Origin of the sequence: Pseudomonas sp. GX19020 (assembly GCF_023371075.1) — a bacterium.
Taxonomy (GTDB): domain Bacteria; phylum Pseudomonadota; class Alphaproteobacteria; order Rhodobacterales; family Rhodobacteraceae; genus Pseudogemmobacter.
On record NZ_JAMCCR010000001.1, the window covers coordinates 508,833 to 566,503 of the forward strand.

At 62.8% G+C, this 57,671-nt stretch carries 50 protein-coding genes and 1 tRNA gene (2 of these 51 cut by a window edge); 26 read left to right on the forward strand and 25 right to left on the reverse strand.

The features are described 5' to 3' along the window. The 6 genes in view from M3484_RS02525 to M3484_RS02550 are tightly spaced (at most 55 nt apart) and all read right to left on the reverse strand, a layout consistent with a single transcriptional unit that may run on beyond the window. On the reverse strand, positions 1-1,371 hold the 5' portion of the coding sequence (locus M3484_RS02525; protein ID WP_249495621.1) for an alpha-D-glucose phosphate-specific phosphoglucomutase. The gene continues 255 nt to the left of window position 1, outside the view; only the first 1,371 of its 1,626 coding nucleotides appear in the window; its start codon is at positions 1,369-1,371; the stop codon falls past the left edge of the window. 30 nt (positions 1,372-1,401) lie between these two features. Then, complete coding sequence (gene glgX, locus M3484_RS02530; protein ID WP_249495622.1) at positions 1,402-3,465, reverse strand: glycogen debranching protein GlgX; 2,064 nt, start codon at positions 3,463-3,465, stop codon at positions 1,402-1,404. Then, entirely contained in the window at positions 3,462-4,931 is a 1,470-nt protein-coding gene (gene glgA / locus M3484_RS02535) for a glycogen synthase GlgA (RefSeq protein ID WP_249495623.1), read from the reverse strand. The genes glgX and glgA overlap by 4 nt, the downstream gene beginning before the upstream one ends. 55 nt (positions 4,932-4,986) lie before the next feature. After that, positions 4,987-6,249: a glucose-1-phosphate adenylyltransferase gene (gene glgC, locus M3484_RS02540; RefSeq protein ID WP_249495624.1), complete on the reverse strand. Its 1,263-nt coding sequence runs from the start codon at positions 6,247-6,249 to the stop codon at positions 4,987-4,989. A gap of 52 nt (positions 6,250-6,301) precedes the next feature. Next, the gene (glgB, locus tag M3484_RS02545; protein WP_249495625.1) at positions 6,302-8,485 is read right to left on the reverse strand and encodes a 1,4-alpha-glucan branching protein GlgB; all 2,184 of its coding nucleotides are present in this window, start codon (positions 8,483-8,485) and stop codon (positions 6,302-6,304) included. Positions 8,486-8,509: 24 nt separating this feature from the next. Further along, positions 8,510-10,915 (reverse strand): glycogen/starch/alpha-glucan phosphorylase, encoded by a 2,406-nt coding sequence (locus tag M3484_RS02550; protein ID WP_249495626.1) that lies wholly within the window; start codon positions 10,913-10,915, stop codon positions 8,510-8,512. 207 nt (positions 10,916-11,122) lie between these two features. On the opposite strand from M3484_RS02550, the gene M3484_RS02555 reads away from it, so the two are divergent. Next, entirely contained in the window at positions 11,123-11,557 is a 435-nt protein-coding gene (locus M3484_RS02555; RefSeq protein WP_092897508.1) for an RrF2 family transcriptional regulator, read from the forward strand. Positions 11,558-11,582: 25 nt separating this feature from the next. Here M3484_RS02555 and M3484_RS02560 read toward each other — a convergent pair whose 3' ends face one another. From M3484_RS02560 to M3484_RS02565, 3 genes are all read right to left on the reverse strand, one after another. Beyond that, entirely contained in the window at positions 11,583-11,957 is a 375-nt protein-coding gene (locus M3484_RS02560; protein ID WP_092897506.1) for a TfoX/Sxy family DNA transformation protein, read from the reverse strand. 220 nt (positions 11,958-12,177) lie between these two features. Beyond that, positions 12,178-12,309 carry a hypothetical protein gene (locus tag M3484_RS23555; protein ID WP_283258266.1) on the reverse strand — a complete coding sequence of 44 codons (132 nt, stop codon included), beginning with the start codon at positions 12,307-12,309 and terminating at the stop codon, positions 12,178-12,180. 214 nt (positions 12,310-12,523) lie between these two features. Beyond that, on the reverse strand, positions 12,524-12,715 hold the full coding sequence (locus M3484_RS02565) for a heavy-metal-associated domain-containing protein (protein ID WP_249495627.1): 192 nt from the start codon (positions 12,713-12,715) through the stop codon (positions 12,524-12,526). 169 nt (positions 12,716-12,884) lie between these two features. Here M3484_RS02565 and M3484_RS02570 point away from each other — a divergent pair, with 169 nt between their 5' ends. Then, positions 12,885-15,296: a heavy metal translocating P-type ATPase gene (locus M3484_RS02570; protein WP_249495628.1), complete on the forward strand. Its 2,412-nt coding sequence runs from the start codon at positions 12,885-12,887 to the stop codon at positions 15,294-15,296. Continuing rightward, positions 15,293-15,706 carry a Cu(I)-responsive transcriptional regulator gene (gene cueR / locus M3484_RS02575; RefSeq protein WP_249495629.1) on the forward strand — a complete coding sequence of 138 codons (414 nt, stop codon included), beginning with the start codon at positions 15,293-15,295 and terminating at the stop codon, positions 15,704-15,706. Before M3484_RS02570 ends, cueR begins: the two co-directional genes overlap by 4 nt. A 103-nt stretch (positions 15,707-15,809) precedes the next feature. Here the strand turns inward: cueR and ndk are convergent, their stop codons facing one another. From ndk to M3484_RS02590, 3 genes are all read right to left on the reverse strand, one after another. After that, on the reverse strand, positions 15,810-16,232 hold the full coding sequence (ndk, locus tag M3484_RS02580) for a nucleoside-diphosphate kinase (protein ID WP_249495630.1): 423 nt from the start codon (positions 16,230-16,232) through the stop codon (positions 15,810-15,812). A 273-nt stretch (positions 16,233-16,505) separates the two neighbouring features. Beyond that, a complete protein-coding gene (locus M3484_RS02585) occupies positions 16,506-16,967 on the reverse strand; it encodes a cytochrome c-type biogenesis protein (RefSeq protein ID WP_092897498.1) in 462 nt (153 codons plus the stop codon). Further along, positions 16,964-19,087, reverse strand: coding sequence for a heme lyase CcmF/NrfE family subunit (locus M3484_RS02590; protein WP_249495631.1), 2,124 nt, complete (start codon positions 19,085-19,087; stop codon positions 16,964-16,966). Before M3484_RS02590 ends, M3484_RS02585 begins: the two co-directional genes overlap by 4 nt. 150 nt (positions 19,088-19,237) lie before the next feature. On the opposite strand from M3484_RS02590, the gene rocF reads away from it, so the two are divergent. Together rocF and M3484_RS02600 are read left to right on the forward strand one after the other, a co-directional pair. Then, entirely contained in the window at positions 19,238-20,161 is a 924-nt protein-coding gene (rocF, locus tag M3484_RS02595) for an arginase (protein ID WP_249495632.1), read from the forward strand. Between the two features lie 1,873 nt (positions 20,162-22,034). Continuing rightward, positions 22,035-22,232 (forward strand): hypothetical protein, encoded by a 198-nt coding sequence (locus tag M3484_RS02600; RefSeq protein WP_249495633.1) that lies wholly within the window; start codon positions 22,035-22,037, stop codon positions 22,230-22,232. A gap of 388 nt (positions 22,233-22,620) precedes the next feature. Here M3484_RS02600 and M3484_RS02605 read toward each other — a convergent pair. Further along, positions 22,621-22,707: transfer RNA gene (locus M3484_RS02605), tRNA-Leu, on the reverse strand. Between the two features lie 329 nt (positions 22,708-23,036). On the opposite strand from M3484_RS02605, the gene lipB reads away from it, so the two are divergent. Beyond that, a complete protein-coding gene (gene lipB, locus M3484_RS02610; protein ID WP_249495634.1) occupies positions 23,037-23,714 on the forward strand; it encodes a lipoyl(octanoyl) transferase LipB in 678 nt (225 codons plus the stop codon). 260 nt (positions 23,715-23,974) lie between these two features. On the opposite strand, the gene M3484_RS02615 is transcribed toward lipB, so the two are convergent. After that, entirely contained in the window at positions 23,975-25,480 is a 1,506-nt protein-coding gene (locus M3484_RS02615) for an NAD(P)(+) transhydrogenase (Re/Si-specific) subunit beta (protein WP_092897388.1), read from the reverse strand. A 15-nt stretch (positions 25,481-25,495) separates the two neighbouring features. Next, positions 25,496-27,139: a Re/Si-specific NAD(P)(+) transhydrogenase subunit alpha gene (locus M3484_RS02620; protein ID WP_283258268.1), complete on the reverse strand. Its 1,644-nt coding sequence runs from the start codon at positions 27,137-27,139 to the stop codon at positions 25,496-25,498. 282 nt (positions 27,140-27,421) lie between these two features. On the opposite strand from M3484_RS02620, the gene kynU reads away from it, so the two are divergent. Continuing rightward, positions 27,422-28,633 carry a kynureninase gene (kynU, locus tag M3484_RS02625; protein WP_249495636.1) on the forward strand — a complete coding sequence of 404 codons (1,212 nt, stop codon included), beginning with the start codon at positions 27,422-27,424 and terminating at the stop codon, positions 28,631-28,633. Between the two features lie 232 nt (positions 28,634-28,865). Further along, a complete protein-coding gene (locus M3484_RS02630) occupies positions 28,866-29,915 on the forward strand; it encodes a L,D-transpeptidase (RefSeq protein ID WP_249495637.1) in 1,050 nt (349 codons plus the stop codon). Positions 29,916-30,025: 110 nt separating this feature from the next. Here the strand turns inward: M3484_RS02630 and M3484_RS02635 are convergent, their stop codons facing one another. Both M3484_RS02635 and M3484_RS02640 read right to left on the reverse strand, forming a co-directional pair. Further along, complete coding sequence (locus M3484_RS02635; RefSeq protein ID WP_092897384.1) at positions 30,026-30,712, reverse strand: D-lyxose/D-mannose family sugar isomerase; 687 nt, start codon at positions 30,710-30,712, stop codon at positions 30,026-30,028. A 164-nt stretch (positions 30,713-30,876) separates the two neighbouring features. After that, positions 30,877-31,698, reverse strand: a complete 822-nt coding sequence (locus M3484_RS02640; protein ID WP_249495638.1) for a gamma-glutamyl-gamma-aminobutyrate hydrolase family protein — start codon at positions 31,696-31,698, stop codon at positions 30,877-30,879. 256 nt (positions 31,699-31,954) lie between these two features. Between M3484_RS02640 and copM the strand changes: the two genes are divergently transcribed. The 5 genes from copM (at position 31,955) to M3484_RS02665 (ending at position 36,878) form a co-directional block, all read left to right on the forward strand. Next, positions 31,955-32,347, forward strand: a complete 393-nt coding sequence (copM, locus tag M3484_RS02645; RefSeq protein WP_249495639.1) for a CopM family metallochaperone — start codon at positions 31,955-31,957, stop codon at positions 32,345-32,347. A gap of 387 nt (positions 32,348-32,734) precedes the next feature. Continuing rightward, on the forward strand, positions 32,735-33,313 hold the full coding sequence (locus M3484_RS02650) for an exopolysaccharide biosynthesis protein (RefSeq protein ID WP_171909489.1): 579 nt from the start codon (positions 32,735-32,737) through the stop codon (positions 33,311-33,313). 109 nt (positions 33,314-33,422) lie between these two features. Continuing rightward, positions 33,423-35,249 carry an ABC transporter ATP-binding protein gene (locus M3484_RS02655; RefSeq protein ID WP_249495640.1) on the forward strand — a complete coding sequence of 609 codons (1,827 nt, stop codon included), beginning with the start codon at positions 33,423-33,425 and terminating at the stop codon, positions 35,247-35,249. A gap of 78 nt (positions 35,250-35,327) precedes the next feature. Next, positions 35,328-36,152: a CAF17-like 4Fe-4S cluster assembly/insertion protein YgfZ gene (gene ygfZ, locus M3484_RS02660; protein WP_249495641.1), complete on the forward strand. Its 825-nt coding sequence runs from the start codon at positions 35,328-35,330 to the stop codon at positions 36,150-36,152. Between the two features lie 399 nt (positions 36,153-36,551). Beyond that, positions 36,552-36,878: a DUF6280 family protein gene (locus tag M3484_RS02665; RefSeq protein ID WP_092897374.1), complete on the forward strand. Its 327-nt coding sequence runs from the start codon at positions 36,552-36,554 to the stop codon at positions 36,876-36,878. A gap of 140 nt (positions 36,879-37,018) precedes the next feature. Here the strand turns inward: M3484_RS02665 and M3484_RS02670 are convergent, their stop codons facing one another. The 4 genes from M3484_RS02670 to M3484_RS02685 form a co-directional block, all read right to left on the reverse strand. Further along, entirely contained in the window at positions 37,019-37,951 is a 933-nt protein-coding gene (locus tag M3484_RS02670) for a hypothetical protein (RefSeq protein ID WP_249495642.1), read from the reverse strand. 207 nt (positions 37,952-38,158) lie between these two features. Then, positions 38,159-39,595, reverse strand: coding sequence for a TolC family outer membrane protein (locus tag M3484_RS02675; protein ID WP_249495643.1), 1,437 nt, complete (start codon positions 39,593-39,595; stop codon positions 38,159-38,161). A 98-nt stretch (positions 39,596-39,693) separates the two neighbouring features. Then, positions 39,694-40,347 (reverse strand): protein-L-isoaspartate O-methyltransferase family protein, encoded by a 654-nt coding sequence (locus M3484_RS02680; protein ID WP_249495644.1) that lies wholly within the window; start codon positions 40,345-40,347, stop codon positions 39,694-39,696. A gap of 238 nt (positions 40,348-40,585) precedes the next feature. Then, a complete protein-coding gene (locus tag M3484_RS02685) occupies positions 40,586-41,170 on the reverse strand; it encodes a lytic transglycosylase domain-containing protein (RefSeq protein ID WP_249495645.1) in 585 nt (194 codons plus the stop codon). Between the two features lie 394 nt (positions 41,171-41,564). Between M3484_RS02685 and ssb the strand changes: the two genes are divergently transcribed. The 5 genes from ssb (at position 41,565) to M3484_RS02710 (ending at position 45,465) form a co-directional block, all read left to right on the forward strand. After that, positions 41,565-42,131 carry a single-stranded DNA-binding protein gene (gene ssb / locus M3484_RS02690; RefSeq protein WP_249495646.1) on the forward strand — a complete coding sequence of 189 codons (567 nt, stop codon included), beginning with the start codon at positions 41,565-41,567 and terminating at the stop codon, positions 42,129-42,131. Between the two features lie 312 nt (positions 42,132-42,443). Beyond that, positions 42,444-42,821, forward strand: coding sequence for an SUF system Fe-S cluster assembly protein (locus tag M3484_RS02695; RefSeq protein WP_249495647.1), 378 nt, complete (start codon positions 42,444-42,446; stop codon positions 42,819-42,821). Positions 42,822-43,100: 279 nt separating this feature from the next. Continuing rightward, on the forward strand, positions 43,101-43,472 hold the full coding sequence (locus M3484_RS02700) for a HesB/IscA family protein (protein ID WP_249495648.1): 372 nt from the start codon (positions 43,101-43,103) through the stop codon (positions 43,470-43,472). Positions 43,473-43,588: 116 nt separating this feature from the next. Then, entirely contained in the window at positions 43,589-44,332 is a 744-nt protein-coding gene (gene tpiA, locus M3484_RS02705; protein ID WP_249495649.1) for a triose-phosphate isomerase, read from the forward strand. A gap of 176 nt (positions 44,333-44,508) precedes the next feature. After that, complete coding sequence (locus tag M3484_RS02710) at positions 44,509-45,465, forward strand: DMT family transporter (RefSeq protein WP_249495650.1); 957 nt, start codon at positions 44,509-44,511, stop codon at positions 45,463-45,465. On the opposite strand, the gene M3484_RS02715 is transcribed toward M3484_RS02710, so the two are convergent. Continuing rightward, complete coding sequence (locus M3484_RS02715) at positions 45,462-45,923, reverse strand: Lrp/AsnC family transcriptional regulator (protein WP_092897358.1); 462 nt, start codon at positions 45,921-45,923, stop codon at positions 45,462-45,464. The genes M3484_RS02710 and M3484_RS02715 overlap by 4 nt on opposite strands. A 167-nt stretch (positions 45,924-46,090) precedes the next feature. On the opposite strand from M3484_RS02715, the gene cobA reads away from it, so the two are divergent. From cobA to M3484_RS02745, 6 genes are all read left to right on the forward strand, one after another. Then, positions 46,091-46,864, forward strand: a complete 774-nt coding sequence (gene cobA / locus M3484_RS02720) for a uroporphyrinogen-III C-methyltransferase (RefSeq protein WP_249495651.1) — start codon at positions 46,091-46,093, stop codon at positions 46,862-46,864. Next, positions 46,861-47,169, forward strand: coding sequence for a DUF2849 domain-containing protein (locus M3484_RS02725; RefSeq protein WP_092897354.1), 309 nt, complete (start codon positions 46,861-46,863; stop codon positions 47,167-47,169). The genes cobA and M3484_RS02725 overlap by 4 nt, the downstream gene beginning before the upstream one ends. Next, positions 47,162-48,832 carry a nitrite/sulfite reductase gene (locus M3484_RS02730; RefSeq protein WP_092897352.1) on the forward strand — a complete coding sequence of 557 codons (1,671 nt, stop codon included), beginning with the start codon at positions 47,162-47,164 and terminating at the stop codon, positions 48,830-48,832. Before M3484_RS02725 ends, M3484_RS02730 begins: the two co-directional genes overlap by 8 nt. After that, positions 48,822-49,571, forward strand: coding sequence for a phosphoadenylyl-sulfate reductase (locus M3484_RS02735; protein ID WP_092897350.1), 750 nt, complete (start codon positions 48,822-48,824; stop codon positions 49,569-49,571). The genes M3484_RS02730 and M3484_RS02735 overlap by 11 nt, the downstream gene beginning before the upstream one ends. Before the next feature lie 89 nt (positions 49,572-49,660). Next, complete coding sequence (locus M3484_RS02740) at positions 49,661-50,065, forward strand: DUF934 domain-containing protein (RefSeq protein ID WP_249495652.1); 405 nt, start codon at positions 49,661-49,663, stop codon at positions 50,063-50,065. A 107-nt stretch (positions 50,066-50,172) separates the two neighbouring features. Then, positions 50,173-50,994 carry a ferredoxin--NADP reductase gene (locus tag M3484_RS02745; protein WP_092901616.1) on the forward strand — a complete coding sequence of 274 codons (822 nt, stop codon included), beginning with the start codon at positions 50,173-50,175 and terminating at the stop codon, positions 50,992-50,994. A gap of 175 nt (positions 50,995-51,169) precedes the next feature. Here the strand turns inward: M3484_RS02745 and M3484_RS02750 are convergent, their stop codons facing one another. Beyond that, complete coding sequence (locus M3484_RS02750) at positions 51,170-51,829, reverse strand: hypothetical protein (protein WP_092897346.1); 660 nt, start codon at positions 51,827-51,829, stop codon at positions 51,170-51,172. Between the two features lie 324 nt (positions 51,830-52,153). On the opposite strand from M3484_RS02750, the gene infC reads away from it, so the two are divergent. Continuing rightward, positions 52,154-52,693, forward strand: coding sequence for a translation initiation factor IF-3 (infC, locus tag M3484_RS02755; protein WP_092897344.1), 540 nt, complete (start codon positions 52,154-52,156; stop codon positions 52,691-52,693). 264 nt (positions 52,694-52,957) lie between these two features. After that, positions 52,958-56,071, forward strand: coding sequence for a valine--tRNA ligase (locus M3484_RS02760; protein WP_249495653.1), 3,114 nt, complete (start codon positions 52,958-52,960; stop codon positions 56,069-56,071). Positions 56,072-56,117: 46 nt separating this feature from the next. Here M3484_RS02760 and M3484_RS02765 read toward each other — a convergent pair whose 3' ends face one another. Further along, positions 56,118-56,306, reverse strand: a complete 189-nt coding sequence (locus M3484_RS02765; protein ID WP_249495654.1) for a hypothetical protein — start codon at positions 56,304-56,306, stop codon at positions 56,118-56,120. Next, positions 56,287-57,671 carry the 3' portion of a ComEC/Rec2 family competence protein gene (locus tag M3484_RS02770; RefSeq protein ID WP_249495655.1) on the reverse strand. The gene runs 838 nt beyond the window's last position, so only the last 1,385 of its 2,223 coding nucleotides appear in the window; its start codon lies off the right edge, out of view — the gene reads right to left on this strand; its stop codon occupies positions 56,287-56,289. The genes M3484_RS02765 and M3484_RS02770 overlap by 20 nt, the downstream gene beginning before the upstream one ends.

Sequence of the window (57,671 nt, forward strand, 5' to 3'; positions counted from 1 at the left end):
ATCATGATAGGCGAAATCATCGGCGGCGGTTACAGACAGGCCGGCAACCACTTGACCAGGCAGGGTTTTCAGATTCTCCCGCAGCGTCAGGAACATCTGATCGGCACGCGAGGAATCCACCGCTTCGAAATCATGGCGGGAATAGTAGTTGCGGCCGAACTGCGCGAAATGCGCCTCCAGGATCCCGGCCACACTTTCCTTGCGAACGGCCAGGATATTCAGCCACATAAGCACAGCCCAAAGCCCGTCTTTCTCGCGTACATGGTCGGATCCGGTGCCGAAACTCTCTTCGCCGCAAAGTGTAACACGGCCCGCATCCAGCAGATTTCCAAAGAATTTCCAGCCTGTGGGGGTCTCATAGGCTTCTATGCCCAGATGTTTCGCCACCCGGTCCACTGCGCCCGAGGTCGGCATCGAGCGCGCTACGCCCTTCAGACCCGCCTTATAGCCCTTTGCCAGATGCGCATTTGCCGCCAGCACCGCCAGACTGTCCGAGGGCGAGACATAGATCCCGCGCCCGACCACCATATTGCGGTCGCCATCGCCATCCGAGGCCGCGCCGAAATCGGGCGCATCCTCGCCCATCATCTCATCCATCAGATCCGAGGCCCAGGTCGGGTTCGGGTCAGGATGCATGCCGCCAAAATCCGGCAAAGGCGTTGCATTGACCACGGTTCCGGCAGCGGCGCCGAGCCGTTTTTCAAGGATCTCAACGGCATAAGGGCCGGTGATCGCAGACATGGAATCCATCCGCATCCGGAAACCGGCACCAAACAGCGCCCGGATCGCGTTGAAATCAAACAGGGTCTCCATCAGATCGGCATAATCGGCGACCGGATCAACGACCTCGACGACCATCTCGCCAAGCTGCCGGAGGCCGGGCGAAGACAGGTCGACATCGGTTGTTTCGAAAATATGATAGGCGCTGAGAGCGCCACTGCGCGCGAACATGGCCTCAGTCACCGATTCCGGCGCGGGACCGCCATTGGGCATGTTGAATTTTACGCCGAAATCCTCATCGGGGCCGCCAGGATTATGGCTGGCGGACATGATGATGCCGCCATCGGTTTTTCTAAGCCGGATCAGATGGCTGGCAGCCGGAGTTGACAAAAGGGCACCCTGCCCGATGATCACTTTCGCCGCGCCATTGGCGGCGGCCATCCGCAAGATGACCTGAGCCGCGCGGTCATTGAAATAGCGCCCGTCACCGCCCAGGACAAAGGTCTTGCCCTCGGCACCAACCACGTCGAACAGCGCCTGAATGAAATTCTCAAGGTAATGTGGGCCCATGAAAACACGGGTCTTTTTGCGCAACCCGCTGGTGCCGGGCTTCTGGCCCGCAATGGGCGTGGTCGCAACGGTCAGTTTCATCCGCTCTCTCCTCGGGGAATACGGGCGCTTTCAGACGGAAGAGGCTGGAATCATTACCAGAACCGCATTCGCCGGCACCGTATCCGGTGCCGCACCAGCTGTAAGATCCGGGCGCGTGGTGTCAAGCACCAGCTGCCAGCCCTGCTGCGTTTCGGGCAATCTGAGCGGCAAGTCCCCGCCCGGGTTGAAGACCAGAAATAGCGGCCCGGAACCCGGCTCTCCACCCTCAGCTGCCATGCGCAACTCCAGGCAAAGACAGAGGAATTCGGGATCCTGCCAATCCCCCGCCGACGGCTCCTTCCCATCGGCACGGCGCCAGATCACGTCGCGAAACCCATCGGCGCGGATCTTGCCATGAAGGAAGCGATGCTGGCGCAGTTCGGGATGCGCGCGGCGTAATGTGGCGAGGCGACCGACAAAGGTGGTCAGCGCCTGATCCGCCTTGCTCCAGTCGGCCCAGGTGATCGGATTGTCCTGGGCATAGGCGTTGTTATTGCCGCCCTGGCTATGACCGATCTCATCGCCCATCAGCCACATCGGCACGCCTTGCGACAGGAACAGCGTCGCCAGAAGGTTGCGTTTGCGCAAATCCCGCGCAGCCTGGATCACCGGGTCTGCACTCGGCCCCTCGACGCCCATATTGTCGGAATGGTTGTCGGAATGGCCGTCGCGATTGCCCTCGCCATTGGCCTCATTATGCTTTTCACTATAGCTGACAAGGTCTTGCAGCGTGAAGCCGTCATGGCTTGTGAGGAAATTCACCGAGGCCGTTGCCTGCCTTCCTGAATGGTCAAACAACCCCGCCGATCCCAGCAGCACCCCGGCCAGGTCGGCTGCCCGCCGGGGCTCGCCGCGCCAGAAGCGACGCACGCCGTCGCGGTAACGGTCATTCCATTCGCTGAAGGGCGCCGGAAAGCCCCCCAGCTGATAGCCTCCGGGTCCGATATCCCAGGGCTCTGCGATCAGCCTGACCCTGGCCAAAACCGGGTCCTGGCGCAGCGCATCCAGAAATCCCGCGCCCGGGTCAAAGCCACCCGGTTCACGCGCCAGCACGGTTGCAAGGTCAAAGCGGAAGCCGTCCACCAGCCCGGTCTCGACCCAGTAGCGCAAGGAATCCATCACCAGCCGCAACACCATCGGATGCGTCAGATCGAGCGTGTTCCCGGTGCCCGCGTCATTGTCATAATGGCGCCCGCCCGCGAGCCGGTAAAAACTCGCATTGTCGAGACCACGCAGCGAGAGATGCGGGCCATGCTCGTCGCTTTCCGCCGAATGGTTGTAGACAACGTCCAGGATCACCCCGATCCCGGCGCGGTGCAGATGAGTGACCATCTCGCGCCAGGCCACCATCCCCCCCGGGCCGGTATAACGCGGCTCGGGCACGAACCAGTTCAGCGTGTTATAGCCCCAGTAATTTCTCAGCCCTTTCGCGACGAGGAACCGTTCATCGGCGATGGCATGGACCGGCAGGAATTCGACATCTGTCACGCCCGCACGGGTCAGATGGCCGATCACCATATCCGATGCAAAGCCGGCGCAGGTGCCGCGCAGCGCCTCGTCCACTCCCGGATGCAGCATGGTCGCGCCTCGCAGATGCGCCTCGCAGATGACGCTGTCGGCAAGGCTGTGACCGGGCCGGGGATGATCCGGCACCGGCAGCGGCGCGGTCACCACCGATTTCGGGATGAACGCCGCGCTGTCGCGGCTGTCAAAACTGAGATCCCCCGCCGGATCGCCGGTCACATAGCCGAAAACCGCATCATCCCAGAGAAACCGACCATGCAAGCCCCGTGCCCAGGGGTCGATCAGCAGTTTGTTCGGGTTAAAGCGATGCCCTTCTTCCGGCGCCCAGGGGCCATGGGCGCGAAAGCCATAAAGCGCGCCCTCGCCTAGGCCCCCGACATGCAGATGCCAGATATCGCCATTGCGTTCGACAAAGGGCAGACGCGCGATTTCACGGCTCCCATCGGGTGAGAACAAACAAAGCTCGATCGCCGTTGCATTGGCGGAAAAGGTGGCGAAATTGACCCCGGTTGCGGTCAGGCTTGCCCCCATCGGAAAGGGCTGCCCGGCGCCGGTGACGAAGTCCGTCACCGCAGCAGTCCTTCATAAAGCGCGGCATAAGCGCGAGCAGATCCGGCCCAGCCGTTTTCCTGCTCCATCGCGTTGCGGCGCAGCCGGGCCCAGGTTTTCTGATCCGCATATAGCGCGTTCAGCCGCCGTAGGGCCTGGGTCAGCGCCAGCACATCGGTCGGCCAGAAGGTGATGCCGGTCGCCACGCCCGCATTCAGCGCCGCCGGAGAGGCGGGGATCACGGTATCGGCCAGCCCGCCCACTGCGGCCACGACCGGGATCGTGCCATAGCGCAGCCCATACATCTGCGTCAGCCCGCATGGCTCGAACCGGGAGGGCACCAGGACCGCGTCGCCGCCCTGAAACAGCCGGTGCGACAGGCCCTCATCATAGCCGATCCTGACCGAAACCCGACCCGGCCAGCGCGCCGCAAGCGACAGCATCTGTGCCTCCGCTCCGGCATCGCCCGAGCCAAGCACTGCAAGCCCGCCCCCGCCTTCGATGAAATCCGGCAAGGCGGCCGGCAGCAGATCCACCCCCTTCTGATCGGTCAGCCGCGAGACCAGCACCGCAAGCGGCCCCGGCACCGAGAGCCCGAATTCAGCCTGCAACGCCGCCCGCGCCTCGGCTTTGCCGGACATGGATGTCGCCGAATAAGCGTTCACAATCTCTGCCTCCGGCGACCAGACCCTGGTATCGATCCCGTTCACAATCCCCGAGACCACGGCGCTCCGGGCCGCCAGCACACCCTGCAGCCCCAGCCCGAATTCCGGTCGCATCAGTTCTGCCGCGTAATTCGGCGAGACCGTGGTGATCCTGTCCGCCGTGATCAGCCCGGCCTTCAGCAAAGATAAGCCGCCATAATATTCCAGCGCATCGGCATGGAATTCCGCCGCAGGCAGCCGCAATTCGCCCAGAAGACGTGCCGGCGCATGGCCCTGAAAGGCAAAATTATGCACCGTGATCACCGAGGCACAGCCGCCAGACCCGTGATAGGCCAGATAGGCCGGCGCAAGCCCGGTCTGCCAGTCATGCGCGTGCAAAACATCCGGCTTCCAGGCCTTGCCACGGGTCAGCTGGACCCCCTCGCGCGCCACCCGCGCCGCCATCCAGGACAAAGCCGCAAAGCGCTGCGGATTATCGCCCCAGTCACCGCCCGGACCATGATATGGCCCGCCTTCGCGGTCAAAGAGATGGGGCGCATCCAGCAAGAACAGTGAAAGCCCGCCCGTCTCACCGGCAAAAACCCGGGCCTCGCCGCCAAAAAGCGCCTCTTCGCGCATCACCTCGCGAAAGCCGCCGCCTTTGGCCAGCAGCGCGCGCAACGCCCGATAGGCGGGCAGCATCACCCGCATTTCCCAGCCCGCAGGGGCAAGCGCCTCCGGCAGCGCCCCCACCACATCGGCAAGCCCGCCCGTTTTGACCAGAGGCACCGCCTCCGACGCCACTGACAAAACCCGACCGCCCATCTGTACTTTCCTTTTCATCTGTCCTTAAATATCCCACGGGGGTCCGGGGGTGTGAAACCCCCGGCTCCACCGCTCACATCCCGCTCCCGCGCGCGCGCCGGTCAAGCATCTCCTGCGTTACCAGCACCACACCGCCTTCACTGCGGCGGAACCAGCGCGCGTCCTCCTCGGGATCATGCCCCACGATCAACCCCTCCGGGATCATCACCCCGGAATCAATCACGCAATTTCTGAGTTCCGCATTCCTGCCAATATCCACCCGTGGAAGCGCAACCACATGTTCGAGCACCGAAAAACTATGCGCCCGGCAGCCGGTGAACAGCAGAGAATTCCTGATCTCAGACCCCGAGACGATGCAATCCCCTGAAACCAGAGAAGAAATAGCCTGCCCACGCCGCCCATCCTCATCATGGATGAATTTCGCCGGCGGCACGATCTCGGCATAGGTCCAGATCGGCCAGTCCCGGTCATAAAGATCCAGCTTGGGCACGAATTCGGTCAGGTCGATATTGGCCTGCCAATAAGCATCCAGCGTGCCCACGTCGCGCCAGTAAGGCTCATCTTCGATGCCGGTCGTCACGCAGCTGTCGGCAAAGCGATGCGCGATGGCTTTGCCGCCCCTGACAATGGCCGGGATAAGGTCATTGCCGAAATCATGGCTGGAATTGCTGTCGACCACATCGCGCAGCAGCAGATCGCGCAAAAACGCCCAGTCAAAAACATAGATCCCCATCGAGGCAAGCGCATGTGCCTCATCCCCGGGGATCCCCGGTGGATCAGCGGGTTTTTCAAGGAAATCGGTGATCCGCATCTGGCCATCGACCGCCATCACGCCAAAGGCCGAGGCCTCCGCCCGCGGGACGGTCAGGCAGCCTATGGTCACATCGGCCCCGGTATCGACATGCTGTTGCAGCATGATCTCGTAATCCATTTTGTAAATGTGATCCCCGGCAAGGATCACCACATACCGGACGTTATAGCTGTCGATGATGTCGATATTCTGCGCCACCGCATCGGCGGTGCCGCGATACCAGTTCACCTCATCCATCCGCTGGCTGGCGGGCAGAACATCGAGATATTCATTGCGCTCGGCGCGGAAAAAGCTCCAGCCGCGCTGGACATGGCGGATCAGGCTATGGGCCTTGTATTGCGTCGCGATCGCCATTTTGCGGATGCCGGAATTCAGCGCATTCGAAAGCGCGAAATCGATGATCCGCTGCTTGCCGCCAAAATAAACCGCCGGTTTCGCGCGCCGGTCGGTCAGCTCTTTCAGCCGCGATCCCCGCCCTCCTGCCAGCACGAAAGCCATGGCCTGGGCCGACAGTCTCTTGTTCACTCTTGCCTTCATATTCCCCTCCCCGGATATGGCGGTTTGTCAGACCGGGCCGCTACTCGATCACTCGTTCCAAAAATACAGATGACAGCGGTGGCAGGGTCACCATGGCCGAAACCGGCTCGCCCTGCGCTGCGATTTCCTCGGTGACCACGCCGCCGAGATTGCCGCGATCCTGGCCGCCATAGGCCGCCGCATCACTGTTGAGCCTTTCGCGCCAGAAACCATTCCCGGGCAGGCCAAGCCTGACCAGGCGCGCGACCGGGGTCATGTTGCAGGCGACCACGACCGGCGCGTCCCCGGCATCGCCAAAGCGGGCCCAGGCAAAGACTGACGCCTCTGCCTCATCGGCCAAAAGCCAGCGGAACCCCTCGGGCCGCGTGTCATGGCGGTAAAGCGCCGGCGTCTCGCGATAGAGAAAGTTCAGATCCCGCAGCCAGAGCTGTACGCCGCGATGGGCCGGGATCGCCTCCTGATCCCAGTCGAGGCCACGATCATGGTTCCATTCGCGTCCCTGCGCGAAATCCTGGCCCATGAACAACAATTTCTTGCCCGGATGGCCCCACATGAACCCGTAAAATGCCCGCAGGTTGGCGAATTGTTGTTCACCTTCCCCCGGCATCTTGCCGATCATCGAACCTTTGCCATGCACCACCTCGTCATGGCTGATCGGCAGCACGAAGTTTTCGCTGAAGGCATAGGATGACGCAAAGGTCATCTTATTGTGGTCAAATTGACGGTAAACCGGATCAAGCTTCATGTAATTCAGGCTGTCATTCATCCAGCCCATGTTCCATTTGAACCCGAACCCCAGACCGCCCTGATCCACAGCACGCGACACACCGGGAAAGCTGGTCGATTCCTCGGCCGATGTCATTGCCCAGGGGCAATGGGCATAAACGGCGGTGTTCATCGCGCGCAGCATGGCGATGGCCTCGTAATTCTCGCGCCCGCCATCCTTGTTCGGCACCCACTGCCCCGGCGCGCGCGAATAGTCGCGATAGAGCATTGAGGCCACGGCATCGACCCGCAGCCCGTCGGCGCCGTAAACCTCGAGCCAGTAAAGCGCATTCGAGATCAGGTAGTTAGAGACCTCGGCCCGGCCGTAATTATAGATCAGCGTGTTCCAGTCCTGGTGGAAGCCTTCCTTCGGGTCCTGGTGTTCATAAAGCGCGGTGCCGTCGAAACGGCCCAGCCCATGCGGATCGGTCGGGAAATGGCCAGGCACCCAGTCCAGGATCACACCAATGTGGCGCCGATGCGCGGCGGCGATGAAAGCGCGGAATTCGTCGGGCGTGCCATGGCGCACGGTTGGGGCGAAAAGCCCGATCGGCTGATAGCCCCAGGATCCGTCGAACGGGTATTCGGAAACCGGCAAAAGCTCGATATGGGTATAGCCCATCCATTCGACATAACCAAGCAACTGTTCGGAAAGTTCAGCCCAGGACAGGATCCGCCCGCCCTCTGCCCGTCGCCATGACGCCGCATGAACCTCATAGATCGAGATCGGCGCATCGACGGAGTTCCGCCTTGCCCTGATCTCGGGCCAGGCGCCCTCTTCATGCGCGCCCGGCAGACGGCGCAGGACGCTGGCATTCGCCGGCGGATGTTCCGAGCCAAAACCGACCGGATCGGACTTCAGCGGCAGGATCTGGCCGCCCTGGCCCCGGATCTCGTATTTATAGCTTTCGCGTTCTTTCAGCCCGGGGATGAAAATCTCCCAAATGCCGGTCTGGCCACGCTGGCGCATCACATGCCGGCGTCCGTCCCAGGTGTTGAAGGCGCCCACAACTGAGACACGCTCGGCCGAGGGTGCCCAGACCGCGAAATGCGCGCCCTCAACGCCCTCATGGGAGATCAGATGGCCGCCAAGCGCCTGCCAGAGCCGCTGATGGCTGCCTTCGCCCAGGAAATATTCGTCAATCTCGCCCAGAACCGGCCCGAAGGCATAGGGGTCGTCATAGTCCCAGGCCCAGCCAGCACCCTCGGCCCGCAGGCGATAACCGGACCAGCCCGGCATCTCGCAGGTGAAGACCCCAGGAATGCCGGGCCAGGCTCTGGCCCGATACTCGCCGCCCGGTGTCACCACGATCAGACGCGCGGCATCGGGCATGAATGCGGTCAGAACCCAGCGGCCTGCATAGTCATGCAGCCCGAGAACGGAAAAAGGATCGCCGTGACGGCCCTCGGCTATCGCACGGACATCCACATCATCGGGCAGTCCAGCCGCTGTTCCCACTTATGGGCCTTCCCTTCAACCGGCTTACAATGCCGAAGTCACATTCCACACATCTTTCATGTAGCCACGGATTGTCCGGTCTGACGAGAAAAATCCACTGCGCGCGGTGTTTAATGCGGCCATCCGGGTCCAGCGTCCGCGATCTGCGAAAGCGGCATCCACCTGAGATTGCGCCGCGTGGTAAGAGGCGAAATCGGACGAGACGAGGAAATAGTCATGGTGCCAGACGCCATGGACGATGCCGTGATAGCGGTCGGGCTGATCGGGTGAAAAACGCCCCTCTGCGATCATCTGCAGCGCGTCCTGCAATTCCTGGCTTGCCTCGATGGCGCGGCGCTCATGTTCGGCCTCTTTGCGCCGTTCGATCACCTCTTCGGCGGTCAGCCCGAAGAGGAAGAAGTTCTCCGCGCCCACCTCCTGCAATATCTCGACATTCGCGCCGTCAAGCGTGCCGATGGTCGGCGCGCCATTCATCATGAATTTCATATTGCCGGTGCCAGAGGCCTCTTTGCCGGCCGTCGAAATCTGTTCCGAAAGATCGGCAGCCGGAACCAGCCATTCCGCCATCGAGACATTGTAATTCGCCGGGTAAACCACTTTCAGCAGCTCACCGGTTTTCGGATCATTATTAATGACTTCTGCGGCATCATTGATAAGCCGGATGATCTCTTTCGCCACCGCGTAGCCGGGCGCGGCCTTGCCACCGAATATCTTGACCCGCGGCACGGGATTGGCGATCTGCCCGTTCCTGAGCTTGTTCCAATGCGCGATGGTTTCCAGAATGTTCAGAAGTTGGCGCTTATATTCATGGATCCGCTTGACCTGGACGTCGAACATCGCATCCGGTGATACCTTGATCCCGTAGGCCTCGCCGATCCGGTTCGAGACGCGGATCTTATTGATGCGCTTGGCCTCGTGGAAGGCCTCGCAAAACCCGGCATCCCCGACATGCGGCTCAAGCCCCTTCAGCCGGTCGAGATCATCCTCCCAGCCCTCGCCAATGGTTTCTGTGATCAGTGCCGCCAGCGGGCGGTTGCACATTTTCAGCCAGCGCCGCGGGGTTACACCATTGGTTTCATTGATGATCCGCCCCGGATGCAAGATGTTCAGCTCGGAGAAGAGGTTCTTCTTCACCAGGTCCGAATGCAGCGCCGAGACTCCATTCACCTTATGCGACGTGATAAAGGCCAGCTCGCCCATCCGGACCTCGTGATGCTTCACAATGCCAACATAATGCGGCGGATTATAGGTCTCGCGGTGCCAGGCATCGATGCGCTCGACAATCTGCATATGGCGCGGCAGCACATTCCCAAAGGTGAATGTCGCCCAACGCTCAAGCGCTTCGGGCAAGAGCGTGTGGTTCGTATAGCCCAGACAGCCCTGCGCCGTTTCCAGCGCATCGGCGAAATCCATCCCGTGTTCGTCGGTCAAAAGCCGGATCAGCTCTGGCCCCGCAATCGCGGGATGGGTGTCATTCATCTGGATCGCCACATGTTTCGGCAGATCGCGCAGACTGCTGTTGGCGGTGAGAAAACGGCGGATGATGTCCTGAAGCGCGGCAGAGGTCAGCAGGAACTCCTGTTTCAGCCTGAGTTCTTTGCCCTGATAAGTGGTGTCATCGGGGTAAAGGACGCGGGACAGCGTGCGCGCCAGCGCCTCGGGTTCGGCGGCGGCCGCGTAATCGCCGCGATTGAACCGTTCCAAGTCAAATTGCGTTGTCGGTTTCGCCGCCCAAAGCCGCAGCGTATTGGCCCATTTGCCCTGCCAGCCGATCACCGGCGTATCATATGCCTCGGCCAGTACGGTCTCGCCCGGGGTCCATATCTGTCTGCCATCTTTCCTGGTGACCTCGCCCTTGAAGCCGATCAGATAGGCGCTTTCGGGGCGTGGGAATTCCCAGGGGTGGGCCTGGCTCAGCCAGTCTTCCGGCGTCTCGACCTGGCGTCCGCCCTCGAAGAGCTGGCGGAAAAGACCATGCTCATAGCGGATGCCATAGCCGTAAGCCGGGCAGCCCACCGTTGCCATCGATTCCATGAAACATGCCGCAAGCCGCCCGAGCCCGCCATTCCCGAGCGCGGCATCCGGCTCGTTCCCGATCAGCGCGCGCAGATCCATCCCCACCGCCGACATCGCCTGATCGGCCTTGTCATAAAGCCCGAGATTGGTGATCGCATCTTCCAGCAGTCGCCCGATCAGAAACTCCATCGACAGGTAGCAGACACGCTTATGCCCTGTGGCCCAGGTCTTTCTGGTCGATTTGAACCAGGGCTCAACAATCCGGTCCCTGACCGCGTAAGACAGGGCCATCCGCCAGTCATAGAGGCCCGCATTGGCGCCATCTTTGCCGAGGGTGAATGTCATATGCCGCAAAATGTCGGTCGAGAGGTCACCGGGCAGGAGTTCGCTGAAGGAATGGCTGGAGTCGGTCACCTGGGAACACCTGTCTCGCTAACGGTTACGACCCATATGAACAGGCGGCGCGGATCAAGCGCAATGCTGCATCTGCATATTGCGCCATATCCGCCCCTCCCGGGTCTGAAAAAGCGCCACTGAAAAAGGCATATCTGATCTATGTCATGGCGCGACCCGGCTCCGGACCCGGAAAACATGGGTATTCATCATCCAGGAGACCCGGGAATGCATCTGACCACGCGCACGAGCCTCGCCATGAAGACCCTGATGTTTTGTGCCGTGAATCCCGGCCGGATCGTCCGGCGGACCGAGATTGCCCAGGCCTGCAATGCCTCGGAGAACCATCTCGCCCAGGTCATTTATCTGCTGGCGCAGCAGGGATTCCTGAAAACCATTCGCGGACGTTCCGGCGGGCTGACACTGGCGCGCCCGCCCGAAGAGGTGACGGTCGGCGAGGTGTTTCGCAAATTCGAACGCGTGCTGGCCTTCAGCGATTGCATCGGCCCGGAAAAGGGCGACTGCCCGCTGGCCGGAAACTGCCGGCTGACCTGTGTGCTCAACGGGGCGCTGGATGCGTTTTACGCAAGGCTTGACGCCACGCGGCTGTCTGACCTTGTGGACGGCAATGACGCCCTCGCCCGCCAGCTGCGTGTCGCCTGAGGCATCAGGATGCGGGCGTTGTCGCTCAGCTGGCTTTTGCGACCACGCCGATATCGCGCAGCGCCTGATCCAGCGCCAGATTGCGGCCGCTGTCGGAATTGCGCGTCTCTTTGCAGATTGCATCAAACCGTTTGCGCAGGGCCTTTTTCTCTTCGCCCTTACAATCATTCCAGGGCCGCCCCTGCAGGCCCATTACGATGACATAATAGCCGATGAAATGCGGTCTGCTGCCTGAAAGCAGCAGCCGGCGATAGCCCTCATCCGCCCCCAGTGCCCGCAGCTCGCCGGCGCTGAGGATCCCGGCACGCGCGAAAGCGGCTTCGGTCGCCGGCCCAAGATTTGGAATCGACGAGACGGCGTCCTCCTGAGGACCGGACTGATCAGGCTGTGGCTGTGTCATGGTGCAAGTTTCGCAGCCCCGACGGCGGGCTGCAAGCCCCGCCTCTGATTCCGGCCTGGGGCAAACCGCTCCGCCCGACCCGCGCGCCAGGAATACACGCCCGGAATGCACGCGCTGGCAGCGCATCAGTGAAACGCAAAAGGGCCGGCCTCCGGGGCCGACCCTGTTCTCTGCTCCGGCGCTCCGACCAGGGGTCATCCCACCGGTCAGCCGTATGGGCTCAGATCGAGGCCCAGTCCGTGAAAATCGTTTTTCCGCCCTGCTGCTGCTGCGGGGTGCTGCCCTGCTGCTGTTGCTGCTGGGGTGCGGGGGATTGGCTTCCACCCTGCTGAGGTTGTTGTTTCGTCGCCATTTTACTGCTCCACGAGGTAAAAAGCAGCGATGCTGCTCTGAAACCTCATTTGCGCTTTCGCGAAACACTATACAAGTGGGTGATTCGGCACCAATGCGTCGTGAATGTTCACATGTGCGGCATTCGCCACAGTCCGTGCCGCTCAGACAGGCAAAATGACGAGAAACTACGCGGCTGACGCCCCCTAAACGGCGCCAGCCACGTCTGTACCGGCTCAGGCACGCACCGTCGCCGGAAAGCCTGCCTCATCCAGCGCCGCCACCACCGCACCGGCATCAGCGCCCTCAACCGCCACCTCGCGCAGGGCCAGATCGACCGCAACGCTTTGCGCAATCGGCTTCAGCGCCGCCTCCACCGAGGCTTTGCAATGGCCGCAATTCATATCGGGAACCGAAAGTCTGATCATCGTGATCTCCTGTCTTTCACCGTGATATGCGCCTTCCCGCAGGGGTAAGGTCAAGCCCTGCGATGGCACAAACCAGCCATGCAAAAGCCGCATGACATTTTCCCGGCCAGGGGTCTTGACCTTCCTGTGACCGGAAGCCTCATATGTCTTACCCGAAAGGGATCATTCCATGACCAGTACTCTGACACCCCCGCACCATACTGCAGCAGACCAGGCCAGCCTCGCCCGACTTCAGCTGGAGGGCATGACCTGCGCCTCCTGCACCGGTCGGGTCGAGCGCGCGCTGAAAGCCGTGCCTGGCGTCGAAGAGGCCAGCGCCAATTTCGCCACCGGCGAGGCGCAGGTGCGCTATCACGCCCCGGCCGATCCGCAAGCGCTTGCCGCCAGCGTCGCGAAAATCGGCTATCCGGTCAAACCCGTGACGGTCGAGCTTTCGGTCGAGGGCATGACCTGCGCCTCCTGTACCGGCCGGGTGGAGCGGGTGCTGAAGGCACAGCCGGGCGTGATTTCGGCCACAGCCAATCTGGCGACACGGCGCGCGACGGTAGAACTGTGGCAAACATCGGATCCGGCCGCCCTTGCCAATGCGGTCACCAAAGCGGGCTATAAGACGGTGCCGCTGGCCACCGCGACCCCTGCGGATCCGGGGCGTGATGAACGGATCCTGTGGCGCGATACGCTGATCGCGGCGGTGCTCACCCTGCCCGTCTTTGTGACCGAGATGGGCGGCCATCTGATCCCGTCCTTCCACCACTGGCTGCATATGGCTTTTGGCACCACCCAGATCTGGCTGATGCAATTCGTGCTGGCGAGCCTGGTTCTGGCATTCCCCGGCAGGCGGTTCTTCGTCAAAGGCATCCCGGCGCTGTTGCGGGCGGCCCCCGATATGAACAGTCTCGTGGCGCTTGGCACACTGGCAGCCTGGTCCTATTCGGTGCTGGTTCTGGCCCTGCCCGGGCTGTTTCCCGAAAGCGCCCGCGCCGTCTATTTCGAGGCCGCCGCCGTGATCGTGGCGCTGATCCTTGCCGGTCGTGCAATGGAGGCGCGGGCACGTGGTCGCGCCGGTGCCGCCATTGCCGGCCTGATCGGCCTGCAGCCGAAAACTGCGCGGCTTGAAGACGGGACCGATATCGCGGTCGCGGATCTCACCCCCGGAATGCGGGTTGCGCTGCGCGCCGGAGAACGGGTGCCGGTCGACGGGCGGGTGATCTCGGGCATGTCTGCGGTGGATGAAAGCATGCTCACCGGCGAGCCGTTGCCGGTGGCCAAAACGGCTGACGACCGCGTGACCGGCGGCACCGTCAACGGCAATGGGGCATTGGTGATCGAGGTCTCAGCGGTGGGGGCAGATACGGTTCTGGCCCGTATCACCGCCATGGTCGAAGAAGCCCAGGGCTCGAAACTGCCGGTCGAGGCGCTGATCGACCGCGTGACCATGTGGTTTGTGCCGGCGGTGCTGGGGGTGGCGGCGGTGACCGTTGGGCTTTGGCTTGCGCTGACCGGCGATGTGGCCCGGGCGCTGGTCGCCGGGGTCTCGGTCCTGATCATCGCCTGCCCCTGTGCGATGGGTCTCGCCACCCCGGTTTCGATCCTGGTCGGCACGGGACGTGCGGCGCAGATGGGTGTGTTGTTCCGGCGCGGCGAGGCGCTGCAACGGCTTTCCGATCAGAGGCGGATCAGCTTTGACAAAACCGGAACCCTGACCGAGGGCCGCCCGCATGTGGTCGGGATCGAGGGGGACGCGACCCTCCTGCCCCTTGCGGCGGCGGTCGAGCGTGGCTCGGAACATCCGCTGGCCAATGCGATCCTCGCCGCCGCCGGAGGTGACATCCCGGACGCGCGCGACTTCTCCACCCGCCCCGGCTACGGCGCCGAGGCCCTTGTCGGGGAAAGCCGCATCGCCGTCGGTGCCGCACGAATGTTTGACCATATCCCCGAGGCACTGGCGAGCAGTGCCGAGGCAGCCGCTGCACGTGGCGAAAGCCTGGTCTTTGTCGCAAAAGACGGCGAGGTGGCCGGGTTGATCCGGGTGGCGGATCAGCTGAAACCCGGCTCGGCCCGCGCCATTGCGGCGCTGAAAGAGATGGGTGTGACACCGGCGATGATCTCGGGCGATACCGAAGCGGCCGCGCGTCATGTCGCCGCCCGGCTCGGCATCGAAGAGGTCCATGCCGGCGTGTTGCCAGAAGGCAAGCAAGAGATCGTCAGCCGGATCGGCGGTGCATTTGTCGGCGACGGCATCAATGACGCGCCGGCGCTGGCGGCGGCCGGGGTCGGAATCTCGATGGGATCGGGCAGCGATGTGGCGATCGAGGCGGGCGATGTCGTGCTGATGCGGGGCGATCCGCTGGCGGTGGCTTCGGCGCTGCGGCTCAGCCGCGCGGTGATGAAGAATATCCGCGAGAACCTGATCTGGGCTTTCGGCTATAATACCGCGCTGATCCCGGTGGCGGCGGGCGTGCTGGTGCCCTTTGGCGGCCCGCAGCTGTCGCCGATGCTGGCGGCGGGGGCGATGGCTTTATCCTCGATCTTCGTGCTGACCAATGCGCTGCGATTGCGCTTTGTGAGGGCTGTGCAATGAACATCAAAGACGTGGCCGCGCGCGCCGGCCTGCCCGCAAAAACCATCCGCTATTACGAAGAGATCGGCCTGATCCGCCCCTTGCGCGCCGCCAATGGCTACCGCGCATTTCGCGAGAGCGACCTGCACAAACTCGCCTTTCTCGGCCGCGCGCGCTCGCTTGGCTTTACCATCGGGGAATGCCGGGCGCTGATGGCCCTTTATGAGGATCAGTCGCGGGCGAGCGCCGATGTCAAAGCGCTGGCGCAAAGCCATCTCGCCCAGATTGCGGCGAAAATCAAAGAGCTGAAGGCGATGCAGGCAACGCTTACAGACCTTGTCAGCGCCTGCGCCGGTGATCATCGGCCCGATTGCCCGATCCTCGCGGGACTCGCTTCAGACAGTCCATCCGGCAAAGACTGCTGCGCCTGAGCAAAAAAAGGCGCGCCCCTGAACCAGAGGCGCGCTCAAATTCCTGAGCAGGAATTTGGGCCGAAATCTGAATTCAGATTTCGGCTCCTGTTCAACCGGCGGCTCAGCCGACCAGTTCAAGACCCGAGAAGAAGAAGGCGATCTCGCGGGCAGCCGATTCCGGGCTGTCCGAGCCATGAACCGAGTTTTCGCCTTTCGACAGTGCGAATTCCTTGCGGATGGTGCCCTCTGCAGCCGCAGCCGGATCGGTCGCGCCCATGACTTCACGGTTTTTTGCAATCGCGCCTTCACCTTCCAGCACCTGCAGAACCACCGGCTCCGAGATCATGAAGGAGACGAGTTCGCCATAGAAGGGGCGCTCACGGTGCTCGCCGTAGAATTCGCCAGCCTGTGCGGCGGTCAGCTGCACGCGCTTCGATGCGACGACGCGCAGGCCGGCCTCTTCGAATTTCGCGACGATCTTGCCGGTCAGGTTGCGTTTGGTGGCATCGGGTTTGATGATCGAGAAGGTGCGCTCAAGGGCCATGGGGCTCTCCAAATTCTGGGGGGCCACAGATGCGGCCCGTGTGTGGGCGCGCTGCTAGCATGGGAATGTATCAAAGGAAAGTGGGGCTTGCGCAGTGGCAAGGCGCGCAGGGCGTTTTTCAGGAAACGCCGCGACATCTTCGCGGAAAACCCGGCAAGGGCCCGGATCGGCCCGGAGCGCGCCTTGTCGCTTTCGGCATATGCCACCGCTGCAGACAACGGTGAGGCGCACGAGATGAAGCTGGGGCAAGGCAAAAGCAGGCGAAACGCCGCGTCAGTCCTTCAAGATCTCGGCCAGGCGCGCCTCTTCTTCGGCGCTCAGCGGCACCGGCGGTGCGGGCACCGCAGCCTGGCGCTTGCGGCGCGCCAGCCAGATCCCGCCCCCCGCAGCCAGCAGCGCCACCGGCCCCGAGAGCCACAAAATCCAGTTCCATCCCGAGGCGCGCGGGTTGAACAGCACGAATTCGCCATAGCGCGCCACCACAAAGTCGATGACCTCGTCATTGCTGTCGCCCGCCACCAGCCGCTCGCGAATGATCAGCCGCAGATCCCGGCTGATCGGCGCAGTGGAATCGTCAATGGTCTCGCCCTGGCAGACCGGACAGCGGATCTCGCGGCTGATCATGCGGGCCCGGGTTTCAAGGCCGGGATCCGCCAGGATCTCATCGGGCTGTACCGCCAGAACGGGGCCCGCAAGCAGCATCAGCGCCGCGATGAAAAACGCCTTAAGCCTCATTCCGCCGGCACCTTTGCACCTTTGGGCGCGGCCTTCGCCCCGCTCGCAGCCACCCGGTAACGCCGGTCGGTCAGGCTGATCAGCCCGCCAAGCGCCATCATCAGGCATCCGCCCCAAAGCCAGTTGGCAAAGGGTTCGATATAGGCACGTACCGCCCAGCCGCCGCCCTCCTGCGGATCGCCGATCACCAGGTAGATGTCGCGCAACCAGCCGTAATCAATCCCGGCCTCGGTCGTCGGCATCCCCTGCACCGGATAGGTCCGTTTTTCCGGGTAAAGCACCACAACCCGCGCGCCGCCCCTCGTCACCACCATCTCCGCCATGGTCGAGATGTAATTCGGGCCACGCACCTCGCGCACATTGGCCAGCTGCACATCATAAGGGCCAAGGCGGAAACTCTCGCCCTCCCGGACGACACTGATCTCCTCAACCTTCCAGGCCAGCAGGGCCGAGACGGCGAAAACCGTAACGCCCATCCCGGCATGGGCCACGACCTTGCCCCATTCCGAGCGCGGCAGTCGCATCAGACGCCCAAGCCGGTCCCCCCCACGCCCGCTGCGCCCCCAAAGATCGGTCAATGCGCCAAAGACCACCCAGGAGCCAAGCATCACGCCCAAAGGCCCGAGCGCCGAGCGCCCGGTCTGCACCGCCCAGATAAGCCCCAGCACTGCAAGCGCCAGCATCAGAAGCGGGAACCGCGCCCGGAACCGCGCGGGGATCTGTTTCCAGATGGTGGCAAGCCCTGCGCCCGCCCCCACCAGCGCCACAGCCGCGATCATCCCATGGCCCGCCAGCAGCGCCAGCGACAGAACTGCAACCCCGGCTGCCGCCAGCGCTGCCGGCCCGAGATCAGTCGTAACCCGTCCGGAATCGCCGCGCTTCCAGGCCAGCATGGCGCCAAAGGGCAGGATCAGCGCCAGCGCCACAAAGAACGGCGTGAAAGCGGCATTGAAGAATGGCTCGCCCACCGACATCACTCGGCCGAGCACCAGTTCGGCGAACAGTGGCCACATGGTGCCGACAAAAACCACGAAAGCCGCCACCGCGAGCAGGATATTATTCGCCACCAGCGCGCTTTCACGCGAGACGATGCCGAAGACGCCCTTCGCCTCCATCGCGCCGGCGCGGGCGGCGAACAGCACCAGACCACCGCCGGTGAAAAAGCCAAGGATGGCCAGGATGAACACGCCGCGCTCGGGGTCCGAGGCAAAGCTGTGCACGCTGGTGATCACCCCCGAACGCACGATGAAGGTACCGATCAGCGAAAACCCGAAGGCGAGGATCGCAAGAAGGATGGTCCAGGCTTTCAGGCTTTCGCGCTTTTCCACCACGATGGCGGAATGCAACAATGCGGCGGCGAGCAGCCAGGGCATGAAACTGGCATTCTCGACCGGATCCCAGAACCAGAACCCGCCCCAGCCAAGCTCGTAATAGGCCCACCAGGACCCGAGCGCGATGCCAATGGTCAGGAAAATCCAGGCGGCCAGCGTCCAGGGCCGCACCCACCGCGCCCAGGCCGCATCGACCCTGCCCCCGATCAGCGCCGCGATGGCAAAGCTGAAAGACATCGAAAGCCCGACATAGCCGAGATACAGAAACGGCGGATGGAAGGCGAGACCGGGATCCTGAAGCAACGGGTTCAGATCACGCCCGTCCATCGGCGCCTCGACCATCCTGATAAACGGATTAGAGGTCAGGATCATGAAGGCAAGAAACGCCACCCCGATCGAGCCCTGGACCCCGATGACGCGGGCGCGCAGCCGCTCGGGCAGGCCGGCGCCGAACCAGGCCGCCGAGGCCCCGAACAGCGCGAGGATCAGCGTCCACAAAAGGAGCGAGCCCTCATGGTTCCCCCAGGTCCCCGAGATCTTGTAAAGCATCGGTTTCAGCGAATGCGAATTCGACACCACCAGCGCCACCGAGAAATCCGAGGTGACAAAGGCATTGATCAACACCGCAAAGGCAAAGCCGACCAGCGCGAATTGCACCACCGCCGCAGGTCCGGCCAGCGCCATAAGCATATGATTGCCCCGATGCGCGCCCCAAAGCGGCAGAATCGTCTGTATCAGCGCCACCATCAGCGCCAGGATCAGGGCAAAATGCCCCAGCTCGATCAACATCTGGCTGTCTCCCTATCGCGGCTATCTTAGCTGTCCCGGCGCGCGGCTCCAATGCCTGGTTGCATCACCTTACTGCGCTTATCGGTCGCGCCCCGGCTGGCATGAGGCCGCAGGAGGTGCCAGGATGGCGCAAATCTCACCGGAGGCTACATGACCCGCATCATTCTTATCGGAGCCCCGGTCGATTCGGGTCAGCGCCGGCCAGGCTGTCTGATGGGCCCTTCGGCTTACCGCGTCGCGGGGCTCGCGCGCGCGATTGCCTCCGAAGGCCATGAGGTCGAAGATCGCGGCGATGTCACGGCGACGCCCCTGGCGGCGGTGCCCTGCGCCAACCCTGCCGTGGATCAGATGACCGAAACCGTCGGCTGGACCATGGCGCTGAAAGTGGCCGTGGAAGACGCGCTGAAGGATGGCGGCCTTCCGGTGATCATGGGGGGAGATCATTCTCTGGCGCTTGGCTCGGTCGCCGGAGCGGCCGCCTGGGCCGCAGCGCAGGCGCGACCGCTCTTCCTCCTCTGGCTGGATGCGCATTCGGATTTCCACACGCCACTGACCACAACCAGCGGCAATCTGCATGGCACACCGCTGGCTTATATCAACGGCCGCGATGGTTTTGATGGCTTTCCGCCCTTCCCCGCGCCGGTGCCCGCCGAGCGGATCTGCATGTTCGGCATCCGCTCGGTCGATCAGGCCGAACACGCGGCGATGCAGGAACGCGCCATTCAGATCAATGATATGCGGGTGATTGATGAGCGTGGCATCGTGGCGCCCCTGCGGGAATTTCTCGATCATGTGCGCGCGGTGAACGGGATGCTGCATGTCAGCCTTGATGTCGACTTCCTCGACCCCGCCATCGCACCGGCTGTCGGCACGACCGTGCCCGGCGGCACCACCTTCCGCGAGGCGCATCTGGTTATGGAATTGTTGCATGAATCGGCGCTGGTGACCTCGCTCGATCTGGTGGAACTGAACCCTTTCCTCGATGACCGTGGCATGACCACGCGCCTGATGGTGGATCTGGTCGGATCGCTCATGGGCAGGAAAGTGTTCGACAGACCTACGCGCAACAAGTGACTTAAGCCGGAAAGGGTGCGCTGCCCTCGTTCTCGCATTACGAGGGCTCGCCCGGGATATCGATGGGCAGATAATGGAACAGCTTGGTTTCTGTTGGTAAATATTCCCGATAGAGAGAGCAGAAGATCGCATCTAATGACTTGAAAAACTTGCCATCTTCTCCGGGCACGCCACTTACGGTGCGACAGCTTTATGCGTCAGGTGAAAGACAAGACTTCAGAGACGAAAGAGGGGCGTGCGGGGGTGTTACAAGGATCACTACGCTGCGATGTGAATAGCCACCTGTTTCCTTGACGTCATCTTCTCTGAGTTCAGGCAAGGTAGCCATGAGGAGCACACGCAGTTTCACTGACGCGTTCAGGCGTGATGCGGTCGCGTTGATGACCCGGCCGGACTATCCGGTCGGCGAAGTGTCAGAACGGTTTTTGAACGCTCCCCCCGTAAACGGAAGGCAGACACAGGCTCTGATCTGCGGTTTACCGATCTCCGAGAAGAAGGAGATCAGGGATGTCGGAACGCAGGCAGCAGGCATCTGAGTTCAGGGCGAAAGTCGCGCTGGCCGCTGTCAATGGCGAGGAGACTGCGACCGAATCCGCGACCCGTCGCGCGCGCATCTTCTATTGCTCACCCAGGATGACACCGGACAGTACCTCAGACTGGCACGCCAGATCGGCGGACTGTTCCTGGAGTCCGCGATTTTCCGGGTTCGCCGGATGACCCGGTACATGCGCAACGATGGCCAGCTCGTCAACGAGAGCCGGATATGCCGGCTTAGGCGCTTCCCTGGGCCTATGCCGATCTCGCCTGGAAACCCAATACAAGCAGGCCGACGAAGGCCCAAAAGGGCTGTCGAGATCAGCTGCACGCAACGGGCGCAGACGCGGTGGATGCCGGGGCCGTTGGCGTGGCGACAGTCGGCGATGCTCTGATGGTCGGGAACGAGCCGGCGCGTCAATCACATCAAATCCACCTTTTGGCTGACCTCGCCTCAAGCCCGCGGCTGGACGCAATCTGTTTCAGCCGGCCATAGATGATCAGCTAAAGCAGTGTGGCAGTGTGGCAGTATGGTTGCCGGCCGCCCCCTCTGTGCAGGTGCCGACCGCACAAACCCGGGACCCACCAGATCAGGTTCGTTAATGTCGTCAATAAAGCGATCAACCATCCGAACAAGATGGTCCTCATGGATCCGGTCATCAAGCTGATCCGGAACAAGGAGCGTCTGCCCAGGCGCAAGGCCTTCGATAAAACCCGACATGGCTGTCCCCCGCGGCCACGCCGTAATCTATCGTGAAGCCGACTTACCACACAGGTTAGGCTCTTTACCTCCTGACTTCCGGCTGGTCCACCACTCCACTATTGGCCCGCCACCAGGCTGCCCGGGTCAGGACCTGGCGGAGAACGGATCTGCGTCACCACATAATCCGGACGAAACTTCCTTAAATTAGCCAGATTCCTCAGAGAATCAGTGATTCCTACTGCCCGCTGTCAAAGCCCTAACAGCGGCAAGGCTCACCCCCGCCCTCCCCAGAGCGGGGGTGAGATTTCCGGATATCAGTCGGAGCCTGCCCGGCTGCGCGGCGCCCCTTCGGCTGCCCCATTTCTCCACCATTGTTTCGGCACCACATAGAGCGGTAAAAAATGCGACGACGCTCAACCCGAATGTGACCTCTCTCGACAAGCCGGTGGAGAAACCAATAGCTTACGGGGGCGATGGCCATGTCTGCAGCGGTCAGGAATTCCCGGATCCGCGTTGCCGCCAACTCAGGCACGGTCCTCCTCGCGCACGCTCAGCTATGCGCCGGTCAATGCCCGTCCGGTGATCTCTCCGCCGTTATTGCTTTCAGATCGAGGCTGGCGGAGGGACGCAACCTTTATGCTCACCTCCTTCGCGGGCCTCGAGAACGCGCGGGCTGCACGACAAGATGACAACGTCTTCAGCAGCGTGCAGCACCCCGGTGGCAAGGGCGCGGTCAGGCGCAGTTTGCACCACCGCCGCAATCTCGACCTTCATCGCGGTGAAGACGAGCGCGTGGTTCAGAGCCTCGGTCTATTCCAGAACATGTTGAGCTAAATACCCGGGTTCCTTCAGGGTTGTGGCATTCGCCGCGCGCCCAAGGCGGATTCCCGACGCGACAGAACCCAGCAAGAATCCAACAGATTGCCACGGTCAGGCCGCGTCCGGAGTTCTTCGCGATTCAACAATGTATTGCGCGCGGCCCGCAGCATCGCAGCCTATCCCAGTCGGAAATACTGTGGACAGGTCGCGTGCCCTCAGGGCCACTTCGCCCCTCTCGGTTCCTGAAGGTCGTTTTTTGAAGCAGGCTGTTTCATCGCAGGAACTTGCCATACGCAGGTGCATCCGAAAAACGCGGCGAAATGGTTTAGTTTCAGGAACCCGAGAAAGAAAAAACCCCCGGCTTCCCATAAACGGCAGGAAACCGGGGGTTTTCAAACTGATCTGGTGCGGATGAAAAGACTCGAACTTTCACTCCGGTTAAGGAACAGCGACCTCAACGCTGCGCGTCTACCAATTCCGCCACATCCGCACTTTCAGATCAGCTGTCGGGTATTTAGCTTTACTCTCGGGCGAAGGAAAGGGGTAATTTCAACTTTCTCAGGCCAGAGGTGAACTTTCTTTGCGCCGCCATTTGTTCAGCCTTTCCGAAGGGTTACCCCAGGATCATGCCCCTGCCCGGCGCCCTGTCCCTGTCTTTTCCAGAACTGCGGTCTGATCTGCCACCCGCCGGTTGCCTGCGCCGCCTGGTTCATGGCAAAAGAGCGGTGCGGGGATCACAGGATCTGCCCTGAACCGCGCCCTGCCCGCCCGATGCGCGGCCCCGTGTCCCGTCTCTCAACCGCCGGAAGGCCCCCTGCCGTGACCGAATGGACCCATATCCCAGGCCTTGCGCCCTATGCCGAGACACTTGCCCGGATGGAGGCACGTGCCGGTGCCATAGCCGCCGGCACGGCGGATGAGGCCGTCTGGCTGCTGGAGCATCCGCCGCTTTATACTGCCGGCACCTCGGCACGTCCGGCAGATCTGGTGCAACCCGACCGTTTCCCGGTCTTTGCTGCCGGGCGTGGCGGGCAATATACCTATCACGGGCCGGGCCAGCGGGTGATCTATACCATGCTCGATCTCAAGAAACGCGGCGGCCCGAATGGCGGCGATGTGCGCTGTTTCGTGCGTGCGCTGGAGCGTTGGGTGATCGACACACTCGCGGAATTCGGGGTGAAGGGTGAGATCCGCCCCGGCCGCGTCGGCGTCTGGGTCACGCGCCCCGACCGCCCGCCTGCCCCTGATGGCAGCCCGGCCGAGGATAAGATCGCGGCCATCGGCATCAAGATCCGGAGGGGGGTCAGCTTTCACGGCATCTCGATCAATGTCGAGCCGGATCTGTCGCATTTCACCGGCATCGTGCCCTGCGGCATCCAGGACCACGGGGTGACGAGCCTTGTCGATCTGGGCCTGCCGGTCAGCCTGAACGACCTCGACGCGGCGCTGATGCGCCATTTCGAACCCGCTTTCACCTTTGCCTGTGCCACCGACTGATCGATACCCGGATCAGCCTCGCGGTCTGCAACGCGGCATGATGTGCGCGTACCATATGCCCGCGTTTCCCCTCTGATCGGGGACAATCAGCTGCGATTCAGATGGCTGCATGCTGCAACCGGACAACCCGGTATCGTGGCACTGGTTCTCCGTGCAGGGATTCGCGACCGACTTTCCCGATACCGTCCCTGCCGCGCGCAAACAGAAAAAAGGCCGCCCCGAAGGGCGGCCCTTTCTCTTCAATCCATTCACCGGTCCGCTCAGTCGAGCATCGGCAGCAGCTGGTCGATCGACTTTTTCGCATCGCCATAGAACATCCGCGTATTCTCTTTGTAGAAGAGCGGATTTTCGATGCCGGAATAGCCGGTGCCCTGGCCGCGCTTCGAGACAAAGACCTGCCGCGCTTTCCAGACTTCCAGCACCGGCATGCCGGCGATGGGCGAGTTCGGATCTTCCTGCGCCGCCGGGTTCACGATGTCATTTGAGCCGATCACGATGACCACATCGGTCTCGGGGAAGTCCTCATTGATCTCGTCCATTTCCAGAACGATGTCATAAGGCACCTTCGCCTCGGCCAGCAGCACGTTCATATGACCGGGCAGACGGCCCGCGACCGGGTGAATGGCAAAGCGCACATTCTTGCCGCGGGCGCGCAGCTTGCGGGTCAGCTCGGAAACCGATTGCTGCGCCTGGGCCACAGCCATGCCGTAACCCGGCACGATGATCACCGAATCTGCATCATTCAGCGCCGAGGCGACGCCATCGGCATCAATCGCCACCTGCTCGCCCGAGATCTCCATCGCCGGACCGGTGGTGCCACCGAAGCCGCCAAGGATCACCGAGATGAACGAGCGGTTCATCGCCTTACACATGATGTAGCTGAGGATCGCGCCCGAAGAGCCGACCAGCGCGCCGACCACGATCAGCAGATCATTCGACAGCGAGAAGCCGATCGCCGCCGCCGCCCAGCCGGAATAGCTGTTCAGCATCGACACCACGACCGGCATATCCGCGCCGCCGATCCCCATGATCAGGTGATAGCCGATGAACAAAGCTGCAACCGTCATCACTGCCAGCGCCCAGAACGAGCCTGTTTGCAGATAGACCACCAGCATCACGAGCGAGATCAGCGCGGCAGATGCGTTCAGAACATGGCCGCCCGGCAGCTTCTTCGCCTTGCCATCGACCTTGCCCGCCAGCTTGCCAAAGGCAATCACCGATCCGGTAAAGGTCACCGCGCCAATGAAGACGCCAAGGAAAGTCTCGACCCGCAGGATAGAGATCTCGGCCGCAGATTTACCGATCAGGGTCGCCACAAAACCCGAAGGCGGGGTTGTCGCCAGATCCTGCAAGGATTGCAGGCCGGCCTCAGAGCCGAAGGCAAGGTTCAGCAACGCCTCAGGATCCTGGGCGGCCCCAAGGAGCGCGCCAAGGCTCGCCATTTCGATATGGGTGTTGAAGCCGATAAACACCGCCGCAAGACCGACAAGCGAGTGCATCGCCGCCACGAGCTGCGGCATTTCGGTCATCTGGACGCGCTGTGCGACCACATAGCCCGCCGCACCGCCGGCAGCGATCAGCAGCGCCGAAAGCCACCACAGACCAGCGCCCGGGCCGACCAGCGTGGCGACAACCGCCAGCGCCATGCCAACGATCCCATACCAGACCGCGCGTTTCGCGCTTTCCTGGTTCGAAAGCCCGCCAAGCGAGAGGATGAAAAGAACAGCCGCGACAACATAGGCGGCGGTGGTGAAACCAAGATGCATCTGTTTCCCCCTCTCTTACGACTTCTGGAACATGGCGAGCATGCGCCGTGTGACGAGGAAACCGCCGAAGATATTCACCCCGGCCATCAGGACAGACAGTGCCCCCAGCACGATCACCAGCCAGTTGCCCGAACCGATCTGCAGCAGTGCGCCAAGGATGATGATCGAGGAAATCGCATTGGTGATCGCCATCAGCGGCGTATGCAGCGAATGCGCCACATTCCAGATCACCTGGAAGCCGATGAAGCACGAAAGCACGAAGACGATGAAATGCGACATAAAGCTCGCTGGCGCATAAAGCCCCGCCAGCAGCAAAAGCCCGCCCCCCACGGCAAGCAGCGTAAACTGGTTGCGGGTTTGTGCTTTGAAAGCAGCGACTTCTGCGGCGCGCTTCTCTTCCGCTGTCAGCTCTTTCGCGGCTTCTTTCGGCTTTTGAACCGCGATGGCCGCGATCTTCGGCGGCGGCGGCGGGAAGGTGATCTCGCCTGCCTTTGCCACGGTCGCGCCGCGGATCACATCATCTTCCATGTTATGGTTGATGACGCCATCCTTACCCGGCGTAAGATCGGCCAGCATGTGGCGGATATTGTTGGAATAAAGGTTCGACGCCTGGGTCGCCATACGCGAGGGGAAATCGGTATAGCCCACAATCGTCACACCATTGGCGGTCACGATCTTCTGATCAGGGATCGTCAGATCGCAATTGCCGCCGCGCTCGGCCGCAAGGTCGATGATGACCGAGCCGCGCTTCATCAGCCCGACCATGTCTTCGGTCCAGAGCTTGGGCGCGGGCCGGCCCGGGATCAGGGCGGTGGTGATGACAATGTCGATCTCCGGCGCCAGTTCACGGAATTTCTTCAGCTGTGCGTCGCGGAATTCGGGCGAGGACGGTGCAGCATAGCCGCCGGTCGCCGCGCCATCGGTCTGCGCTTCGGTGAAATCAAGATAGACGAATTCAGCGCCCATCGAATTGATCTGCTCGGCCACTTCGGGCCGCACGTCGAAGGCATAGGTGATGGCGCCGAGCGAAACGCTCGCGCCGATCGCCGCCAGACCCGCGACGCCCGCCCCCACCACCAGCACTTTCGCCGGAGGCACCTTGCCCGCCGCCGTCACCTGGCCGGTGAAAAAGCGCGGAAAGTTATTCGCGGCCTCGATCACCGCGCGGTAGCCGGCGATATTGGCCATGGAAGAAAGCGCATCCATCTTCTGGGCGCGGCTGATCCGGGGGACCATATCCATCGCAACAGCGGTCACGCCTTTGGCTTTCGCCTGCTCCAGCAGTTCGGGGTTCTGGGCCGGCCAGAAGAACGAGATCACCGTCTCGCCCTCATGCAGCAGGTCAAGCTCGGCCGGTTCCGGCCCGCGCACTTTCACGACCACATCCGACGCATCCGCCACCGCTTTCGCCGAAGGCAGCACGGCGACACCTGCGGCCTTGTAGGCCTCATCGGTGAACCCCGCATTGGTCCCGGCGCCAGTCTCGATCAGACAGTCGTGACCCAGCTTTTGCAGCTGCAACGCGGAATCCGGAGTCATCGCGACCCGGTTCTCTCCCGCGAAAATCTCTTTCAAGGCACCAATTTTCAAAGTGCGTTCTCCCCCTTCTTCTGAGCAGGCGCAGTCCCAATAGCATCCCGCAATAAAATTACAATCCATACTTTTGACATGCAATTTTGTTGCGCGACATTGTGACGCAGGATCACGAAAGCGTAATCTGAGGCGGACTTTTCCCTTACCCGGCGGAAAGTGCAAGCGCTTTACGACGCTTTGGGATGGAAAAACGCCCCGTCCGTTCGGGCAGGTTTCACCGCTAGCGCTAACAGATCCTGAATGTCCGCGTCGGGTCCTGCCACCTCCGGCCTGATCCCCGATTTCCGCCCCTGTCCTCCGCGGATCACTGGCATATTTGCCCCCGACATGCGAGACCGGAACAGGCAGATGGGAGAAACGCCGGTGACCACCGATTTCAAAGCAACCAGGGCCATGTTCGACCTTCCCGAAGGGGTGGTTTATCTGGATGGAAATTCGCTCGGGCCGCTGCCGAAAGCGGTCGCGGCGCGGGTGGCGGAAACGGTAACTGCCGAATGGGGCCAGATGCTGATCCGCGCCTGGAATGAGGCGAAATGGATGGAGATGCCGTCGCGCGTCGGCGACCGCGTCGGGCGGCTGATTGGCGCCGAGCCGGGCTCGGTTGTGATGGGCGATACGCTGTCGATCAAGGTCTGGCAGGCGCTGGCCGCCGGCCTCGGGATGGTGCCTGACCGGCGGGTGATCCTGTCGGATACCGGCAATTTCCCCTCTGATCTCTATATTGCCCAGGGGCTGACCGGGATGCTCGGGCCGGAATACAGCCTGAAGACGGTTGCGCCCGAAGAGGTCGCAGGTGCCATCGATGAGACGATTGCGGTCGTGATGATCACCGAGACCGATTACCGCACCGGGCGGCGCCATAACATGGCCGAGCTTGCGCGGATCGCGCATGAAAAGGGCGCGCTGCTGGTCTGGGATCTGGCACATTCCGCCGGCGCTTTCCCGGTGGAACTCGCCCGGGATGGCGCCGATTTCGCGGTCGGCTGCACCTATAAATACCTCAATTCCGGCCCCGGTGGCCCGGCCTTCATTTATGTCGCCCCCCGCCATCAGGCGCGGGCGCGCCCGGGGCTTGCGGGCTGGATGGGTCATGAAGCGCCTTTCGCCTTTGACCTCGACTACCGCCCCGGCCAGGGGATCGAGCGGATGCGGGTCGGCACGCCGCCGATCCTCCAGCTTGCGGCACTGGATGCAGCGCTGGATGTCTGGGACGGGGTCAATCTCGAAGACCTGCGCCGGGTCTCGCTTGAATTGCAGGACCAGTTCATCGCAGGTGTCGAGGCCGCCTGCCCCGAGCTGAGCCTTGCCACGCCCCGCGATCACGCGATGCGCAGCAGCCAGGTCAGTTTCCGCCATCCCGAGGGTTACGCCATCATGCAGGCACTGATCGCCGAAGGGGTGATCGGTGATTTCCGCGCCCCGGACATCCTGCGATTCGGCTTTACGCCGCTCTACATTGACCAGGACGACGTGGCGCGGGCGGTTGAAATCCTTGCCCGCATCATGGCAGAGCGCCGCTGGGACCGTCCGGAATTCCGTATTCGCGGCAAGGTGACCTAAGGTCATCTGAGCGTGGATCCGGCGTTTCCGGGCGGAAATGAATACCAGATGCAGAAAATTTTGCCGTGAAGCCGGCTTTTTGTCACGTTTCTGTGTTCACATCAGAGTGTCCCGCATATCACGGGACTTGACCTGCGGGCCTTGCTCCCCCACTGAAAAGCGAAGGAAATCAGTCGGCCCCTCATTCGGGTCCGGATGACAATCCCGTGTGAAAATTTAATGCGAGATCCAGATGCGAATGACCGGTTTCGTCGCCCCGCTGCGCGGTATCGCGGCCAGCCCCGCCAAAGCCGTGCTGCTTGTGGCCATGCTGCTTTCGGCCTGTGTCGATACGATGACCAGCACCGACGCCAAAGACCAGCCCGCAGCCCAGCTTATTGAACAGCCCGCGATCAGCACGGATCCGACGATCTATGCCGCGCGCTCTGACGGGACCTTCACCGTTCCCGGCCTGCCGGTCGAACAGATCCCCGAGGCCTATCGCCGCCAGGTCGTCGATTACCCGACCGATCTCGCGCCGGGCACCATCGTGATCGACCCGACGCCGCGCTTCCTTTACTACGTGCTCGGCAAGAACAAGGCGCTGCGCTATGGCATCGCCGTGGGCGCCGAGGGCTTTGGCTGGTCGGGCGAATCCATCGTCGCGAACAAGCGACAATGGCCGACCTGGACGCCGCCGGCCGAGATGATCGCCCGCAAACCTTCGCTTGAGAAATGGCGCAATGGCCAGCCGGGCGGTCCGACCAACCCGCTGGGCTCGCGCGCGATCTACCTGACCTCGGGCGGCCGCGATTACGGCTATCGCATCCACGGCACCCCGGAATGGAAATCGATCGGCCGCAATGCCTCTTCGGGCTGTTTCCGGATGATCAACCAGGATGTGATGGACCTTTATGAGCGCGTCAAAGGCGGCGAGCGGGTGATCACCCTGACCTCGACCGGCGCGATGCCGACCGGCCTGAACATCCCCAAACCGGTGGCCCCGAAAAAACCGGCTGAGCCGAAAAAACCGGCGGCAACGCCTGCCGTGCTGCCGATGATCGGCCCGGCTTTGCCCGGCGCGCCTGCCCCGGCGACGCCTGATGCGGCAACGCCTGCGGCCGCAACCGCTCCGGTGGTGCCCGCGGATACCTTCACCGTGACCGAACCCGCTGCACCTGCCGCTCCGGCTGCGCTTGAGGCCCCGGCTGCGCCCGCCACTTCGACCCCTGCGGTTGTGACGCCTGCCCCTGCAGCACCGGCGGCTCCGGCCTGCACCGGCGCCGACTGCCCGGCGAACTGAGACCTGGTCAAACGGTCCGGCCGCGCGCCGGACCTCTTCAAACGCAAAAGGCCGCCTTTCGGGGCGGCCTTTTTCATATCCGGGGGCGCCAGGTTCAGCCGCGCCCGGTTTTACCTGAGCCAGGTCTCGTAATCGCTGACCAGCAGATGCGTCGGTGCGACATCTTCCTCGATCTCGGCAAAACGGCCAATCGGCTCACGGAAGATATTGTCGGTGAGATCGTCATTCACGGTGGAGACCTCGCCGATCAGCACATCGCCGCCCTCGCCCCAGAAGGCATGCCAGTCGCCCGGCATCAGCGTGACCGATTCCCCTGGTGCAAGCCGCAGCTTATCGCCGGGACTATAGGGCCGCTCGACCCCGTCACAGCGCACAATCCCGCCGCGATCCGCAGCATAGGCGCCGGTCTCGTCGCTGCCAAACAGCTCGACCACCAGCGTCGCGCCGCCCCGGTTAATGATATCTTCGGCCTTGATGACATGGGTATGCATCGGCGAGATCTGATCCTGGCGCGAGATCAGCAGCTTTTCCGCATAGCACATGCCGCCGCCGCGCTGCAGATCCGCAAGCTCGCCATTCCGCAGCGTGAAGAGGAAAAGCCCGAGCTCGTCAAACCGCCCCTCGCCGTAATCGGTGATATCCCAGCCGCAGCGCCCGGCTATGAGGCGCGATGCACTGTCCTTGCGGGCGCGGAACTCGTCCGGGCTCCAGCGGGCGAAGGGCGGCAGGACAAAGCCGTAATGGCGGATCATCTCATCCGCTGCCGCCATGATCTCATTGATACGCGAACGCTTCATCTTTCCTCCGCTTTCGCCCTGATGCGGCGCGATCGGCGCAAAACCGGCACCGGCCGCTCCGTTTGCGCTAACCTAGCGGCGGAAGACCTGACGGAAAAGCGGCATTCTGCAACGGGCGGACCAAACCGCCGGCCCCTTCATCACGATCAGATCCGGCAACCGGCTCAGGCAGCCCCGGCCGCCAGCGGGCGGCGCTCCGAGGCCCAGGCCTGCGCGGCCAGGCCGAATGCCTCGAAGAGGGGCCGCGACACCGGGTCTTCGCCGGCCTGCCATTCGGGATGCCATTGCACCGAAAGCGTGAAGCCCGGCGCGCCCTCGACATAGAGTGCTTCAGGGGTGCCATCCGGCGCATGGCCGTCGATCACGATACGCTTGCCCGCGCGGTTGATGCCCTGGCCATGCAGCGAATTGGTCATCACCTCTGACGCCCCGAGCAAGTGATGGAACACGCCACCTTCGGTAAAGCGCACCGGGTGCCGCAGGGCGAATTTTTCCTCCATCGTGCCTTCGGGCGGCATGCGGTGGTTCATCCGCCCCGGCAGGTCGCGGATCTCAGGGAAAAGGCTGCCGCCCATTGCGACATTGACTTCCTGAAAACCACGGCAGATGCCGAATACCGGCTGGCCACGCTCAACGCAGGCCCGGATGAGCGGCAGGGTGATCGCATCGCGCGCGCGGTCGAAATCACCATGCGCCGGGGTCTCGTCCTCGCCATATTCGGACGGGTGCACATTCGGGCGGCCGCCGGTCAGCAAAAAGCCATCGCATTGTTCCAGCAGATCCTCCACCCGCGCAAGACGCGGATCGGTCGGCACGATCAGCGGCAACACGCCTGACACCTGGGCCAGGGCCTCGGTATTGATCACGCCACTGCCATGGACCTCATAGCGCCCTTCGATGTGATGCGAATTGGCGATCACGCCGATCAGGGGCCGGCGGTTTATGGCGCGGGAACCGCGGTCGGGAACGGGCTGCGGGCGGGACATGACTCAATCCAATACAACGCTATAGGGGCAAGATAGCGACCCTGCGCAGCGGATTGAACCTCTCTCAGCCGCACAATGAACCGTCCTGCCCTGCACAGTGCCGGAATTCCAGAACACTGCCCGCAAATCCGGCATCGGGGCAAAAACCCACGCCTGCCCGTTATTCAGATCACCCGAGCGTGACTTGCCTTCCCCCTGCTGGAAGGCCGCATGGCTACCCTACCACACCGCAATATGGTCCACAGGAGAAAGTCAGATGTTCAAACTTCCCGCCCTTGCCGCGCTGTCGATGGCGCTTGCGGCCCCGCTCGCAGCCCCCGCCGGAGCTGAAGAAGTCCCGGCGATGGATCATTCCGCCCATGCTGCCGCGCCCGCCGCTTCGGAGGTTCCCGCCTCCACCGCAGCCTATGAGGCGGCGGCGATGAAAATGCATGGCGATATGACCATCGACTACAGCGGCAATGCGGATGTGGATTTCGTGCGCGGCATGATCCCGCATCACGAAGGCGCGGTCGAGATGGCGCGGGTGGTGCTGGAATATGGCTCCGACCCAGAACTACGCAAACTGGCTGAAGAGATCATCGCCGCTCAGGAAGGCGAAATTGCCTGGATGCAGGCCTGGCTGGAAAAGAACGCGCCCGCCGAATAAGGCCGCATCCCTGCTCCGGCATGGCTGCGGCGGGCCTGATCCGGGGCACCCCCTCGCCGTGAAACGCTGGCGGTGAACCCCTGGCGGGCTTCTCCACAGGCCAATGCCAGCCTGCCCCCCGATCCGGTCGCGGATCGGGGCCTGAACACGTTCCCGCCACGCGGGGATATGCCGATCCGGCACGCTCCTGTGGCCTCTCCCCTTGCGGCGCCGCCCGGCAAGGACAAGATCCGGGGCTGACCCGATCCCAGGCGCCTTCTCCTGCCACAGCGCCCAAGCCCCGAGAGTGCCGCCGGCGTGGAAAACGAATACAGCCCTGCACGACCCGCAGCCATTTCTCCGCCGGAGAGCGCATCCCAAAACGCGATGCCGCCGGGGCTGAGCGCCATGCTGATCGCGCTCGCCGATGACCGCAGCCGCGAGCGGGTGGCGATAGGCGACATGCTCGATATGATGCGCACCCGGGCCTTTGGCGCGCTGCTGCTGATCTTTGCCTTTCCAAATATCCTGCCTTCTCCCCCTGGCCTTGCGGGCGTGCTGGGATTGCCGCTGATCTTTCTGGCGGCGCAGATGATGCTGGGCCAGGCGCCCTGGCTGCCGCAATTCATCGCAAAGCGCTCGATGTCACGTGAGGTCTTTGCCGCGATGGTGACGAAGATCCTGCCCTGGATCAGACGCGCCGAATCCCTCATGCATCCCCGGTTTGAGGCGATGGCTGGCGCGCGCGCGCAGCGGGTTCTTGGCCTTATCTGCCTGATCCTTGCCATCGCACTGGCACTGCCGGTGCCCTTTGCCAACCTGGCACCGGCTGCCGCCATTTCGGTCATCGGCCTTGGCATTTTGCAGCGTGACGGGCTCTGGATCGGGATAGGCCTGGTCGGCGCGGCTGGCGCGCTGGCCTGGGTCGCAGGGCTTGGCTATGCGCTGCTGCGCTCGCTGATCTTTGTGGTCGACAATGCCTTCTGACCGCGCCCCCGGACCAGCGAGGCTTGAGCGGCCCCGCCCTCTGGGGTAAACCGCCAGGACGGATGCGTGCTGCCAGACGCCGCAAACGGCAATTGAGAGGCACCGCCCCATGACCCCCGTTCCCGAGCAGATCGCCCCCGGGCAACTTGGCCCCGACCCGGCCCAAAGGATTGAGGTTCCGATGCCGGCGGTGGTGCCACCGGAACAGCGCGACCAGCTCTTTCGCCGCTTCTGGCGCGATTTCCTGAAACGCCGCGCCGGGCTGATGCTGCTGGCCCTGCTGGTCTCGGCGCTGGAAGGCTCGACGCTCGGCCTGCTGTCGGCAACGCTCGAACCCCTGTTCGATGATGTTTTCGCCTCGCGTTCCGAAACTGCGCTGATCTGGGTCGGGCTGGGCATCCTTGCGCTCTTCCTCTTCCGGGCGCTGACCTCGATCCTGGGGCGCTGGCTGCTGGCTCTGGTGAATTTCACCAATGCGACCGAGATGCAGGTCGCGCTGGTGCGGCATTTGCTGACGCTGGACGGCAATTTCTACCAGAAAAACCCACCCGGCTCGCTGATCGAACGCGTTCAGGGCGATACGATCGCGGCCCAGACCACGACGCAGCTGGTGATCGCCGGGATCGGGCGCGACCTTGTCTCGCTGATCGGGCTTTTTGTTGTGGCGCTGATGATCGACGTGCAATGGACGCTGGTCGCTTTGATCGGCACGCCGCTTCTGCTGCTGCCCGCCATGGCGCTGCAGCGCTATGTGCGGCGCAAGACACGGCAGATGCGGGTGGAATCCGGTTTGCGTGCCACGCGGCTGGACGAGATCTTCCACGGCATCCAGCAGGTCAAGCTGAACCGGATGGAAGATTACCAGACCAGCCGGTTCTCGGGCATCGTCAACCGGATCCGCCGCGCCGAGATCAAATCGACGCTGGGGCGGTCCACCATGCCGGCGCTGGTCGATATCGTCACCGGGATCGGCTTTTTCGCGGTGCTGATCTTTGGCGGCACGCAAGTGGTCGAGGGCACCCGCACCACCGGCGAATTCATGGCCTTTTTCACCGCGATGGCCCTGACCTTCCAGCCGATCCGCAAACTTTCGGAAATCGCGGGGCAGCGCCAGATCGCGCTGGCCTCTCTGGAACGGATCTATGGGCTTTTCGACACCGAGCCGAATACCAGCCGCCCGGCGGTCAGCCGCGCCCTGCCCGCGACCCTGCCGCCCGAGATACGGCTGGAGAATGTCAGCTTCGGCTATGAGGAAACACCGGTCCTGAACGGGCTGAGCTTTACCGCCAGAGCCGGGCGCGTCACCGCGCTGGTCGGCGCTTCGGGCGCGGGAAAATCGACCATCTTCCACCTTCTGACCGCGCTGGCCGACCCGCAACAGGGCCGCATCCTGATCGGCGGCGCCGATGCCAGCGGGATGAGCCTAACCGATCAGCGCAGGCTCATTGCGGCCGTCAGCCAAGAGGCCGCGCTTTTTGACGAGACGCTCCGCGAGAACCTGATCCTTGGCCGCAACGGCATCACCGAGACCCGGCTAGAACATGTGCTTGAAGACGCGCGCGTAAGCGAATTTCTTGGCCGGCTGCCCGATGGACTCGACAGCCTTGCCGGCCCGCGCGGCTCGGCGCTTTCAGGTGGCCAGCGCCAGCGGGTCGCCATCGCGCGCGCGCTGCTCGCGGATGCACCGATCCTCCTCCTGGATGAGGCGACCTCGGCGCTGGACACCGCATCCGAGCGCGCCGTGACCGGAGCGCTCGCGCGGGCCCAGGCCGGGCGGACGACGCTGGTGATCGCGCATCGCCTCGCCACGGTGCGCGAGGCAGATCATATCGTGGTGCTCGACCAGGGCCGCGTGATCGAGGAAGGAACCCATGACGCGCTGATTGCAGCCGGTGGCCAGTATGCGCGGCTCTATGCGTTGCAATTTCGCGACTGAACGGCGCAAGCGCCCTTTCCGCGCCCGCCCGCCGGCCCCATATTGACCGCAGACCGACCAGAGAAACCGGAACAGATCATGACCGAGACCGCCCTTGCACAGCGCCCCCGCAAAATCCTGCGGATCGAGGGTAAGGACGCGGTTCCCTTCCTTCAGGGGCTGGTGACCAATGATGTCTTGCCGCTGCAAAAAGCGCCGGGCCTCGTCTGGGCCGCGCTGCTGACGCCACAGGGAAAATATATCGCCGATTTCTTTCTGGTGCGCCGCAGGGACGACCCCGAAGGGCTGATTTTCCTCGATACCGACGCAGAGCTGGCGCCGCAGGTGCAGCGGCTGCTGACGCTTTACAAACTGCGCGCTGTGGTGACGATCAGTGAAAGCGATCTGGCCCTGTCGCGGGGAACCGGCGCTGCGCCGGAAGCCGCGCTGGCAGATCCGCGCCACGCGGCACTTGGCTGGCGGCTTTACAGCGATGCAGCCCTGCCCCAGGAGCCGGCCGCTCCGGATACCAAAGCGCCCCCTGCGGCCCCGGACCTGACAGACTGGAACGCGATCCGCCTTGCGCATCTCATCCCTGAATATCCCAATGAGCTGCGCCCGAATGAGACCTTCATTCTGGAACAGGCCTTTGAGCGGCTGCATGGCGTCGATTTCCGCAAGGGCTGCTATGTTGGCCAGGAGGTCACCGCGCGGATGAAACACAAGACCGAGCTGCGCAAGGGCCTCGTGCGGCTGCAGGTCGAGGGCGAGGCTGCGCCCGGCACGCCGATCACCCTTCCTGACGGGCGCGAGGCCGGGCAGATCGGCACCTCGGCGGAAGGCAGGGCCCTGGCCTATATGCGCTTCGACCGCATGGCAGGCGAGCTGAGCGCCGGGACTGCAAAGCTGCGTGCCGAAAGCTGAGCCCTAAGGCCTTAGGCTGAAAACCGGCGCTTCAGATGACTTTACGCGCGGATGGTCAGCCAGCCCCGCCGCCGGTTTCGGCCTGTGATTGCAGAATCGCCCGGTTTTCGCGCGGGCCTCTGCCCGGAAGCCGGGCGGAGACATCTTTTTCGATCAACAGCAAGCCGGTATTCCGCCGAAACCACGCGGGCAGGCACGGCCTGAACTTGAAAAAATTCTCCCAAAGCCCATATTTCGGCGGTGCCCCCCCTGCCTGACACCCAGATTATGTGGCCATTGTTCTTAGCTATGCGTATTTCGCATGACGGGCATTCCAAACAGGGCTGCCCGAATCGTAATCAAGGCGTTACAAGCGGCAGGCGGCCCGGCAAGATCAAAAAACGACCAAGGATGTGCGTGATGCTCGATTCAATCGATAGTTCGGCTTTCAATTTCGAGCAGGGTCAGCGCGCTCGTAAGCTTTTTGCTGCTGTTGTTCTTGCGGCTCTGGATGATGCCATTGCCGATGACAAGAAATATGGCAATGGCCCGGAACAGATCGCCCGCTGGGCGCGGTCGCGTGACGGACGTGAAGTCCTGTCCTGTGCGGGTATCGACCCGAATGAACGCGTGGTCAAAGGGCTGATGGAATTCGTCGCCAAAGGGATCCGTACCTCGGTCGCGCTGAGCCGCGAAGAATCCGAGCGTCGTGCGGCCCTCGAAGCGGATCAGGCCGAAGCGGCCTGATCAAGGCGTCTTCTGCCCCGGGACAGTCCGGTAAAGCCGGACCTGAAACAAAAAGCGCCCTTGCGGGGCGCTTTTTGTTTTGAACCACCCGCGACCGCTGCGGCGGATCAGTCCGCGCCACGGCGCGGGTTCAGAGGGTGTTATTCGAAATCCCGGGACGACAGCGCGCGGTTGACTTCCAGCCGCACCAGTTTGCGCACATTGCGGGTGATCCGCTCTCCGAGCGTACCCGCGAGTTCCTTGCGGATGATTTCCGTGACAAGGTCGCGCAACACCTCTTCGTCAATCCAGGCCTCATCTGCGTCGCTGCCGTCATCCTGCGCCAGATCATCTGATGAGACTGCAACCACAGGGGGCCGCGCTTCTGCCGCAGCGGTAAAGCGCGGGGCTGCTTCGGGCTGTGTAAGCTCTTCTCTGATCCGGGCCTCGGCGCGGTCTGCCCAGGCTCTGGCCAGCGGCTCGTCCGGGTTTTCGCGGCGCGGCTGTGGCGCGGGCGACAGGGTCTCCGGCGCCAGTGATCCATCCCAGGCCTCGCTGCCCTGGCCCCAATCCACCTCGGGAATGGTGGCGACCCTGGCCGGGATCGGCTGCTCAAGCCTCAGAACACCATCTGCCGCGGTCGGTTTGTGCTCATCCGTCAGCGCCGGACGGCTGTCGAGCACCACCCGCAAACCCGTGCCGCCCTCAGAAAGGCCGGCATCATCATAGTCCTCACCGCCATAGGATCGCCCGAGCGGCGCCGCCTCGCCAAAGAAAACAAGGATCTCTTCATCGCCGACCACCACCATCGGCGCCCCGCTTTCATCGGCGTCAGGGTCGGAAACCGCTGCGGCTGCAACCTCCTGGCTGGCCGTTACCGGCATACAGGCTGCGACCGCCGCGGCTGCCGGGGCTTTGGCACTGACAGCTGCCGCCGGGGTCTCGACGATCCGCAGCGAAGGGGTCAGCAAGAGCTTATCGGCCGGGGCTGCATTTTCCGTCGGCTTCACTGCCGGTCGCAGATCTGCGGATACCAGACGACGAATCGAGGACAGAACATCCTCGATCTCATGCGATGTAAGTGGTTCCGACATGTTGCCCTGCCCGTCACTGACTTTTCTTGACTTCAAGTGTACCGCCAGTTTGGCCCGCAGACAAGGAAGGCCGCGAAATCACAACCCTGAACGGCGGATAAGCAATGGGCCGGAACGCCTTGCGCATTCCGGCCCGCAGTCGTTCAGCTGAACGTCCCGTGACTTTTCCCGCAGCCCTTTCGGGCGCCGTGGCTCGGTTGCGGTGGCTCAGTTATTGCCGCGCTTCAGGATCCGGTCGAGTTTTTTGCCCTGAACCGAGGTGGTAGGCGCATTTTTCACCGCGTTGTAATAGGCCGCCGGGTCATAGGTCGGGATCCCGAGATTGAGATGTTCGACCGTCAGAAGCCCCATGCCGGCAAGGATCTGATAGACCGCGTAATACCGGTTCGCCTCGGATTCGAGCCGCGAGGCGCGGGCGTTCAGCAGATCCTGCTCGGCATCCAGCACATCAAGCGTGGTCCGCGCGCCCAGAGCCGCCTCTTCCCGCACGCCGTCAAAGGCTGCCTGAGCCGCCACGATCTGCTGGCGCGACGCTTCGATCGAGGCATTGTAAACCTCAAACATCGCCCAGAGCGTGCCGACATTCTGCTCGATGACCACCACCGTCTGGTGCAGGCCGGCGCGCGCGCCTTCCTTCTGGGCGACCGCCTTGCGGTAGCGCGCCGAATACTCGCCGCCGGCATAGATCGTCTGGCTCAGATTGAGGCCAACGCTGCCGCTGAGAGTATCGGAATCGCGCAGCAGCCCATCTGCTTCGGTGCGGCTGCCGGTGATCCCGGCCGAAAGGCCAAGCACCGGTTTCATCGCGGCCTCTGCCAGAGAAACGTTCAGATCCGACGCCTTGACCGTGTGCTGCGACTGGCGGATCGTCGGATGGGTGCTGACGGCGACGCGGCGTGCTTCCTCCATCGACTTGCCGATCGCGGGGCTTTTCGGCAGCGGCGCAAGCGTGCCCGGATAGGCACCGGTCGCGGCCTTGTAAGTCTCGCGGGCGACTTTCAGATCACCCTCGGCTGCCGCCAGATTGGCGCGCGAGGCCGCCAATGCGGCTTCGGCAATCGAGACATCGGTACGGGTGATCTCGCCCACTTCGAACCGGTCCTGGGCTGCACGGAGTTCCTGGGTGATCAGCCGCACATTCGACTGACGCAGCGCCACGATCTCAAGCTGGAGACGCACCTGCACATAGGCCCGCACTGCCGCCAGCAGAACATCCTGTTCCACCGAGACCAGTGCCTGGCGCGTCGCCATCACGTTTTCACGCGCGATTTCCAGCGCGATGGCGCGGCGTCCGAAATCCATCAGCGTCAGCGAGACGCTGAGTTCAAAGGTCGCGTTGAAATTCTTCGACCAGCTTGACGTGGGAACAACCGGTCCTGTGCCCAGAAAGCCGCTGGCGCCAAAGCCTTCCGTATGGGAATAGCTTGACCCGGCGCGCACCGCATAGGCCACAACCGGACGCAGCGCAGACATGGCAATCGCGGCATCCTCATCGGCGGCGCGCAGCACGGCCTGGTTTTGCTGCATAAGGTTCGAATTGCGATAGGCCGCGATCAGCGCATCGGCCAGGGTCTCGGCCCTTGCCGGCAGCGCAACCACCGCTGCCGCCATGCTGATCGTCATCACCTTGAGCCAGTTGCGCATCTTGTTCTGTCCTGTCTGCTCGCAAGTCCCGGGCCAGGGGCCCAGGGCACTATTCCGTTCAACCTGTCAGAGGGCGCCCTACTGTCGGTGGGGGCCCGTCAAAGCGTGAAAGTCTTTTCTTTGGCAAATCCCGGCAGGACCGGTGCAGAGGCGTTGAAAGCATAGCGCCAATCGATGCGGCCATCGGTCTTGAGCCCGTATTTCACGGTTCCAAGCGCGCCGGTCATCATCACGGCAACGATACGGCCGCCTTCTTTCAGCTGTGACGCAATCGCCTCGGGCAGCTCTTCAATGCCGCCCCCGACCAGGATCGCATCATAGGGCGCGTATTTCGCCGCGCCCGCCGTCAGGCTGCCCTTGACCACAACGGCATTATCGACGCCATCGGCAGCGAGGATCCGCCCGGCCTCCTCGGCCATGGCCTCGTCTTCCTCAAGCGCCACCACGGTCTGCGCCAGCCGGGCCAGCAGCGCGGTCGAATAGCCATATCCCGCCCCGATATCGAGTACGAGATCCAAAGGCAGGATATCCAGCGTCTCGATCATTTTGGCGAAGGTGCGCGGATCCAGCAGAGCGCGACCGCTGCCGAGGTCGAGATTGGCGCCGATATAGGCGGCATCCCGTTTTGACGGCGGCACATAATTCTCACGCGGAACATGCAGCATCGCATCAATAATGGGGAACCTGGTGACGTCGGAAGGCCGGATCTGGGTGTCCACCATCGTCATGCGGAGGGATGCGAAGTCGCTCATTCTGAACCCTGCGGTTTAGGTCTGTATCTGAATGCCTGCAACGCCACCCGAAAGCAACGCCGGCTCTGCAGTCTTTTGCCCTGGAAAGCGCAAATTTGCCAGTGTTTAAAAGCCTGTTGCGTAAACGCCGCAGGCGAAATTTTCCGTCGTGACAAGGATGATGCAATGGCAGTCCCTGTGCCGGGGCAACCGCCTGCGCGCTGTGTCGGTCGCGCCTTCGTCCTGAGAATCGCCGGGATCAGCCGAGAATCGCCTTCACATAGGCTTTGGTTTCGGCAAAAGGCGGCACCCCGCCATGCTTTTCAACCGCCGCCGGGCCGGCATTATAGGCCGCAAGCGCCAGCTTCCATGAGCCGAATTTCGCGTGCATCATCTTGAGATACCGCGCGCCGCCTTCGAGATTTTGCTTCGGATCGTCAATATCGACACCAAGCAGCTTTGCCGTTCCCGGCATCAGCTGCGCAAGGCCGGTTGCGCCCTTATGGCTGACCGCGCGGGCATTCCAGCCGCTTTCCTGCTGCACGAGCCGCAGGAACAGATCCTCCGGCACGCCATGTTTGCGCGCCACGGTCTTCGCATGTTCGAGATGCTCGCCCTTATAGCGGCCACTGTAGCGCGGCACGGCCTCGGCCGAGGCGGTCTCGCCATCCTTACCCGCCTTATGGTTCGGCGTGAGCTTGACCGAGCCCGAATATTGTCTGGCAAGCTTGCCATCAAGCAAGGCGGTCTGCGATTCGAACACCGCAATGCGCGACTTGCTGGAGCCATGGAGTTTCAGCGGCTCGGCGGCGACACTGCCGGTAAACCCACTCGTAGCAGTCACAAAAGAAACACTCAGCACCAGCGCAGCCCGGAACCGGAAACTCAGCCGAGGGGTCATAGGAAAGCCGTCCACAGTCACCAAATCGGGCGGGACTATAGCGGCGAAGGGCCAATCCGGCCAGCGGGGAATCCCCGCCCCCGGCGGTAAAACCGGCAAATCCCCGCCGATCCCGGGCAGAAAGGCTGCGATTCGCCCCGGATCCAGGCCAAAAATCAGGATCAGGGCGGAAAACCCTGCTGCGGCAGCGGCCACCTGACCGGGCCTACGGAGGCGCTGGCGCCAATGCGCGGTTGCGAGGCCGCGCGGCTGTCTTTAGATACGGGCGTCAACACAATAGTAACCCTGATCCCGCATCAGGTTCAGGGGTCACTCAGCCAGCAAAGCGGAGGCGCATATGGCCGGATCGGTCAATAAGGTCATCATCATCGGCAATCTCGGCCGCGACCCCGAGGTGCGCAGCTTTCCCAATGGCGGCAAGGTCTGCAATCTGCGGATCGCAACCTCCGAAACCTGGCGCGACCGCAATACGGGCGAACGCAAGGAACGCACCGAATGGCATTCGGTCGCGATTTTCTCGGAGCCGCTTGCAAAGATCGCCGAACAATATCTGCGCAAAGGCTCGACCGTCTATATCGAGGGCGCGCTGGAAACCCGCAAATGGCAGGACCAGTCCGGCCAGGACCGCTATTCGACCGAGATCGTGCTGCGGCCCTTCTCGGGCAACCTGACTCTACTGGGCGGCCGCGGTGACGGCGGCGGTGGCGCGGGTGGCGGCGGCAATCAGGGCGGCTATGGTGATGACTATGGTGGCCAGGGCGGCGGCTATGGCGGCGGTGGCGGTGGATATGGCGGTGGCAGCCAGGGTGGCGGCAATCAGGGCGGTGGTTCCGGCGGTGGTCGGGGCGGTTACGGCGGCCCCTCGGGCGGCAATTCCGATATGGATGACGAAATCCCGTTCTGAGCCGCGCGGTTACGACCCGAAGACGCAAAACCGGGCAAAAGACTTCCGGAGCCAGATAGCATTCTCCCGGCTCCGGAGCCCCCGCCCTGAACTGGTGCTGAAAGCAGCGGCTGCTTCCATGCGGAGGCGGCCGCAATTGTTTTCGCCCGGCCCGCAATAGCGCAGCACTTTGCAGCACCTATCTCTTCAGAGGCTGCCTCACCGGGGCCGGGCTGCGCTGCCACCCGGACCGAAAACGGCCCGCCGGATCTGGACCTCAGGCCCGCAATCCCTATATTGATGGCAGAAGTTTTCCGGACCGGGACCACGCAGATGGACATGACCACCTCGACCGCCGATCAGACCGCCGCCGAAGGCGCGCCGCTGATTGCGCCCTCTTCTGTCGATCACCCGCTCTATGATGCTGTCGCCGATGCCTGTCGGACGGTCTTTGACCCCGAGATCCCGGTGAATATTTTCGATCTCGGCCTTGTCTATACCATCGCCATCGATGACGAGAATGCGGTGCGGATCGTGATGACGCTGACCGCACCGGGCTGCCCTGTCGCAGGCGAGATGCCCGGCTGGGTGCAGGAGGCCGTTGAGGCCACACCCGGCATACGCGAGGTGCAGGTCGAGATGACCTTTGATCCGCCCTGGGGCATGGAAATGATGTCGGATGAGGCGCGTCTTGAGCTGGGCTTCATGTAAACGGTCACGGCCCTGACACTTATCCCCTGAAATGCACCCGCCGGGCTGACCGCGCGGTCTTTCATAGCCAGACAGACCTCATTTTCGGCTGGGCGCGCGATCATATCACGCCGCGCCCTTCGAGGAATATGCTCCGCGGCGCGAGCCGGACACAGGCTTTATACGCCTTTTCTGTACCCGTGACCTGATATCTGGCTGGCCCGGCGTCAGGCCGCGCGCAGCCCTCTTGAAGCAGAGCGCCTGCGGGATTACCTTTACCCCAGACAAAGGATTTCCATCATGTTCGGCATCCCCGGCAAAGCCGCCGTTTCCATCACCCCGCCCGCTGCGAAACAGATCGCCCGTCTGATGGCGCGTGATGGCAGCCAGGGCTTGCGGATCGGCGTAAAAAAGGGCGGCTGTGCCGGTATGGAATATACGATGGATTACGTCGCAGAGGTGAACCCGCTGGACGAGATCGTGGAACAGGATGGCGCGCGGGTGCTGATCGCCCCCATGGCGCAGATGTTCCTGATCGGTACCATCATTGATTACGAGACCAGCCTGCTGGAATCGAAATTCGTGTTCCGCAATCCGAACGTGTCCGAGGCCTGCGGCTGCGGCGAATCGATCCGCTTCAACGAACCGGCCACGGTCCCGTCCGGGATCTGACACGCCCGCGCGCCAGAAGTGTTGACCGGCAGTCTGACGCCTCATTCCGCAATGCCCCCATTGCATGACGCTCCTGAATTTGCGACCAGATGGGAGCGGTAACAGGGAGAGATCGAATGCGCAGACTGGCGGCAGGCAACTGGAAAATGAACGGCGTTTCGGCCTCGCTTGACGAGATACGCGCCTTGCTTGCACTCCATTCCGATCCGGCCTGCGAGATGCTGATCTGCCCGCCTGCAACCCTGCTCGCCCCCCTGGCGACGCTGGCGGCGGGTACGGCGCTTTCTGTCGGCGGTCAGGATTGCCACCAGAACATCTCGGGGGCGCATACCGGCGATATCTCGGCCGCGATGCTGAAAGATGCAGGTGCCGGCTACGTGATCCTCGGTCATTCCGAGCGCCGGGCCGATCACGGGGAAACCGATCAGCTGGTGGCGCAAAAGGCACTTGCCGCACGCGAGGCGGGCCTCGTTGCGGTGATTTGCCTTGGCGAGACCGAAGGCGAGCGCGATGCCGGGCGGACCCTCGATGTGATCGCAGCGCAACTGGCGGGCTCGGTGCCGGATGCCGCAACCGGCGCCAATACGGTGATCGCCTATGAGCCGGTCTGGGCCATCGGTACCGGCCGCGTGCCTACGCTTGAGCAGATCGCGGAAGTGCATGATTTCATTTCCAGATCGCTGAATGCGCGCTTTGGCACTGCGGCTGGCGCGATCCGGCTTCTCTATGGTGGATCGGTCAAACCCTCGAACGCCGCCGAAATCTTTGCGGTACCGCATGTCCATGGTGCCCTGGTCGGTGGCGCGAGCCTGAAAGCGTCAGATTTTGGCGCGATCGTTGCCGCGCTCTCGGCTGCCTGAACTCAGCGCATGTGACCGCCTGCGGACGCCCCGGGCGGCAGTATTTCTGTCAGAAGGAAGTCAGATCCTCTTCCTTCTGACTTAAACCCATATCTTCAGCACGGCTGGCCGGAACGCGCCAGAACCGGTCGCCCGGAGAACAGTGGCCAGGACTGTGGCGTGACAGATTTCGCCATATGACAAGTTTTGCGCGCCCTGCCCCGCCTTCCGATCCGATCCCCGGCCAGCATCTGCCGGGGAACCGGCTTCTGTCCGGTCATCTGATCTGCATGATCTCGATGGTGGTCTGGGCCGCTGGTTTGCCGGCGGCAGAGTTTCTAATTCCGATCATGCCCTCGGACCAGCTGGGCGCGGTAAGGATCGCTCTGGCGGCGCTGGTGCTGTTGCCGGTCTGGCTGCTTGCGGATGGACCGCGCGCGATTTTGCGGGCGGACTGGCTGCGCGGGATCGCGGTCGGGGCGCTGATCGGGCTCGCGGCCTGGTGTCTGATCATGGGACAGGCCGCGGGCGGGCCGGTGACGGCGGCGGTGATCACCGCTGCGATGCCGGTGGTGGCCATTGCGCTGGAAGTGTTGTTCGACGGGCGCCGGCTGAGCCTGCAACTCATTGCCGGAATTACGCTTTCCATGGCCGGCGGGGTGCTTGCCCTCGATTTCAGCGCCGGCGGCAGCAATGTTGCGCTTGGCGCGCTGTTTTGCTGCGGCTCGGTGCTTCTCTATACGCTTGGCTCACGTCTGACGGTGACCAGCTTTCCAACACTCTCCCTGATCGGGCGCACCGCGCTGACCATGGCGGGGGCGGCCCTTTCCATGCTGGTCATTGCCGGGGCCAATCTCGCGATGGGTGCGCCACTGGCCGATCATAACCTTTGGGGAATGCGCGAAGTGATCTCGCTCGGCCTTTTCGCCATAGGCGGGCTCGCCTTGTGCCAGTTGTTATGGATCATCTCGATCAACAGGATCGGCATCGGCATGTCATCGCTGCATACCAATGCCTCACCGTTTTACGTCATGCTGATCATGTTCCTCTGGCTTTCCGCGCCCTGGAACTGGCTCCAGGCCGGGGCGGCGGGGCTTGTCGCGCTCGGGGTGCTGGTGGCGCAGGGGGTCATCCCCCTGCGGCGCTTCCGTTAAACCGGCAGGACTGTGGTCGACTTGATTTCTTCCATGCTTAAAAGCGCGGTGACATTGTAAATTTTCACCTCGGAAATCAGCGCCTGGTAGAATTCATCATAGGCGCGGGCGTTTTTCACACGCACCTTGAGGATGTAATCGATATCGCCCGCCAGCCGGTGCGCCTCGAGCACTTCGGGGCGTTCGCGCAGCGCATGGAGGAATTTGCGCTGCCAGTCCGCCTCATGTTCCGAGGTGCGGATCAGCACGAAGAAACAGGCCTCAAGCCCGAGGGCCTCGGCATCGAGGATCACTGTCTGGCGCGAGATCACGCCCTGTTCTTTCATCCGCCGGATCCGGTTCCAGACCGGGGTTTTCGACGAGCCCACCTTGCGGGCGATCTCGTCCAGCGACTGCTCTGCATCCTGTTGCAGTTCGGACAGGATTTTCCGGTCCAGATCGTCCAGCGCGGCTGCCATTCCTGATTTCCCCTCTGACGCAGAACTGCGTTCCCAGAGGCCAGAGTATCGGAACATTCTTCCTTATCTGCAAGGGGATCTGGCCGATTCAGAGGAAAAAGTCCTATATTGCTGCCAGTGCAAACCGGCGCCGCCGCCATACCTGCCCGAAAGCCAGGATCCAAGCCATGTTGACAGCCAGCGCTCCCCTCAAGGATCTGCCGCCCGTGACCTTCGCGGGGGCCGGCCCGGGCGCGGCTGAGCACCTGACGCTCGGCGTGCTGCGTGCGCTTGAGGCGGCAGAGGTGGTGATCCATGACCGTCTCGTCGGCGAAGAGGTGATGGCGCTGATCCCGGCCCATGTGCGCCGCATTGATGTCGGCAAAGAGGGATTTGGCCCTTCGGTCCCGCAATCCGCGATCAACCGGGTTCTGGTTGAAACCGCACAGACCGGCGCGCGCATCGTCCGTCTCAAAGGCGGCGATCCGGGAATTTTCGCCCGTCTCGACGAAGAGATCGAGGCGCTTGAGGCCGTTGGCCTCAGCTTTCGCATCCTGCCCGGCCTTTCGACCGCGCCGGTTGCGGCGGCGGCAATCGGCCAGGCGCTGACAAAGCGCGGCCGCAATGCGAGCCTGCGTATTCTGACCGGCCATGACATGGACGGTTTTGCCGAACAGGACTGGCGCGGTCTCGCCCGTGCCACTGAGGTTGCGGCGATTTATATGGGCAAGAAATCGGCCCGTTTCATCCAGGGCCGGCTGCTGATGCATGGCGCAGGGCCGGAAACGCCGGTCACCCTGGTCGAGAACGCCTCGCGCGCCGATCAGCGGGTCCATGCCGGGACGCTCGCAACGCTGCCCGCGCTGGCGCTTTGTTGCTCCGGCCCCGCCATTATCCTTTTCGGCCTCGCGCCCCGCGCGGCCATTCCCGCCATGACCAGTCACGAGGAGGCCCGCGCATGAGCCGCCGCTTTACCCCGAAAGTCGTCACCGCCAATCGCCTGCGCGAAGGGGATGTCGTCTATCTCACCGCCGATGACCGCTGGACCCTGGTCCATGCAGAGGCCGAGCTGATCGAAGACGAGGCCCATGCCCAGCTGCGGCTGATCCATGCCAATGCGCAGGGGCGGCTGATCGTCGGTGCCTATCTGGCAGATGCGAAACCGGGCCCGAACGGCCCCGAACCCACCCATTTCCGTGAGGCCTTCCGCACGCGCGGCCCCTCGAACTATCACCACGGGAAACAGGCAGACCTCGATCATGTATGATTATACCGACTTCGATGAGCGTTTCGTCCGCGAGCGCGTGGCGCAGTTTTCGCAGCAGGTCGAACGCCGTCTCGATGGCAGCCTGACCGAGGAAGAGTTCCGGCCCTTGCGGCTGATGAACGGGCTCTATCTGCAACTCCATGCCTATATGCTGCGGGTCGCCATTCCCTATGGCACGCTGAACGCGCGCAAGATGCGCCAGCTGGCGAAGATCGGCGCGACCTGGGATAAGGGTTACGGCCATTGGACCACGCGGCAGAACATCCAGTTCAACTGGCCGAAACTCCCGGATATTCCTGCGATCCTGACCGCGCTGGCCGATGTCGGCATGCATGCGATCCAGACCTCGGGGAATACCGTCCGCAACGTGACCGCCGACCATTTCGCGGGTGCGGCGGCTGACGAAATTGCAGATCCCCGCGCCTATGCCGAATTGTTGCGCCAGTGGTCGACCGATCACCCGGAATTCCAGTTCCTGCCGCGCAAATTCAAGATCGCCATCACCGGCGCGACGCATGACCGCGCGGTGATCCGCGCGCATGACATCGGTCTGCAACTGGTGAAGAACGATCAGGGCGAGATCGGTTTCCGCGTGCTTGTGGGCGGCGGCCTTGGCCGCACGCCGCTGATCGGCATGGTGGTGCGCGAATTCCTGCCCGAGGCCGATCTGCTGCCTTATGTCGAAGCGGTTCTCAGCGTCTATAACGTGCTGGGCCGGCGCGACAACAAATACAAGGCGCGCATCAAGATCACGCTGCATGAAACAGGCAAGGAAGAGATCACCCGGCTGGTGGAAGAGCGGTTTGAAGAGCTGCGCCCGCTCTTTGGCGGGGCCGATCAGGCGCTGCTGGAAGATATCCAGGCGGCCTTCGCGCCGCCCGCGTTCCGCAACGCGCCCGTGACCGCCTATGATGACTTCTACAAGGCCGATCCGCTGTTCCGCGCCTGGGCCGACACCAACCTTGCCGCCCATAAGAACGATCAATATGCGATCGTGACGATCTCGGTGAAGGAACAGGGCAAGACGCCGGGCGACCAGACCTCGGAGCAGATGGAACTGATCGCGGATCTGGCCGAGAAATTCGGCCATGACGATATCCGCATCAGCCATGAGCAGAATGTGATCCTGCCGCATGTGCATAAGGGCGATCTGCCCGCGCTGCATGCAGCGCTCGTCCAGGGCGGCATTGCCACCGCCAATGTCGGGCTGATCTCGGATATCATCGCCTGCCCCGGCATGGATTACTGCGCCCTGGCCACTGCGCGCTCGATCCCCGTGGCGCAGGAAATTGCCATGCGGTTCAAGGAACTCGACCTCGAACATGAGATCGGACCGCTGAAGATCAAGATCTCGGGCTGCATCAATGCCTGCGGCCATCACCATGTCGGCCATATCGGCATTCTCGGTCTCGACCGGGCGGGGGTCGAGAATTACCAGATCACCCTCGGTGGCTCGGGCGCCGAAGATGCCGCGATTGGCGACAAGACCGGCCCGGGCTTTGCCTATGATCAGGTAGTGCCGGCGGTGGAGCGGATCGTCCGCGCCTATCTGAGCGAGCGTGAAGGTCCGCAGGAAAGCTTCCTCGACGCCTTCCGTCGCCTCGGGATGGAGCCGTTCAAGGCCGCCCTTTATGAGAGCGGAGACGCGAAGGATGCCGCGTGACCTGAGCGCCTATCCGGTTGCCGACCGGGTGGCCGCGCTGAACGCGCGCTACAAACACCATTCGGCCCATGATGTGCTGGAACATGCTTTGCAGGATGATGACCTGGGCCGGGTGGCCCTGGTCTCATCTTTCGGGGCAGAATCGGTCGTGCTCTTGCATCTGGTGTCGCTGCTGGCACCGGAAACCCCGGTGCTGTTCGTTGACACGCGGATGCTCTTCAAGGAAACGCTGGATTATCAGCGCGAACTGGCCGAACGTCTCGATCTTTGCGATATCCGCACCATCCGCGCCAATCCGCGCCGGCTGCAATTCGAAGACCCGGATAATACACTGCATCTCTACAGCACGGATTCGTGCTGCAATGTGCGCAAGGTCGAGCCGCTGGAACGCGCGCTGAAACCGTTTGACGGCTGGATCACCGGGCGCAAACGCTTTCAGAACTCGGATCGCGGCACGCTGGATTTCTTCGAGAATGAGGGCGATTTCCGCATCAAGGTCAATCCACTGGCCCATTGGGGCCGCGAGGATCTGGAAGACTATATCACCAATAACAACCTGCCGCGCCATCCCCTGGTCGCGAAAGGCTATCCATCCATCGGCTGTGCGCCCTGCACGAGCCCAGTGAAACCCGGCGAAGATCCGCGTTCCGGGCGCTGGCGGGGCCAGCAGAAAACAGAATGCGGCATCCATTTTACGGGCGGCAAGCCCGTGCGCAACACCAGCGAGAGCGCCGCATGAGCGGCGGCGATTTCTGCACAGAAATCGGTCCGGTTCCTGTACAGGAACCGGGCTCCCTGCCCGACCGTAAGCAGAAAGAGGACTGAGACATGAGCATTATTGTCACCGATGCCGGTTTCACCCCGGCCCCCGCCCGCGAGATCCCGGCTCTGGCCGAGCTGACCGAAACCGGTCTCGAAGTCGATCTGTCGAATACCGACACTCCCGAAGCGCTGATCCCGCACCTTGACCGCCTGACCCTGATCCGGGTCGCCTTCCCGGCCTTTTCGGATGGTCGCGCCTTCACCATTGCGCGCAGGCTCCGGATGCTGGGCTATAAAGGGCAGTTGCTTGCACTCGGGCCCGTTATCTCCGATCAATATGCCATGTGTCGCCGGGTCGGCTTTGACGGGGTCGAGATCCCGGATGAGCTTGCTCAACGCCAGCCGGAAGAGCAATGGAAATTCCGCGCCAACTGGACGGCGCATGATTACCAGGGCCGCCTGCGCGCCTGATCCATTGGCCACGCGAAGAAATGCCACAGGCGAGGCCTGGTTTACCCCGGCCCCGCTTGTGCCTTAAATGAGATCGCGCCGGGATGGCGCCCGAGACGGAGCCCGAGATGACCGAGACCGCCGCAACCACTGAGCGCCCGGCAAAACCGCATCTGCCCGATGCCCAGACCGTCACCTCGGTCAGACACTGGACCGACCGGCTGTTTTCCTTCCGCGTCGCGCGGCCGCAATCGCTGCGGTTCCGCTCCGGCGAGTTTGTCATGATCGGGCTGATGGGCGAGAATGGCAAACCGCTTTTGCGCGCCTATTCCATCGCCTCGCCCGCCTGGGATGAGGAGCTGGAATTCTATTCGATCAAAGTGCCCGATGGCCCGCTGACCTCGAAACTGCAGCATGTGAAACCGGGCGATCAGATCATCCTGCGCCCGAAACCCGTCGGCACCCTGGTCCATGACGCGCTGCTTCCGGGCAAGCGGCTCTGGTTCCTTGCCACCGGCACCGGCTTCGCGCCCTTCGCCTCGCTGCTGCGCGAGCCGGAGACCTGGGAGAAATATGACCAGGTCATCATGATGCATACCTGCCGCGAGAATGCGGAGCTGGATTATGGCCGCGCACTGGTCGAAGGGCTGAAAGAAGACCCGCTGATCGGCGAGCTGATCGGCGACAAGCTCCTTTATTATCCGACCACCACCCGCGAAGAGTCGCAATATATGGGCCGCATCACCGATAACCTCGCCTCCGGCAAGGTCTTCGAGGATCTCGGCCTGCCGAAGATCAACCCGGAAGAAGACCGCGCCATGGTCTGTGGCTCGCTCGCGTTCAACGTCGATGTGAAGGCGACGCTGGAAAGCTTCGGGCTTGAGGAAGGCGCCAATTCCGATCCGAAACAATTCGTGGTCGAGAAGGCTTTCGTGGGCGACGGCATCTGATACCTCGGACAGGTTAAGACACGCAAAGGCCGCAGGGATCACCCCTGCGGCCTTCTGCATCTGATCTTTGTCTCCGCTCAGAGCCCGGGCTGGCCAAAAAAAACGGCTGCGGGATCATACCCGCAGCCGTTTTCCTTGCTTTACGCCTCCGGCCTGAACCGGCAGGGCCCTGCGATCACAGGCCGAGTGCGGTCCGCACCTGAGCCAGCACGCTTGCCACCAGAGCCGGGTTCGCTTTCGCGCTTTCGACTGCGGTTTTCAGAATGCCCTTGCTTGCCGCGTCCAGCGAGGACGCATCGATCAGCGCATTCACCTTATCCGCATCGAAATTGGCCGGATCGAGTGCAGCATTCGCATCCGATGCCGGAGCGGCGGCGCCTTCGACAGCGGTTTCGGTTGTGGTGGTGGCGGATTCGACCGCTTCCGACACAGCTTCGCCGGCCGAGGCAGCGGCATTGCCAGCGGCTTCTGCAGCATTGCCAACAGCGGTGGCGGCACCATCAACGGCCTCGCCCGCAGCAGTTGCGGCCGATTCCGCTGCGCCGGCGACAGCCGCACCGGCCTCGCCCGCCGCTTCGGTTGCAGCATTGCCGAGATCGGTAGCGGCTTCTTCGGTTGCTGCGGCAGTGGCAGCCGCGGCAGCAGCCGCCTCTTCTTCTGCTTTCTTCGCAGCTTCCTCAGCGAGTTTTGCATCTTCTGCGGCCTTGGCCGCAGCTTCGGCTTTCACCTTCTCTGCCGCTGCGGCAGCTTCCTGGGCTGGCTTATAGCTGAACTGGTAGTAGCCACCCGCCGCCAGCAGGACGACGATGGCGCCGATGATTACGCTTTTGTTCATGATGAATCTCCCATTGCCGGAAAACAGCCCGGATTGCCCGCATATGGCAGGATCTGCCCGAATTGAAAAGTCTCGGCCCCGAAAGGCGGTCAGAAAGGGAAGAATCCCGCTCAGCCCTGCGACCGGCGAATTTACGCCTGACGGCCTGATCCCGGCCAGTGTCCCGAAATGCTGCGGCTTGTCCGGGCCCGTAAAGCCGCAAACGCGGCGCGTCTTTCCCGGGATGGCCCTCTGCCCCGGAATTCCCTGCTCCCGGGCGCTTGAAAGCCATCGCCTTCGGGAGTAAGTTCGCGACCGGTTTTTACCTCAGAAGGAAATACTACCATAGGACGCAGACCCCATAACGCCCCGCCGCAACGTGAGACCGGCCCGCGCGTAAACGATCGTATCCGCGCGCCCGAAATCCGTCTGATCGGCGCAGATGGCGAAAATGTCGGTGTTGTCACTCCGGCGCGTGCCATGGCGCTGGCGGAAGAGGCCGGGCTCGACCTGGTCGAGATCTCGCCGAATGCCGTGCCGCCGGTCTGTAAGATCATGGATTTCGGCAAATTCAAATACGAGACGCAAAAGCGCGAAGCCGAAGCCCGCAAGAAACAGAAGATCATCGAGATCAAGGAAATCAAGTTCCGTCCCGGTACGGATGAGCATGATTACCAGGTCAAGATGCGCTCGGTCCTGAAATTCCTTGACGAAGGCGACAAGGTAAAGGTCACCCTGCGTTTCCGGGGCCGCGAAATGGCCCACCAGCAGCTTGGGCTGGAGCTTCTGAACCGCGTCTCGGCTGATGTCGGCGATGCCGGCAAAGTCGAGAGCATGCCAAAGCTTGAAGGTCGCCAGATGGTGATGATGATCGGGCCGAGATAACCGGCGCCTGATATCCTGACATGTAAAAGCCCCGCCCTGGCGGGGTTTTGCATATCTGAGAGGCGGATCCCTTTCCAATCTCTCCGGCCTCATCTCCCGTGCCTGATCGCACAAAAGGCGGCGCTGCTCCGTCTTGTACCGGACATCCCCCAAAGGCATCCGCAGTCAGCCAGAGATGGCCCGATCAGGTGTTAAGCGCCGCCCTGCCCCTTTCCCTTGCGCTTTGCATTGGCTAAATCCCCTTTCAGCAAAAGGGGACGCGCGATGGCAATGGAAAAGACCTTCAACGCTCAGGAAGCCGAGGCCCGGATCATGGATCTGTGGATCGACCAGAAGGTCGGCCGCGCCGGGGCCAATGCCAAACCCGGAAAGCCCGCCTTTTCCGTCGTCATCCCGCCGCCGAATGTCACCGGCAGCCTGCATATGGGCCATGCCTTCAACAATACCTTGCAGGACGTGCTGGTGCGCTGGCACCGGATGCGCGGCTTTGACACGCTCTGGCAGCCCGGCACCGACCATGCCGGGATCGCGACCCAGATGGTGGTGGAGCGTGAGCTGGCAAAGACGAACCGCCGCCGTTCTGATTTTTCGCGCCCGGAGTTCCTGGGCCTCGTCTGGGAACAGAAGAAGAAGTCGCGCGGCAATATCATTGGCCAGCTGATGCGCCTTGGCGCCACCTGCGACTGGGACCGCGAGGCCTTTACCATGTCCGGCGCGCCCGGTGCGCCCGAGGGCGAGGATGGCAATTTTCATGATGCCGTGATCAAGGTCTTTGTCGATCTTTACAACAAGGGCCTGATCTATCGCGGCAAACGCCTTGTGAACTGGGATCCCCATTTCGAAACCGCGATCTCTGATCTCGAAGTCGAGCAGACCGAGGTCGACGGCCATATGTGGCATTTCAAGTACCCGCTCGCCGGCGGCGAGACCTATCTTTACGAGGAGAAGGACGAAGACGGGAACGTCACCTTCTCGGAAACCCGCGACTATATCTCGATTGCGACCACCCGGCCCGAGACGATGCTCGGCGATGGCGCGGTGGCGGTGCATCCCTCGGACAGCCGCTATGCACCCATCGTCGGCAAGCTTTGCGAGATACCGGTCGGCCCGCGCGCGCTTCGCCGTCTGATCCCGATCATCACCGATATGTATCCCGACCCCACATTCGGATCGGGCGCGGTAAAGATCACCGGCGCGCATGATTTCAACGATTACGGCGTCGCACAGCGCAATGGCATCCCGCTATACCGGCTGATGGATACCCGCGCACGGATGCGCGAGGACGGGTTGCCTTATGAGGAAAGCTGCGCGAATGCCAAAGCGATCCTTGATGGCGCGAGTTATACCGAGGCCGATGTCGACCGCATCAACCTGGTGCCCGACCATCTGCGCGGTCTCGACCGTTACGAGGCCCGCAAACTGGTGGTGGCCGAGATCAATGATGAAGGCCTCGCCGTCACCAAGCTGGTGAAGTCGATCGACAAAGAGACCAATGCCGAGCATCTGGAACGGGTGCCGGTGGTCGAGAACAAAAAGATCATGCAGCCCTTCGGTGACCGCTCCAAAGTGGTGATCGAGCCGATGCTGACCGATCAGTGGTTCGTCGAGACCTCGAAGATCGTCGGCCCCGCGCTGGATGCGGTTCGCAATGGCGAAACCACGATCCTGCCCGAACGCGATGCGAAAGTGTATTTCCACTGGCTGGAAAATATCGAACCCTGGTGCATTTCGCGTCAGCTCTGGTGGGGCCATCAGATCCCGGTCTGGTATGGTCTCGACCTGCGCCCGGCGGGGTTCAAAGACGATCAGGGCGATAATGCGCTGGATGAGGTGGAGCTGTTCCGCTTCCTCTTTGACGGCGGGTTCAATGCCCAGGATCCGGTCTATTTCTGCGCCCCTTCGATTGAAGAGGTGACGGGCCAGTTCCAGGACGCACTGGCGCCGCTGCCGATGCCGCTGAACCATGCCCGCATCATCGAGGTCGAAAACCGCGAGGCCGCCGAGGCCGCTTTGTCGGCGGCGCTGGCGGAATATAACCTGAGCCAGGACCCGACAAAGCTGGTCTACCCGGTCTGGCGCGATGCCGATGTGCTGGACACCTGGTTCTCCTCGGGGCTCTGGCCGATCGGCACGCTGGGCTGGCCGGAACAGACCCCGGAACTCGCGCGCTATTTCCCGACAAGCGTCCTGGTGACCGGCTTTGACATCATCTTCTTCTGGGTCGCCCGGATGATGATGATGCAACTGGCCGTGGTCGACCAGGTACCGTTCAAAACCGTTTATGTTCATGCCCTTGTCCGCGACGAGAAGGGCAAGAAGATGTCGAAATCGCTGGGCAATGTTCTCGACCCGCTGGATCTGATCGCGGATTACGGCGCAGATGCCGTGCGGTTCACGCTGGCAGCCATGGCTGCAATGGGGCGCGATCTGAAACTGTCGAAAGACCGCATTGCGGGCTATCGCAATTTCGGTACCAAGCTCTGGAATGCCTGCCGCTTCGCCGAGATGAACGGCGTCTGGGAAGGTCATGCGACCAAGGCAGAGCCGCCGGTGGCAACCGCCACAGCGAATAAATGGATCATCGGCGAGACCGCGAAAGCCCTCGCCGAAGTCGATCTGGCGCTGGCCGAATTCCGTTTCGATCAGGCCGCAGATGCGCTTTACAAATTCGTCTGGGGCAAGGTCTGCGACTGGTATGTCGAATTCGCCAAGCCTCTGTTTGACGGAGAGGCAGCAGCCGAGACGCGGGCCACCATGGCCTGGGTGCTTGACCAGTGCATGATCCTCTTGCATCCGTTCACGCCCTTCATCACCGAAGAGCTCTGGGCGACCACCGGCACGCGTGAAAAGCTGCTCGTCCACACCGACTGGCCGGAATATGGCCCTGCCCTGATCGACCAGGCAGCGGATACCGAGATGTCGTTTGTCACCGGGCTGATCGACGAGATCCGTTCGGCCCGCGCGCAATGCCATGTGCCGGCCGGGCTGAAAATCGACATCGTCGCGACCGAACTTGCCGGTGCGGCGCGTGAAGCCTGGAGCCGCAATGAGGCGCTGATCCGCCGCATGGCACGGATCGAGGGCTTCAGCGAGGGATCTGCGCCGAAAGGCTCGATCCTGGTGGCTGCGGGCGGTGCCGGTTTCGCGATCCCGCTGGAAGGGCTGATCGACATTGCCGAGGAAAAAGCGCGGCTGACCAAGACGCTGGAGAAGCTAGGGAAAGAGATCGGCGGGTTGAAGGGCCGGCTCGACAACCCGAAATTCGCAGCCTCCGCGCCGGAAGAGGTGGTGGACGAGGCCCGCGCCAATCTGGAAGCACGCGAGGATGAGCGCGCCAAGGTCGAGACCGCACTGAAGCGGTTGTCCGAACTGGCCTGACCTCAGTTGTTTCTGCTAAGCGCGCGCCTGAAAACAGGCGCGCGCTTTACATTTGGTGCAAGCCATTGGTGCCGCGCAGGGCAACATGATGGTCGAAGGAGCGGAGCAGCCGTGCGTCGGGCAAAGCGGGGAAATCTGCCCCCTGCCGCTGCGCCCCCATGCGCCAGACCGCCAGAAAGCGCAGCCCGACAGTGCCGCCCGACGGGCGATGCGCCTTACCGGAACAGGCGGTCAAGGCGATCCGCCACTTCGCCACGCTGAGCGCCGGTTTTCCCCGCCCCAGAGGACCAGATCCTGTCGCGGGCAGAAAATCTCGCGTCGATCTTCGCCCCCCGAATCCAGAGCGCGATTGCACCGGTCCGGGACAGCAGAAGCTGGTCGATCAGCGGGCAATCGGGTGGTGGGTGTTCCGCCCGCGCGTTGAGGATCACGAGGTCAAAGCCGGCGCAGGCCGCCGCAAGCTGTGAAAGCCCGGCCTTCCCGCTCAGGGCCACACCCTTTCGGCCCGCGAATCCGAAGGCTTTTGCCGTGACCGGACCGGTGAAGCCCGGGCGCAGCGCGGCGGTCTTTTGCGATGCGAGATCCCCGTCGCCTTCCAACCAGTTGCCTGCCGAAAAGCCCCCGCCTGTGGCCGTCGACAGCGCCCTGCCCTCTGGCCCCATCAAGCCCACCAGCCGCCCGTCAGCGGAGATCAGCAACCCGGGCCGATCTGCCAGGGGCCAGAGGGCGATCCCCGCCACGATCAGCCCGATACCGGCAAGCCGTGCCCTTCCCGGCCAGGCGATCAGCCAGAGCCCGCCCCAGCTGATCACCGGCAGCGCCAGCCAATGCGGCGCCGGGATCGCCGTCACCGAGCCTTCCAGCCCGGCAACCCAGGCGGCAACCCAGAGGATCCATTCCGAGGCCTTGCCCATGAACCAGAGCGGCAGAGCCTCCAGCCCGACCGGCGCCAACAGGAAGGCCAGAACCCCCATCGGCATGATGGCGACCCCCATGACCGGCGCGGTCAGGATATTGGCCATGAGCCCGTAATCGGCAAAGCGGTTGAAATGCGCCGCCGCATAGGGCGCGGTGGCGAAACCACCGATCACCGAGCTCATGACCACTGTGATCAGTACAATCTGCCAGTGCGCCAGGCGGCCCCGTTGCAGCCAGCGATCCATCGCCTGAAACCCGGCGATCAGCGAGACGGTCGCCGCCATCGACATCTGGAAACCGGGTGCAAGCAGGCTTTCGGGTCTCAGCGCCAGAATTACCGCGCCGGCAATCGCGGCACTGCGGATCGTCATCGCCCTGCGATTCATCAAAATCGCCAGAAGCATCACCAGCGTCATGACAAAGGCACGCTCGGTCGCGACATTGGCGCCGGAGAGCTGCAGATAGAACCAGGCGACAAAGATCGAGACAAGGGCCGCGAGCTTCTTCGCGTTCATCCGCAGCGCGAGCCAGGGGAAACAGGCGATCCCCCCCCGCAACAGCGCAAAAACAAAAGCCGTCAGGCAAACGAGGTTCATCCCCGAAATCGCAAGGATATGCGCCAGTGAGGAATCGCGCAGATCCTCGACCGTCTTCTGGCTGATACCCGACCGGTCGCCGGTCA

Coding starts and splice junctions, on each gene's coding strand:
- M3484_RS02635 (WP_092897384.1), bottom strand. CDS start 30,712: ATGAAGCGTTCGCGTATCAATGAGATCATGGCGGCAGCGGATGAGATG.
- ssb (WP_249495646.1), top strand. CDS start 41,565: ATGGCCGGATCGGTCAATAAGGTCATCATCATCGGCAATCTCGGCCGC.
- M3484_RS02560 (WP_092897506.1), bottom strand. CDS start 11,957: ATGACACAGCCACAGCCTGATCAGTCCGGTCCTCAGGAGGACGCCGTC.
- M3484_RS02675 (WP_249495643.1), bottom strand. CDS start 39,595: ATGCGCAACTGGCTCAAGGTGATGACGATCAGCATGGCGGCAGCGGTG.
- M3484_RS02555 (WP_092897508.1), top strand. CDS start 11,123: ATGCATCTGACCACGCGCACGAGCCTCGCCATGAAGACCCTGATGTTT.
- M3484_RS02585 (WP_092897498.1), bottom strand. CDS start 16,967: ATGAGGCTTAAGGCGTTTTTCATCGCGGCGCTGATGCTGCTTGCGGGC.
- ndk (WP_249495630.1), bottom strand. CDS start 16,232: ATGGCCCTTGAGCGCACCTTCTCGATCATCAAACCCGATGCCACCAAA.
- ygfZ (WP_249495641.1), top strand. CDS start 35,328: ATGACCGAGACCGCCCTTGCACAGCGCCCCCGCAAAATCCTGCGGATC.
- cueR (WP_249495629.1), top strand. CDS start 15,293: ATGAACATCAAAGACGTGGCCGCGCGCGCCGGCCTGCCCGCAAAAACC.
- M3484_RS02615 (WP_092897388.1), bottom strand. CDS start 25,480: ATGCATCTTGGTTTCACCACCGCCGCCTATGTTGTCGCGGCTGTTCTT.
- M3484_RS02665 (WP_092897374.1), top strand. CDS start 36,552: ATGCTCGATTCAATCGATAGTTCGGCTTTCAATTTCGAGCAGGGTCAG.
- copM (WP_249495639.1), top strand. CDS start 31,955: ATGTTCAAACTTCCCGCCCTTGCCGCGCTGTCGATGGCGCTTGCGGCC.
- M3484_RS02730 (WP_092897352.1), top strand. CDS start 47,162: ATGTATGATTATACCGACTTCGATGAGCGTTTCGTCCGCGAGCGCGTG.
- M3484_RS02735 (WP_092897350.1), top strand. CDS start 48,822: ATGCCGCGTGACCTGAGCGCCTATCCGGTTGCCGACCGGGTGGCCGCG.
- M3484_RS02570 (WP_249495628.1), top strand. CDS start 12,885: ATGACCAGTACTCTGACACCCCCGCACCATACTGCAGCAGACCAGGCC.
- tpiA (WP_249495649.1), top strand. CDS start 43,589: ATGCGCAGACTGGCGGCAGGCAACTGGAAAATGAACGGCGTTTCGGCC.
- M3484_RS02670 (WP_249495642.1), bottom strand. CDS start 37,951: ATGTCGGAACCACTTACATCGCATGAGATCGAGGATGTTCTGTCCTCG.
- M3484_RS02695 (WP_249495647.1), top strand. CDS start 42,444: ATGGACATGACCACCTCGACCGCCGATCAGACCGCCGCCGAAGGCGCG.
- M3484_RS02600 (WP_249495633.1), top strand. CDS start 22,035: ATGCTCACCTCCTTCGCGGGCCTCGAGAACGCGCGGGCTGCACGACAA.
- M3484_RS02715 (WP_092897358.1), bottom strand. CDS start 45,923: ATGGCAGCCGCGCTGGACGATCTGGACCGGAAAATCCTGTCCGAACTG.
- M3484_RS02565 (WP_249495627.1), bottom strand. CDS start 12,715: ATGATCAGACTTTCGGTTCCCGATATGAATTGCGGCCATTGCAAAGCC.
- kynU (WP_249495636.1), top strand. CDS start 27,422: ATGGGAGAAACGCCGGTGACCACCGATTTCAAAGCAACCAGGGCCATG.
- M3484_RS23555 (WP_283258266.1), bottom strand. CDS start 12,309: ATGGCGACGAAACAACAACCTCAGCAGGGTGGAAGCCAATCCCCCGCA.
- M3484_RS02750 (WP_092897346.1), bottom strand. CDS start 51,829: ATGAACAAAAGCGTAATCATCGGCGCCATCGTCGTCCTGCTGGCGGCG.
- M3484_RS02640 (WP_249495638.1), bottom strand. CDS start 31,698: ATGTCCCGCCCGCAGCCCGTTCCCGACCGCGGTTCCCGCGCCATAAAC.
- M3484_RS02630 (WP_249495637.1), top strand. CDS start 28,866: ATGCGAATGACCGGTTTCGTCGCCCCGCTGCGCGGTATCGCGGCCAGC.
- M3484_RS02590 (WP_249495631.1), bottom strand. CDS start 19,087: ATGTTGATCGAGCTGGGGCATTTTGCCCTGATCCTGGCGCTGATGGTG.
- glgA (WP_249495623.1), bottom strand. CDS start 4,931: ATGAAAAGGAAAGTACAGATGGGCGGTCGGGTTTTGTCAGTGGCGTCG.
- M3484_RS02620 (WP_283258268.1), bottom strand. CDS start 27,139: ATGGATTGTAATTTTATTGCGGGATGCTATTGGGACTGCGCCTGCTCA.
- M3484_RS02680 (WP_249495644.1), bottom strand. CDS start 40,347: ATGAGCGACTTCGCATCCCTCCGCATGACGATGGTGGACACCCAGATC.
- M3484_RS02655 (WP_249495640.1), top strand. CDS start 33,423: ATGACCCCCGTTCCCGAGCAGATCGCCCCCGGGCAACTTGGCCCCGAC.
- M3484_RS02745 (WP_092901616.1), top strand. CDS start 50,173: ATGACCGAGACCGCCGCAACCACTGAGCGCCCGGCAAAACCGCATCTG.
- M3484_RS02725 (WP_092897354.1), top strand. CDS start 46,861: ATGAGCCGCCGCTTTACCCCGAAAGTCGTCACCGCCAATCGCCTGCGC.
- M3484_RS02740 (WP_249495652.1), top strand. CDS start 49,661: ATGAGCATTATTGTCACCGATGCCGGTTTCACCCCGGCCCCCGCCCGC.
- cobA (WP_249495651.1), top strand. CDS start 46,091: ATGTTGACAGCCAGCGCTCCCCTCAAGGATCTGCCGCCCGTGACCTTC.
- M3484_RS02650 (WP_171909489.1), top strand. CDS start 32,735: ATGCTGATCGCGCTCGCCGATGACCGCAGCCGCGAGCGGGTGGCGATA.
- M3484_RS02760 (WP_249495653.1), top strand. CDS start 52,958: ATGGCAATGGAAAAGACCTTCAACGCTCAGGAAGCCGAGGCCCGGATC.
- M3484_RS02710 (WP_249495650.1), top strand. CDS start 44,509: ATGACAAGTTTTGCGCGCCCTGCCCCGCCTTCCGATCCGATCCCCGGC.
- M3484_RS02700 (WP_249495648.1), top strand. CDS start 43,101: ATGTTCGGCATCCCCGGCAAAGCCGCCGTTTCCATCACCCCGCCCGCT.
- rocF (WP_249495632.1), top strand. CDS start 19,238: ATGACCCGCATCATTCTTATCGGAGCCCCGGTCGATTCGGGTCAGCGC.